Source organism: Corynebacterium phocae (genome assembly GCF_008693075.1).
GTDB lineage: Bacteria > Actinomycetota > Actinomycetes > Mycobacteriales > Mycobacteriaceae > Corynebacterium > Corynebacterium phocae.
Genome location: NZ_VXKJ01000043.1, coordinates 54704 through 112374 on the forward strand (window position 1 = coordinate 54704; position 57671 = coordinate 112374).

General features: G+C 59.9%; 51 protein-coding genes (2 of these 51 running past the window's edge). 16 read left to right on the top strand and 35 right to left on the bottom strand.

Annotated features, from left to right (window positions below):
* Positions 1-138, top strand: the final stretch of a protein-coding gene (locus F4V58_RS06915; RefSeq protein WP_075734555.1) for a DUF5129 domain-containing protein. Its footprint begins 1254 nt before the window's first position; the window shows 138 of its 1392 coding nt (coding positions 1255-1392); the start codon falls outside the window, past its left edge; its stop codon occupies positions 136-138.
* Positions 139-233: 95 nt separating this feature from the next.
* Here F4V58_RS06915 and F4V58_RS06920 read toward each other — a convergent pair whose 3' ends face one another.
* From F4V58_RS06920 to F4V58_RS06950, 7 genes are read right to left on the bottom strand one after another with little or no spacing between them, the layout of a single operon-like run.
* The gene (locus tag F4V58_RS06920; RefSeq protein ID WP_075734557.1) at positions 234-1379 is read right to left on the bottom strand and encodes a glycoside hydrolase family 25 protein; all 1146 of its coding nucleotides are present in this window, start codon (positions 1377-1379) and stop codon (positions 234-236) included.
* Positions 1380-1435: 56 nt separating this feature from the next.
* Positions 1436-2557: a cysteine desulfurase family protein gene (locus tag F4V58_RS06925; protein ID WP_075734559.1), complete on the bottom strand. Its 1122-nt coding sequence runs from the start codon at positions 2555-2557 to the stop codon at positions 1436-1438.
* Entirely contained in the window at positions 2557-3510 is a 954-nt protein-coding gene (locus F4V58_RS06930; protein WP_075734561.1) for an electron transfer flavoprotein subunit alpha/FixB family protein, read from the bottom strand. Before F4V58_RS06930 ends, F4V58_RS06925 begins: the two co-directional genes overlap by 1 nt.
* Before the next feature lie 31 nt (positions 3511-3541).
* Entirely contained in the window at positions 3542-4336 is a 795-nt protein-coding gene (locus F4V58_RS06935) for an electron transfer flavoprotein subunit beta/FixA family protein (RefSeq protein ID WP_075734563.1), read from the bottom strand.
* 49 nt (positions 4337-4385) lie between these two features.
* Positions 4386-5522, bottom strand: coding sequence for a THUMP-like domain-containing protein (locus F4V58_RS06940; protein ID WP_075734565.1), 1137 nt, complete (start codon positions 5520-5522; stop codon positions 4386-4388).
* Positions 5522-6376, bottom strand: a complete 855-nt coding sequence (locus F4V58_RS06945; RefSeq protein WP_075734567.1) for an NUDIX hydrolase — start codon at positions 6374-6376, stop codon at positions 5522-5524. The genes F4V58_RS06940 and F4V58_RS06945 overlap by 1 nt, the downstream gene beginning before the upstream one ends.
* Before the next feature lie 15 nt (positions 6377-6391).
* A complete protein-coding gene (locus F4V58_RS06950; RefSeq protein ID WP_075734569.1) occupies positions 6392-7189 on the bottom strand; it encodes an ABC transporter ATP-binding protein in 798 nt (265 codons plus the stop codon).
* A 120-nt stretch (positions 7190-7309) separates the two neighbouring features.
* Between F4V58_RS06950 and F4V58_RS06955 the strand changes: the two genes are divergently transcribed.
* On the top strand, positions 7310-9319 hold the full coding sequence (locus F4V58_RS06955) for a maltotransferase domain-containing protein (protein WP_075734571.1): 2010 nt from the start codon (positions 7310-7312) through the stop codon (positions 9317-9319).
* An 81-nt stretch (positions 9320-9400) separates the two neighbouring features.
* Positions 9401-11533 (top strand): 1,4-alpha-glucan branching protein GlgB, encoded by a 2133-nt coding sequence (glgB, locus tag F4V58_RS06960; RefSeq protein ID WP_075734573.1) that lies wholly within the window; start codon positions 9401-9403, stop codon positions 11531-11533.
* Between the two features lie 185 nt (positions 11534-11718).
* Here glgB and F4V58_RS06965 read toward each other — a convergent pair whose 3' ends face one another.
* The 20 genes from F4V58_RS06965 to rho all read right to left on the bottom strand — a co-directional run bounded on the left by F4V58_RS06965 (position 11719) and on the right by rho (position 30653).
* Positions 11719-12165, bottom strand: a complete 447-nt coding sequence (locus F4V58_RS06965) for an arsenate reductase/protein-tyrosine-phosphatase family protein (protein WP_075734575.1) — start codon at positions 12163-12165, stop codon at positions 11719-11721.
* A 130-nt stretch (positions 12166-12295) separates the two neighbouring features.
* A complete protein-coding gene (locus tag F4V58_RS06970; RefSeq protein WP_075734577.1) occupies positions 12296-13225 on the bottom strand; it encodes a tetratricopeptide repeat protein in 930 nt (309 codons plus the stop codon).
* Positions 13226-13534 carry an MTH1187 family thiamine-binding protein gene (locus F4V58_RS06975; protein ID WP_075734579.1) on the bottom strand — a complete coding sequence of 103 codons (309 nt, stop codon included), beginning with the start codon at positions 13532-13534 and terminating at the stop codon, positions 13226-13228.
* Between the two features lie 18 nt (positions 13535-13552).
* The gene (locus F4V58_RS06980; RefSeq protein WP_084559719.1) at positions 13553-13894 is read right to left on the bottom strand and encodes a hypothetical protein; all 342 of its coding nucleotides are present in this window, start codon (positions 13892-13894) and stop codon (positions 13553-13555) included.
* The gene (gene nucS / locus F4V58_RS06985) at positions 13894-14586 is read right to left on the bottom strand and encodes an endonuclease NucS (RefSeq protein WP_075734581.1); all 693 of its coding nucleotides are present in this window, start codon (positions 14584-14586) and stop codon (positions 13894-13896) included. Before nucS ends, F4V58_RS06980 begins: the two co-directional genes overlap by 1 nt.
* A 138-nt stretch (positions 14587-14724) precedes the next feature.
* Complete coding sequence (locus tag F4V58_RS06990) at positions 14725-15177, bottom strand: DUF2550 domain-containing protein (protein ID WP_169833310.1); 453 nt, start codon at positions 15175-15177, stop codon at positions 14725-14727.
* 555 nt (positions 15178-15732) lie between these two features.
* Positions 15733-16101: a F0F1 ATP synthase subunit epsilon gene (locus F4V58_RS06995; protein WP_075734585.1), complete on the bottom strand. Its 369-nt coding sequence runs from the start codon at positions 16099-16101 to the stop codon at positions 15733-15735.
* 10 nt (positions 16102-16111) lie between these two features.
* Entirely contained in the window at positions 16112-17563 is a 1452-nt protein-coding gene (gene atpD / locus F4V58_RS07000; RefSeq protein ID WP_075734587.1) for a F0F1 ATP synthase subunit beta, read from the bottom strand.
* 3 nt (positions 17564-17566) lie between these two features.
* Positions 17567-18541 (bottom strand): F0F1 ATP synthase subunit gamma, encoded by a 975-nt coding sequence (locus F4V58_RS07005; protein WP_075734589.1) that lies wholly within the window; start codon positions 18539-18541, stop codon positions 17567-17569.
* Between the two features lie 62 nt (positions 18542-18603).
* Positions 18604-20244, bottom strand: coding sequence for a F0F1 ATP synthase subunit alpha (gene atpA / locus F4V58_RS07010; protein ID WP_075734591.1), 1641 nt, complete (start codon positions 20242-20244; stop codon positions 18604-18606).
* A gap of 101 nt (positions 20245-20345) precedes the next feature.
* Complete coding sequence (locus tag F4V58_RS07015) at positions 20346-21161, bottom strand: F0F1 ATP synthase subunit delta (RefSeq protein ID WP_075734593.1); 816 nt, start codon at positions 21159-21161, stop codon at positions 20346-20348.
* A gap of 6 nt (positions 21162-21167) precedes the next feature.
* Positions 21168-21740 carry a F0F1 ATP synthase subunit B gene (locus tag F4V58_RS07020; protein WP_075734595.1) on the bottom strand — a complete coding sequence of 191 codons (573 nt, stop codon included), beginning with the start codon at positions 21738-21740 and terminating at the stop codon, positions 21168-21170.
* 51 nt (positions 21741-21791) lie between these two features.
* The gene (locus F4V58_RS07025; RefSeq protein WP_075734597.1) at positions 21792-22037 is read right to left on the bottom strand and encodes an ATP synthase F0 subunit C; all 246 of its coding nucleotides are present in this window, start codon (positions 22035-22037) and stop codon (positions 21792-21794) included.
* 119 nt (positions 22038-22156) lie between these two features.
* Positions 22157-22954, bottom strand: coding sequence for a F0F1 ATP synthase subunit A (atpB, locus tag F4V58_RS07030; RefSeq protein WP_075734599.1), 798 nt, complete (start codon positions 22952-22954; stop codon positions 22157-22159).
* 526 nt (positions 22955-23480) lie between these two features.
* Positions 23481-23969 carry a Cg1360 family ATP-synthase-associated protein gene (locus tag F4V58_RS07035; protein ID WP_245802960.1) on the bottom strand — a complete coding sequence of 163 codons (489 nt, stop codon included), beginning with the start codon at positions 23967-23969 and terminating at the stop codon, positions 23481-23483.
* A 16-nt stretch (positions 23970-23985) separates the two neighbouring features.
* The gene (locus tag F4V58_RS07040; RefSeq protein WP_075734601.1) at positions 23986-25161 is read right to left on the bottom strand and encodes an MraY family glycosyltransferase; all 1176 of its coding nucleotides are present in this window, start codon (positions 25159-25161) and stop codon (positions 23986-23988) included.
* 212 nt (positions 25162-25373) lie between these two features.
* Complete coding sequence (locus tag F4V58_RS07045) at positions 25374-26048, bottom strand: L-threonylcarbamoyladenylate synthase (RefSeq protein WP_075734603.1); 675 nt, start codon at positions 26046-26048, stop codon at positions 25374-25376.
* 282 nt (positions 26049-26330) lie between these two features.
* Positions 26331-27194 (bottom strand): peptide chain release factor N(5)-glutamine methyltransferase, encoded by an 864-nt coding sequence (gene prmC / locus F4V58_RS07050; RefSeq protein ID WP_075734605.1) that lies wholly within the window; start codon positions 27192-27194, stop codon positions 26331-26333.
* Positions 27195-27396: 202 nt separating this feature from the next.
* Positions 27397-28473, bottom strand: coding sequence for a peptide chain release factor 1 (gene prfA, locus F4V58_RS07055; RefSeq protein WP_075734607.1), 1077 nt, complete (start codon positions 28471-28473; stop codon positions 27397-27399).
* Complete coding sequence (rho, locus tag F4V58_RS07060; RefSeq protein WP_075734609.1) at positions 28473-30653, bottom strand: transcription termination factor Rho; 2181 nt, start codon at positions 30651-30653, stop codon at positions 28473-28475. The genes prfA and rho overlap by 1 nt, the downstream gene beginning before the upstream one ends.
* 358 nt (positions 30654-31011) lie before the next feature.
* Between rho and F4V58_RS07065 the strand changes: the two genes are divergently transcribed.
* The 5 genes from F4V58_RS07065 to mobA all read left to right on the top strand — a co-directional run bounded on the left by F4V58_RS07065 (position 31012) and on the right by mobA (position 36583).
* Complete coding sequence (locus tag F4V58_RS07065; protein ID WP_075734611.1) at positions 31012-32769, top strand: long-chain fatty-acid--CoA ligase; 1758 nt, start codon at positions 31012-31014, stop codon at positions 32767-32769.
* Positions 32770-32801: 32 nt separating this feature from the next.
* Positions 32802-33965, top strand: a complete 1164-nt coding sequence (gene moaA, locus F4V58_RS07070) for a GTP 3',8-cyclase MoaA (protein WP_084559720.1) — start codon at positions 32802-32804, stop codon at positions 33963-33965.
* A gap of 42 nt (positions 33966-34007) precedes the next feature.
* Entirely contained in the window at positions 34008-35318 is a 1311-nt protein-coding gene (locus F4V58_RS07075; RefSeq protein ID WP_245802961.1) for a molybdopterin molybdotransferase MoeA, read from the top strand.
* A 111-nt stretch (positions 35319-35429) separates the two neighbouring features.
* Positions 35430-35915, top strand: coding sequence for a cyclic pyranopterin monophosphate synthase MoaC (gene moaC / locus F4V58_RS07080; RefSeq protein WP_075734615.1), 486 nt, complete (start codon positions 35430-35432; stop codon positions 35913-35915).
* Positions 35912-36583, top strand: a complete 672-nt coding sequence (gene mobA, locus F4V58_RS07085) for a molybdenum cofactor guanylyltransferase (RefSeq protein WP_249041142.1) — start codon at positions 35912-35914, stop codon at positions 36581-36583. The genes moaC and mobA overlap by 4 nt, the downstream gene beginning before the upstream one ends.
* 2 nt (positions 36584-36585) lie before the next feature.
* On the opposite strand, the gene F4V58_RS07090 is transcribed toward mobA, so the two are convergent.
* The 3 genes from F4V58_RS07090 to F4V58_RS07100 are packed head-to-tail and all read right to left on the bottom strand — an operon-like array spanning position 36586 to position 40431.
* The gene (locus F4V58_RS07090; protein WP_084559721.1) at positions 36586-38046 is read right to left on the bottom strand and encodes a multicopper oxidase domain-containing protein; all 1461 of its coding nucleotides are present in this window, start codon (positions 38044-38046) and stop codon (positions 36586-36588) included.
* Positions 38043-39389 (bottom strand): beta-carotene 15,15'-monooxygenase, encoded by a 1347-nt coding sequence (locus F4V58_RS07095; protein ID WP_342743272.1) that lies wholly within the window; start codon positions 39387-39389, stop codon positions 38043-38045. The genes F4V58_RS07090 and F4V58_RS07095 overlap by 4 nt, the downstream gene beginning before the upstream one ends.
* On the bottom strand, positions 39376-40431 hold the full coding sequence (locus F4V58_RS07100) for a hypothetical protein (RefSeq protein ID WP_075734619.1): 1056 nt from the start codon (positions 40429-40431) through the stop codon (positions 39376-39378). Before F4V58_RS07100 ends, F4V58_RS07095 begins: the two co-directional genes overlap by 14 nt.
* 79 nt (positions 40432-40510) lie before the next feature.
* Between F4V58_RS07100 and F4V58_RS07105 the strand changes: the two genes are divergently transcribed.
* The 4 genes from F4V58_RS07105 to F4V58_RS07120 all read left to right on the top strand — a co-directional run bounded on the left by F4V58_RS07105 (position 40511) and on the right by F4V58_RS07120 (position 44735).
* Positions 40511-40765: a DUF2249 domain-containing protein gene (locus tag F4V58_RS07105; protein ID WP_075734621.1), complete on the top strand. Its 255-nt coding sequence runs from the start codon at positions 40511-40513 to the stop codon at positions 40763-40765.
* A 239-nt stretch (positions 40766-41004) separates the two neighbouring features.
* Entirely contained in the window at positions 41005-41820 is an 816-nt protein-coding gene (locus tag F4V58_RS07110; RefSeq protein WP_084559722.1) for a molybdate ABC transporter substrate-binding protein, read from the top strand.
* Positions 41821-41934: 114 nt separating this feature from the next.
* The gene (locus F4V58_RS07115; protein WP_169833311.1) at positions 41935-43926 is read left to right on the top strand and encodes an ATP-binding cassette domain-containing protein; all 1992 of its coding nucleotides are present in this window, start codon (positions 41935-41937) and stop codon (positions 43924-43926) included.
* A 92-nt stretch (positions 43927-44018) separates the two neighbouring features.
* The gene (locus F4V58_RS07120) at positions 44019-44735 is read left to right on the top strand and encodes a helix-turn-helix transcriptional regulator (protein ID WP_075734625.1); all 717 of its coding nucleotides are present in this window, start codon (positions 44019-44021) and stop codon (positions 44733-44735) included.
* A 62-nt stretch (positions 44736-44797) separates the two neighbouring features.
* Here the strand turns inward: F4V58_RS07120 and thrB are convergent, their stop codons facing one another.
* Positions 44798-45727: a homoserine kinase gene (gene thrB / locus F4V58_RS07125; protein ID WP_075734627.1), complete on the bottom strand. Its 930-nt coding sequence runs from the start codon at positions 45725-45727 to the stop codon at positions 44798-44800.
* A 303-nt stretch (positions 45728-46030) separates the two neighbouring features.
* Positions 46031-47362, bottom strand: a complete 1332-nt coding sequence (locus tag F4V58_RS07130; RefSeq protein ID WP_075734629.1) for a homoserine dehydrogenase — start codon at positions 47360-47362, stop codon at positions 46031-46033.
* Positions 47363-47717: 355 nt separating this feature from the next.
* Here F4V58_RS07130 and F4V58_RS07135 point away from each other — a divergent pair, with 355 nt between their 5' ends.
* Positions 47718-48914 (top strand): hypothetical protein, encoded by a 1197-nt coding sequence (locus tag F4V58_RS07135; RefSeq protein ID WP_075734631.1) that lies wholly within the window; start codon positions 47718-47720, stop codon positions 48912-48914.
* Positions 48915-49015: 101 nt separating this feature from the next.
* On the opposite strand, the gene F4V58_RS07140 is transcribed toward F4V58_RS07135, so the two are convergent.
* The 3 genes from F4V58_RS07140 to argS all read right to left on the bottom strand — a co-directional run bounded on the left by F4V58_RS07140 (position 49016) and on the right by argS (position 53162).
* Entirely contained in the window at positions 49016-50107 is a 1092-nt protein-coding gene (locus tag F4V58_RS07140) for a chymotrypsin family serine protease (protein ID WP_075734633.1), read from the bottom strand.
* Positions 50108-50174: 67 nt separating this feature from the next.
* On the bottom strand, positions 50175-51509 hold the full coding sequence (gene lysA, locus F4V58_RS07145; protein ID WP_075734635.1) for a diaminopimelate decarboxylase: 1335 nt from the start codon (positions 51507-51509) through the stop codon (positions 50175-50177).
* Positions 51510-53162: an arginine--tRNA ligase gene (gene argS / locus F4V58_RS07150; RefSeq protein ID WP_075736594.1), complete on the bottom strand. Its 1653-nt coding sequence runs from the start codon at positions 53160-53162 to the stop codon at positions 51510-51512.
* Between the two features lie 776 nt (positions 53163-53938).
* Between argS and F4V58_RS07155 the strand changes: the two genes are divergently transcribed.
* The 3 genes from F4V58_RS07155 to F4V58_RS07165 form a co-directional block, all read left to right on the top strand.
* Positions 53939-55600, top strand: a complete 1662-nt coding sequence (locus tag F4V58_RS07155) for an L-lactate permease (protein WP_075734637.1) — start codon at positions 53939-53941, stop codon at positions 55598-55600.
* 118 nt (positions 55601-55718) lie between these two features.
* Positions 55719-56504: a (Fe-S)-binding protein gene (locus tag F4V58_RS07160; RefSeq protein ID WP_075734639.1), complete on the top strand. Its 786-nt coding sequence runs from the start codon at positions 55719-55721 to the stop codon at positions 56502-56504.
* A protein-coding gene (locus F4V58_RS07165) for a LutB/LldF family L-lactate oxidation iron-sulfur protein (RefSeq protein WP_075734641.1) crosses the window boundary here: on the top strand, positions 56504-57671 show its 5' portion. It continues 350 nt past the right edge of the window; 1168 of the gene's 1518 nt are visible here — the first part of the coding sequence; its start codon is at positions 56504-56506; its stop codon lies off the right edge, out of view. The genes F4V58_RS07160 and F4V58_RS07165 overlap by 1 nt, the downstream gene beginning before the upstream one ends.

Genomic DNA, 57671 nt, shown 5'->3' on the forward strand with positions numbered 1-57671 from the left:
TACCTCCCCTACGCCGTGGTCAGCAGCTGGCATTCCCAGGACGTGGCGGCCGCCTCATCCGCGGCGTCTTCCGGGAGCAGCACCACCAGTTATTCCTCTTCCGGATTCTCCGGCGGCGGCGGGTCATCTAGCTTCTAACCTCTCCACAAGCTAAAACCCCCGTGCAAACCATCCAGGCTATATTGAGCCGGACAAACGCACGGAGGGTGAGCCGCTATTAACGGGGATTCTTGCTAGCGGTTAGCAAAGTGTTCGGTTAGCCTGCGGACTTCAGGGATAGCGTTTTTGACCACCGTCAGGGCAACCTGGGTGTTGCCAGCTTCCAGCTGGTTGGAGACGTGAACGGCCTTCTGCGCTATCTTCGCGGCGTTGCTGACCATAATCACGAAATCGCTCACGGTGGCGTCAGATTGCGCCATGCGACGCAGTTCGTCCGAAGACAAGGCGCCGCTGCGGACTAGCCGCTCTGCTTCTAGGACAAATTCCCGCGCGCCGGTGTGAATACCGGCGTTTTCTGCGGCCTCGATGATGGCCGGGGCGGCGGCAGCGCCCGCCGCTAGGGCAAGAATGCCCAGGATAAGCAGGCCGGCGTCCCCGCTCAGATCCACGCCGGGAAGCACCAGCTGATCCAGGACCTCACCAAAGTGAATGTCATTGCCCCGGGCGAATGAATCTAGCTGCGCATGGGTACCGTTGAACAGGTTCATGTCCACCGGTCCGGTAATACCGGCAACGCGTCCAGCGTCCGAGCGCTGCCAGAAGGCCAGGTTGCTCCAGCCGCCCACGGGTGCCGGGGCGGTGGGCTGGTAAGCGGCCAGCCATAGCGGGTACTCGCTGAACTGGCGGGTGTTGCCCATGTATTCCTGCCAGAAGTAGCGGTAGGTGTAGACCATGGGGCGGCGGCCGGTCAGGCGCTGCAATTCCACCATGAAGATCCGCGTCCACACCGCTAGTTCTGCGGGAGACTTGCCCTCATTGACCTCCAGGTCAAGAACGGGAGGAAGGGTATCGCCCGGGAATAGCGCCAGCTGGGCTGCGAAGGCGGCGGCCTGGCGGATGGGGTCGCCGGAGGGGCGCGCGTAGTGGTAAGCGCCCACCTTCAAGCCGGCGTCACGGGCGCGGCCAGCGTCCAGCAAGAAATGGGGGTTGATATACGTGGAGCCCTCCGTGGCCTTTACAAAGGCATAGGATTGGCCGTCAGATTTCACCGCGTTCCAGTTGATGCCATCCAAGGTTTTGTGCTGGTGGCTGGATACATCGATGCCGGAAGGGGCGGTGAGGTCAATAGCCGGGGCGGTGGAGAGGCTAAGTGAGATAGCGGTTATTGCTGAGACTACAGCAGCAGTTATGCGACGTGCGAAGATCATGCCTACAAACATACACAACCTTCACACTAGTCACACCAGCAACACGCGCAACGGGCATAAGATTTCTCTCACACACTGCGAGCGCGCTTGATAACCTCGGGCAGCCGCTGGATAACAAAGTCCACGTCCTCCACCGTGGTGCTACTTCCCAAGGTAAACCGCAAACTACCAGTATCAGCGCCCACCCCCATGGCCGCCAGCACGTGGGACTGCCGGTTAACCCCGGCCGCACACGCCGAACCCGCCGAGGCCTCAATGCCTTCCATATCCAGTAGCAAAATAAGACTGTCACTATCGGTGCCCACAAAGCTCAGGCTCAGGTGCCCGGGAAGCGCAGGCTCATGGGTGTACACACCCACTTCAGGAATACGGGCTACCACGCCGTCGCGAAGCCGCTCGCGCAAGGCCCGGACACGGCGGGACTCCTCCGCCATCTCCGCTACTGCTTCTTGCAGCGCCGCCGCCAACGCACTCGCGGCAGCAACGTCAACCGTCCCGGGCCTAATCCCCCGCTCCTGGCCGCCACCATAGTTAACGGCTTGGGGCGCCGGAGAGCGCTTGGCCAGCAACAACCCGGCCCCCCGCGGGCCGCCAAACTTGTGCGCGCTAGCGGCCAAGGTCGTAGCACCCACGGCGGCAAAATCAACCGGGACCTTACCCACCGCCTGAACGGCGTCAATGTGTACCGGCGTATCCACCGCCGCAGCTTTTTCACAGATACGGGCCACCGGCAAAATGGCACCGGTTTCATTATTGGCCCACATGCACGTGGCCAGGGCCGCCGGGGTATCCAGCTGCGCCAGGTCCGGGATATGCCCGCGCACATCCACGGGCAGCAAGTCCACCTGGACACCGGATTCACGGAGCTTAGACACGGGCTGAAGGACCGCCGGGTGCTCGATGGGGGTGGAGACAATCCGCGCGGGGGCACCGGCTGCCACCCGGGTGGCGTAAAGGCCCTGAACCGCAATGTTGTCGCTTTCCGTCCCGGAGGCGGTAAAGATCACTTCGATGGGCTCGCAACCCAGCAGCTCAGCCACGGTTTCGCGAGCCTGGTCCAGCACGGACCGGGCCCTGCGCCCGGAGGCATACACCGCACCGGAATTAAGCGCGCCAGAAGCCTCCACCCAGGCGTCAACGGCCACCTGCCGCATGGGATGAGTGGCGGCAAAATCGAAGTACCGTGACATTACGCGCGACGGGAGTTAATCTCAGCCGCCAACGCGGGGGCAATCTCATGCAAATCCCCCACCACGCCCAAATCCGCGATCTGGAAGAAAGGCTCATCTTGGTCCTGGTTGATAACCACAATGGTGCCGGAGGTCTGCATGCCAGAAGTGTGCTGGATAGCACCGGAAATACCCATGCCAATGTAGAGATCTGGGGACACCGTCACGCCCGTCTGGCCAATCTGGCTAGCGGAGTCGTAATAACCTAAGTCCACGGCGTCACGGGTAGAGCCCACCGCAGCGTCAAGCGCATCAGCTAGCGGTTCCACCACGCTGGCAAAGTTATCCTCCACACCACGGCCACCGGCAACTACCACCTTGGCCTGGGAAATATCCGGGCGCAAGGAGGCCTTGGCCGGCTGGAAAGAGGTCACCACGGCGTCGCGGTCGGTGCCAGCCGGAAGCGGCATGGGCGCCACTGCGCCCTCCGCGGGCTGGGGGTCTGCCTTAACCGCACCGGGACGCACAGTGTAGACCGGGCAGGACCCCGCCGCCGTGGCGGAGACCTCCACCGAGCCGCCAAAAATAGAGTGCTTGGCGCTGCCGTCCGGGTTAATAGCGCTGACGTTAGCCAAGGCACCAGAGGCCAGACGCGCGGCCACGCGGCCAGCGATTTCGTTTCCGGCCGGGGTGGCCGCAATGACAATCGGCGCAGGGTTGGCGGCACCGAGCGCGTGCAAGGCATCTACCTCTGGGGTGAGGATCCGCTGGGAGTAATCCGCGGCGGTGGCCTCAACTACCTGGGCAGCTCCCAGCTCTGCCAGCTGCGGGGCCAGGCCCAGCGAGGATTCAGACACCACCACGGCTGACACCGCGCCCAGGGCGCGTGCAGCGGTAATAAGTTCTGCGGTAACAGGGCTGAGCTTTCCGGATTGTCCGGCCTCTAGCTCTACGAGCACATATACGTGTGACATGTTTTAAAAATTCTCCTTCGAGTAGGGCTGGTTAGATCAGGCCGCGGTTGTCAAGGAAGTCGGCTACCTGCTTGGCGGCGTCTGCTGCAGACACCCCGGAGATAACCTCACCAGCAGAGCGCGGCGGCAACGTGGTTGCCTCCACCACCTGCGTGGCAGCCCCCACCGGCGCAATGCCCAAGGCGGCTACGTCCCACACGGTCAGCTCGTGCTTCTTGGCCGCCATGAGCCCCTTGAAGTTGGGGAACCGGGGCTTGTCCGCCTTGTCGTTGACCGTGATGATGGCCGGAAGGCTAGCCTCTAGCTTCCAGGTGCCGTGCGCGTCCTCGCGCTCGCCGCTCACGGACTGCCCATCCACTGCCACGGAGACAAGGTTGGTCAGCGCAGGGATCTGCCGGTACTCAGCCAGCAACCCGGCCAGCAACCCGGTTTGTCCATCGGAGGACAGGTTTCCCATGGTGATGAGCTTGACTTCCCCAAACTTCTCCTCCACCTGCGATAGCGCGGCATTCAGCGTCCAGGCCGTGGACAAAGCGTCCGCTCCGGCGGCCTGATCATCCAGGACATGCACGGCGTCATCCGCACCCATGGCCAGGGCCTTCCGCAGCGCCTCCTCGGCCGGGGCAGGCCCCATAGTCAAGGCAATAACCTTGAACTCCTCCGCAGGGTTGTCATCACGCAGCCGGAGAGCCTGCTCCACGGAATACTCGTTGACCTCATCAATAACGTTGTCCACGCTGACGCGGTCCAAAGTATGATCATCCTGGAGAGCCTTGGTGGACCATGTGTCCGGCACATGCTTAATTAGAGCCACAATAGTGGGCATGCCATCACCTTTCGAAATGTGTTAAGTAAATAAGTAATACCAATGTTGCTTAAACCGCTTCCGATGATACCCGGGGGCCGCAGATAAAGGCCACCGCCCCCTTGCCCACCCGGGCTATCACCACCGACAGCGGGCGCTTACCCTTGAGTTTTAGCCGCTTGCGCAGCACATCCGGGTCAACATCCACGCCGCGCACCAAAATCTCCACGCTCCCACATCCATACGCGGTCAACGCCGAACGCAGCTTTTTCATGGGTACCTGCTCAAGGATCTCAAACCCACTGCGCCCAGCCGGGATCCGCGGCCCGGTGAGATAAGCCAAATGCTCATCAATCTGCCACAGCCCCTCCCGCTTGGCGTAGTGGCGCACCAAACCGGCACGCACCACCGCGCCGTCCGGGTCAATGATATAGCGCCCCGGCGCGCCGGCCTCCACATCATCCGGCATAGCTGAGTCAACGCAATCGGTTGCCCCCTGGGAATCGAGCATGACCGCGCGCCTTCCCGCGGCCAACCCGGGCGTGAAAAGACAGGCCTCCTTCACCGCTCCGGCCACGCTGGTGATGGCCACCTGCCCCTCCCACTCGGAGAAATCTAAGCCCGGGGCGCACTTTACCGCCATCTCCGCTCCGCGCCAGGTGTCCAACAAATCCGGCAAGGGTGGCTGCAGCTTGGCTGGATCCGTTATCCGCTTACCCCCAGCGCGCCGGGCGGGATCAGCAACAATGACGCTGCCTGGCCGTGGCCGCACGGCAGGTGCCAGGGCATCCGCAAGCATAAACGGGACGTTGGCAACGTTATGCCGGGCCATGAGCAGGCGGGAGAAATCCAGGTCCGCCCCGGCGTAGTCCAGTCCGGCGGCTATGGCTGCGTGCCCTTCCGTTCCAATGGAGCAAGTAACGTCCACCACGGAGCGCGCGCCCAGGGATTTTAAGAACTCTGCGCGCCACGTGGCCACGGTGGGTGGGGTGGCCTGCTGCGCGGAATCGGCATCGGCAAGCCACGTGTGCGGGAACTTGCCGGACCGGCGGGCCTTAATTAGCTCCGCCACCGCCCGGGCGTTTGGTCCATAAAGCGCGCGCAGCGCCTGGACGTCCGCCAACTGGGTGCGGGCACTAAGCGTTAATTCTGGATGGTCAAATGTCCCCTTCGCCAGGAAGGCTACCTCTGCGGGAGTAAAGCTCACTAGCGGGTGCTCCGGATTCTGTCTTCGGGGTTAGTGGAATGATATTCGCCATAGCTTGGGTCATCAACGGGCTCGCCCACCACCAGGCGCACATCCTGGGATTTTGCCGCCTTTATGGCCTGGGCCACGGTGTCGCAGTGAGACAAGCGCTCCAACTGCGCCCAGGTGGGCAAAGCCAGCCGCACCAGCCCGGCGCGCCACCCGTCCATGAGCAGCCGGGGGTTAAACCAGTTGGCGTCATCAGCTTCAAAGGTGGTGCCGTCCAACTCCTGCCCCTGCGGCGGAGTGGTGAGGAAAAAGAACGTGTCAAACCACTGGCCCCGGTCCACGCCGGCCCACCTGGCCCACGGCACAAAGACATCCGCGTCCAGCTTGAGCCTTTCTTTACTGAGGAACTCAGTGAAGGAAATACGGTGGGATTCCAACGCCAACCGGTCCAGGTGGTACTGGTGGGCGTCATCGAGGACTTCCCCGCTAAGGTCCCGGACCATCAGCGCGCCGGCTTCCTCAAACAGCTCGCGGGCGGCTGCAAAGACAATGGCGTGGGCCTTGTAGTGGCTCACCCCCATCGTGCGCGCCATGGCTATAGTGGACGCGCCGGACCACAGCTCCCCGGAGTTCCAAGTCCGGGGCGGGAAATCGCGCGGATCCACCCCGCCGCCAGGAAAGACCACGTGGCCTGGGTAATTGCGCATGGTGGTCACGCGCTCTTGGACCCACACCTCCAGGCCGTCCTTACCGTCGCGCAGCACCAGGACGGTCGCCGCCAGCTTTCCACCGTTGTATCCGGTGTACTCAGTAAGGGCGCCTGGATTATCACTGCCACAGGTGGCGGGTTCGTGGGCGGGGTCCATGCGTTCCAAGTCTAGTTATTTTGCCCGGCGCGCGAAATAGCGTTCGCCGATTCTGTCTACCTGGATGGGTTGATGGAAGGCGCGGGAGACATTTTCCGAGGTCAATACCGTGTTGATAAGACCCATGGCTACCACGCGGCCTTCGTCCAAAATCATGGCATGGGTAAACCCGTGGGGAATTTCTTCCACATGGTGAGTGATCATCACGATGGCGGGGGCGTCCGCGTCCATGGCCAACTCCCCCAGGTAGCCCACCAGGTCCTCGCGCCCGCCCAGGTCCATCCCAGCGGTGGGCTCATCGAGAATGAGCAGCTCCGGGTTGATCATCAGGGCGCGGCCTAAGATGACGCGCTTTTTCTCCCCCTCGGACAATGTCCCCCAGGTGCGGTCCTTGAGGTGCTCCGCACCCACCTGGCGCAGGATCTCTTGGGCGTGTTCGAAGTCCATGTCTAGGTATTCCTCGCGCCACCGGCCCAGGACCGCGTAGCCGGCGGAGACCACCAGGTCAAAAACGCGTTCTTCATCGGGAATCCGGTGCTGTACGGCCGCCGAGGAGATACCAATGGCCGCGCGCAAGTCCCGCATGTCCGTTTTGCCCAGGCGCTCACCCATCAAAAAGGCGGTGCCTGTGGTGGGGAACTCCTCCGCCGCCGCCATGCGCACCAGGGAGGTCTTTCCCGCGCCGTTGGGCCCGATGATAACCCAGCGTTCATCGAGCTCTACCTGCCAGTCCACTGGCCCTACCAGGGTATTACCGCCGCGGCGAAGTTCTACTCCGCGGAAATCAATTAGCCAATCAGGATCCGTCTGCATGATATCTATCTTGCCCCAAACCTCCCGCGTGTGGGGTCACTGACACAGGTGGCACCCCACCTGGAAGCTAGGTGGGGAAATTTCGCCACAAAAGGCAGCGGCTCCATTAGGCTAAATGGCATGAAAAGAATTGATATCGACGACGTCCGCCCGTCCATCTCTGGGGGACTTCCCACCAAGGCGGTAGTGGGGGAAGTAGTTCCCGTTAGCGCCCTGGTGTGGCGCGAGGGCCACGACGCCGTGGCAGCAACCCTCTCCGTATGGCCGGCCTTTGGCGGCACCGTCTCCGACATCACCATGAAGGTTGATCCGCACAACCCCGACCGCGTCCATGCCGTGTTTACCCCCGGCACCACCGGCCAGTGGTTCTTCCGCGTGGACGCCTGGAGTGACCCGGTAGCCACGTGGCGCAACGCGGTGACTAAGAAGATGGCCGCGGGGCAGACCGCGGCGGAGTTGGCCAATGATCTAGCCGCGGGCCACGAGTTGCTCTCCCGCGCCGCACTGCAGACGCCCAGCGAGGAAGCAAATCTACTTTTCGATGCCGCCCGGGCACTGCGCGACGACACCCTTCCGGTGGAAATCCGCACGCGACCCGCGCTGTCCGAGGAGGTAACCGACGTCCTGCGCCGCTACCCCGTGCGCGATCTCATCACCGAAGGCGAAATTCAAAAAGTCTACGTTGAGCGCAACAAGGCCCTCTACAGCTCGTGGTACGAGCTATTCCCGCGCTCTACCGGCGGCGTTGATAAAGACGGGCAACCCGTCCACGGCACCTTTGCAACCACCAAGAAAGCGCTGGGCCGCGTTGCCGCCATGGGCTTTGACACCGTCTACTTCCCGCCCATCCACCCCATCGGCGAAATCCACCGCAAGGGCCGGAACAACTCCGTGGTGGCAGAACCAGGAGACGTGGGATCCCCCTGGGCCATCGCGGACCATAACACCACGCACCCCGAGCTAGGGACCATGGAGGAGTTCAAGGATCTAGTCACCTATGCGGACTCCTTGGGGTTAGAAGTAGCCCTCGACCTTGCCCTCCAGGCCGCCCCGGACCACCCCTGGGCAGAAAGCAACCCGGAATTCTTCACGGTCTTGGATGATGGCACCATCGCGTACGCGGAAAACCCGCCCAAGAAATACCAAGACATCTACCCTCTAAACTTTGACAACGCCCAGCGGGAGATTTACCGCGCGGTCTACAAGATGGTCATGCGCTGGGTGGGCGCCGGGGTGAGAACGTTCCGCGTGGATAACCCGCACACCAAACCCACCGCTTTCTGGGCCTGGCTCATCCACAAGGTTCATTCCACCAACCCGGAGGTCATCTTCCTCGCAGAGGCATTTACGCGCGTGCCCCGCCTGCTGGGGCTGGCCAAAGCCGGCTTTAGCCAGTCCTATACCTACTTCACCTGGCAGACCACCAAGGCGGACCTGACCAAATTCGCCCAACTACACCTAGACCAGGCCGATATCTGCCGCCCGCACCTATTTGTCAACACCCCCGACATCCTGCACGAGTCCCTACAAACCGGCGGCCGCGCCATGTTTGCCATCCGCGCCACCCTCGCTGCCACCCTGTCCCCGCTGTGGGGCGTGTACTCCGGGTTCGAACTCTACGAGCACCGGGCTGACAAACCGGGATCCGAGGAATACCTGGACTCCGAAAAATACGAGCTCCGCCACCGGGATTTCCAGGCCGCCGTCAATTCCGGTGACTCGCTGGAGCCCTACATCACCCGGCTCAACCGGATCCGCCAGGACAACCCCGCCCTGCAGCAACTGCGCACCCTGCGGTTCCACCACGTTGACAACGAGCAGGTGATGGCATACTCCAAGACCGACCCCGCAACGGGCAACGCAGTGCTGGTGGTCATCAACTTAGACCCGCGCAATACCCAGGAAGCCACCGTCCACCTAGATATGACAGCACTTGGACTCAACCACGGGGACAGCTTTGAGGTCCGCGACAACATCACCGGGCAGACCTACACCTGGTCCGACCGCAACTTCGTACGGCTGTGCCCACAAGGCGACGTAGCGCACATCTTCACGCTGCCCACCGTCAAACGCGAACTGCGCAAGCCCCTAGCGTGGCGCCGGATCGCAGAGACCGACTACCGCCCCTAACTATCCGCTTAGCGCACCCCCGGGGAAATCCCCGGGGGATTTTCCCACATCGGGTGGCCCGGCACAGGTAGCGTTAGAGACATGAAGATTGACGCTTTGGACCTCGACCGCCTAAATGCCTGCCGCCACCACGCCCCGCACGACTTTTACGGCTGGCACGACGGCACTATTACCACCCGCCAGCCAGGCGCTTCGCGCGTGCGGGTGCGCACCGCCAACTCCACCGTGGACCTGAACCACATTGGCAATGAGATTTGGGCAGCAGAGGTCTCCGCGCCCGGAAGTGAAGCCCAGGACTACCGCTTGGAAATCACCTACGGTGAGCACGGCACCCGGGAGGTAGCTGACGGCTATAGCTTCCTTCCCACCCTAGGAACGCTAGACCTACACCTCATCGGCGAAGGCCGCCACGAGCGCCTGTGGGAGGTACTAGGTGCCAACCTCAAAACCTACGAAACCGACTTGGGAACTGTCACCGGCGTGGCTTTTGCCGTCTGGGCACCCAACGCCGAAGGCGTTGCCGTGGTCGGAGATTTCTGCGCCTGGAACCCAGTGCAGTACCCCATGCGCTCCCTAGGTTCCACCGGCATCTGGGAACTCTTTATCCCCGGCCTTGGCGCTGGGGAACGCTACAAATTTGCCATCCACTCCAAACACTCCGGGCGGATAGACAAAGCTGACCCCATGGCCAAGGCCGCAGCCGTGGCCCCCGCCACCGACTCCATCGTGGCAGAGTCCAACTACCAGTGGAAAGACCACAACTGGGTCCAGGCGCGCACCGGGGATGTCAACGTACCGGTCAACATCTACGAAATCCACGTGGGCTCCTGGAAACAAGGCGCTACTTACCAAACCCTGCGCGAAGACCTCATCCCCTACCTCAAAGAGCACGGCTTTACCCACGTGGAATTCCTCCCCGTGGCCGAACACCCCTTTGGCGGTTCCTGGGGCTACCAAGTCTCTGGTTACTACGCCCCCACCGCGCGCTGGGGCTCCCCGGATGAACTACGGGCGCTCATTGATGAGCTCCACCAGGCCGGTATCGGGGTCATCGTGGACTGGGTGCCAGCACACTTCCCCAAAGACGAGTTTGCGCTGGGACGCTTTGACGGGCAAGCCCTCTACGAGCACCCCGACCCCCGCCGGGGTGAGCAATCCGACTGGGGCACCTACGTCTTTGACTTCGGACGCAATGAGGTCCGCAACTTCCTAGTAGCCAACGCGCTGTATTGGGCTGAAGAATTCCACGTAGACGCCCTCCGCGTGGACGCCGTGGCCTCCATGCTCTACCTGGACTACTCCCGGGAAGATTGGCTGCCCAACGAATACGGTGGCCGCGAAAACCTTGAGGCCGTCCAGTTCCTCCGGGAAACCAACTCTGCCCTGCAGCGCACCCACCCCGGCGTGTGGACAATCGCGGAAGAATCCACCTCTTGGCCCGGGGTCACCGCCCCCATCGAAGACGGCGGCCTGGGCTTTTCCATGAAATGGAACATGGGCTGGATGAACGACACCCTGGAATACTTCAGCCTAGATCCCATCCACCGCTCCTACCACCACGGTGATATCACTTTCTCACTGGTCTACGCGTTTTCCGAAAACTTCATCCTGCCGTTTAGCCACGATGAAGTAGTCCACGGCAAGGGCACCTTGTGGTCCCGCCAGCCCGGCGATGACTGGAACAAGGCCGCGGGCGTGCGCACTCTCTTTGGCTACATGTACTCCCACCCCGGCAAGCAGCTGATGTTCATGGGGCAGGAATTTGGCCAGACCACCGAGTGGAATGAAGCAGGCTCCACAGACTGGTCCAACCTCCACGGCTGGGGCCAGGAATGGCACTACGGAATCAAGCGCCTGGTCAGCGATATTGGCGCGGTCTATAACCAAACGCCCGCCCTCTGGCAGCGCGACTTTGACCCCTCCGGCTTCCATTGGGTGATAGGTGATGACTCCGCCGGCAACGTCATTGCCTTCGAGCGCTACGGTGATGACGGCTCCGCCGTGCTATCGGTTATCAACCTCTCTGGCTCCACCCACCAGGACTACCATCTGCACCCCACCCGTAGCGGGGACTGGGAACTCATCCTCAACACCGACGACGCCGCCTACCAGGGTGCCGGAAACGAGCTAGCCAAGACCCACCACAACGGCGGTGAAGGGATCAGTATGACGCTTCCCGCCAACTCTGTGCAGTGGTACCTCCACCGCGGTTAATAGGCCTACGGCAGCCTCTCAAGGTAGGCGTATTTCGGGGAGGTTAAGCAGTTCCGGGCTTAACCTCCGCCGTTTCCCCGGTTTCCTGCCACCGTTAGCAAAGGCCCCGGATTCTTAGAACCGTAGATTTTCACAGCCGCAGATTTTCACAGCCGCAGATTTTCACAGCCGCGGGCCGGCAAAAACTAGGTGGCTTCCGCGATGAGCGCTTGAACCCGGGAGTCTATGTCATCGCGGAGTTGGCGCAGCCGCTCTTTGCCTTCAACACCGCGGACAGACGGGTCCTCAATCTCCCACCGGATAGCCGGGCCCGCGTAGTCCGCGCCACCAACAATCACCACGTAGTCCATCTCCGCTGCCAGCTGCGGATCCACGGGTGTGGGCGTGCCATCTGACATATCAGCACCGATCTCGTGTAGCGAAGCCGCAGCTTCCCGGTTGACGTCACCGCTGTTGCCGGGTTCTGCTACCTTCACCCCGGCGGAATAGACCTGCCAATCCGGGGCGCGCAGCTTATGCAGCGCTGCCGCCATCTGGGATTTCCCCCGGTTGGAGTTGCACAGATAAAGAACCTTGGGTCCCGAGGGCGAGGGCGTGGTCGCGGTGAGTTGGGCAGCGGCGGAATCAGTCATAACTTCGCATCTTAGCCCATGCCCACGGGAACCGCCGTGCACCGCCGTGCACCGCCAGGATTATGCGGATACGCTTGAATGATTGCCACGCCAGCGCCCGGGCCTGTGCCCGCAAGTGGATGACTGGCTGCTAGTACAGCGCGCTGGCAAGAGCCCGGCGGGCGTCAAGCACGCGCTGGTCTGCAGCGTCGAACAAACCGAAAAGCTCCAACAGGCGGTCGCGGAGGAGGGTTTTATCCTCAGATACAGCCAGCTTCATGGCCTCAATAAGACGCGTGAACGCTTTCTCCGGAGCTCCTGCCACCACCTCGGCGTCCGCGGCGTCTAGCTGCGCCTGCACGCTCTCATCTGATTCTGCCTTGGCAATGGGATCTGTTACACCGGAGATACGCTTGAGCAAGCGGGTGGTGTCGCGAGCCTGCTTAACCTCAGTTGCTGCGGGGTCGCCGGCCAAAATGCCGTCGTAGATAGCAATAGCGGCGTCATAGTCACCCTTGCTCAACGCCTCTTCGGCTTCGCTCACGCGAGGGTCCAAAGCATCTTCTTCTTCAACGGGCTGCCCGGCCCCAGTTTCCAGGCCTTCCAGTTTGCCGCCAACTTGCTGGACCAACGCAGCCACCCATTGCTCCAAGGCCTCTTTGGGCTGACCGCCCTCAAAACTAGTGATGGGTTGCCCGGCAGCCAAGGCCACCACGGTGGGAAGGTTTTGGACGCCAAAGACCTGCGCTACTTGCGGGTGTGCGTCCGCATCCACGTAGCCAACTACAAAGGACAGACCACCTTGTGCCGCTAGTTCCGCGAAATCTTGTTTTAACTGTTCCGACTGCGGCGAGCGTGCAGTGCCTATCAGCGCTATGACTGGGACCTGCGTGCTGCGGCGGACCAGATCGGTTTCAAAGTTTTCCTCCGTAACCGCAAAAAACGGTGCGATTGCACCCGGTTGCGCGGAGTTTGATGAGCTCCCACCAGGTTGGGAAGTAGCTCCGGCCTTGGCTTCTGCCTGGGCTTTAAGCTGTGCCAAGTCCAGCACTCCCCCGGTCATGGATTGTGGCGTAGTCATCTAGATACCTTCCTGTAGGTGCTTTTCAACTGCTTCAACCTTGCCCCGGAGCTGTCCAGTGACACCCTCACGGATATCAGCCTTGATCACCAGTGAGGTCCGGGGAGAGACAGCGCGCACGGCGTCGGTTGCCTGTTTAATAACGGCGAAAACCTCATCCCACTCCCCTTCCACGAGGGTGAACATAGCGTTGGTTTCATTGGGTAGTCCCGAGTCACGAACCACTTTTACAGCGGCGGCAACGGCTTCGGACATTTCTGCAGAGGGCTCTCCCACAATCGTGGGGGCTACGGAAAAGGCAACAATCATGCCGCCCATCCTACCGCGTCAGCGCCGTTCCCAGCAGTGGCGGTGCCAATGCCTGCGGTCCTCACCCCGGCCACCCGTATCACGCGGCCACGCCACCACATGGGCCACGCCCGGAGGGATGTTTTGATTACAGCCCGGGCAAACGTAGAACTTGGTGGCAGCAGCCGAGCCTATGTAGCGCATGACGAAAGGCTCGCCATTGGTCCAGCGGGGTCCGTCAACGGTCTGCGCACCAATGAACGCAGTCCCGTCGCGGGGCAGCTCCCGGGGCGGCAGGCTGCGGTTGCCTTTGCCGCGCTTTCGGCTGCTGCGGTTACTAGCGCTGCGGTTACTAGCGCTGCGGTTATTGCGACGTGGCATCAGAACAGACGGAGCTCGTTGCTCTCAATACCGCGCAGATCTTGGTAATCCAGCACAACACACCTTATTCCGCGGTCTGCGGCCAAGGTCTTGGCTTGGGGCTTTATCTCCTGCGCGGCGAATACTCCCACCACTGGCTTAAGAAGTTCGTCGCGGTTGAGAAGCTCTAGGTACCGGGTTAGCTGTTCCACGCCGTCTATGCCGCCGCGGCGCTTGACTTCAATGGCAACATGGGCACCGTCGGCGTCCCGGGCCATGATGTCTACCGGACCAATTGCGGTGGGATACTCGCGACGCACCAGGGTGTAGCCCTCACCAATAGTATTGATGTGCTCAGCCAACAGTTCCTGCAGATGGGCCTCCACCCCGTCTTTCACCAGGCCGGGATCCTGGCCAAGATCGCGATGAATCTCTTCATAAATTTCCTGGATGGTAATCCGCAGCTGCTCACCCTTGGAATTTTCTACCAACCAAAGAACTTCACCGGTGTCTTCCCCGTCAATGTCGGTGATCGGAGACTCGTTGAGGGTGCAGGGAGGCGTCATCCAGTTCAGGGGCTTATAGGCGCGGTCGTCAGCATGGACGGACACAGAGCCATCTGCTTTGACCAGCAAAAGGCGGTCAGCCAGGGGAAGGTGGGCATCAAGTCGACCTACATAATCAACTGAACATCGGGCAAGCACTAAACGCATGTTCTCTACCCTATCGCGCCGGTGGTGCTGGCTAAAACTTGAAAGGGGACCTAGACGGTGAGCAAGCCGCCCTGTCCGCCGGCGTCGCTGGCACCAACGCCGCCTGGGTTAGTGGCGCTGGGGTTAACCGTGCTGGCGCTAACGCTGCTGGGAGCGTTGGCGGATTTCTTTGATGCTCAAAGTTTCCCGCCGCGGGGACGGCGCGGACTCTACCCAGGCGTGCAAAGCCATAGCACCGCGACCTGTCAGGGCAAGCTCGTACTCCTGGCCGGCGGCCCGGAGATGTACAGCTTCTTCGTGTTCAGGCATAAAAGAAGCCTCGGCATCAGTGAGTTGGCGGTGGGACACAATCTCAATGTCGAGGCGGCTTAGGCTAACGTCAGCGGACACGCGGACAGAGCGCAGCTTATACAGCTCTAGGTGGGTGGGCGTATAGCGCACTACCCCATGACGCCAGCCGTGAACATCCCGCCCCGGCATGGGGCGCACAAGAACCGGCGCACCCGTTGACCGCACCTTAAAAAATCTGAAGCTAGCTAGGCCCACCATGGCCACTATGACAGCCACTAGGGCGAGTAATGCAACAGACATTGGGGACATCTGTAGGTTCCTCCACGATCTTGAAATCCGGCTGAATTCTTACGTTGTTATCTGGTGATTCTAGACTGAATTTAGCAGGCAGGTGGGCAAACGTGGAACTTGGAGTTAACCAAAAGGAGTAACCGGCCAGGCAGGCGCACATACGCCCAGTTCAGGTAGGTAATTGCCCCAGCCGGGGGCCGTTACTGGCAGCGCGCTGTGACCCAAGAGGCGGGCGCGCAGCCCAGGGAAGGCGGGCGCAAGCCGGAAGATGCGGGCGCAAGCAGGAGGATGCGGGCGCAGGCCGGGAAAGGCAGGGGCAAGCAGGAGGATGCGCGCGCAGGCTGGGAAAGGCGGGCGCGCAGGCCAGCAAAACGGGTGACAGCGGTGACCGCCTGCCGGGGTCAGGGGATGGATGTAGGAACCCTTGCAAAACGGCAACCGCGCCGTGTTCGGTGTTGAACATTTCAACACTAAACACAGCGCGGCTAACTTTTACTGCTTGTCAAGAGTAGGAAGGGCGTTTAATTGCTGCCCTTGACCTCCTCAGCGCCAACCGGGAAAGACCTACAAACCTTCCTGGGCGCGGCGGACGGCGCGTTGGCCGGCCTCCGCGCGTAGGCGAGTGAGTTCGTCGCCGGACTGTAAGTCCAGGTCTGCCTCGCTTACCTCATCGGACCAGACGGCCCAATCAGCTAGGACGGTGATCTTCTCCGTACCAACGGAGAGGAAGCCACCCTGGACGGCGGCCACTAAACGTGCGCCGTCGACCGGACGGATGGTCACTACGCCATTGTCGACCAGTTGGCCAACCATGGGTTCATGGCCAGGAAGCACGCCGATCTCACCCTCGGTGGTTTCAGCCGTGACGATGGTGGCCTTACCCGACCACAACGAGCGCTCGACGGAAACCAGTTCCACGGTGATGTCAGCCATGTGCCTCTCCCTACTTCTTCTTCTCGTTCAGCTTCTTCAACGCAACCTCGACGTCGTCCAAGCCACCCAGGCCGTTGAAGGCCTGCTCTGGGTAGTGGTCGAATTCGCCGTTGGCAATGCGCTCAAAAGCGTCAATTGTCTCGGATAGTGGCACGTAAGAACCTGGAAGACCGGTGAATTTCTCCGCCACGAAGAAGTTCTGGCCCAGGAAGCGCTCAATGCGGCGGGCGCGCTGAACGGTGGACTTGTCCTCTTCAGACAGCTCGTCCATACCAAGGATGGCGATGATGTCTTGGAGTTCCTTGTTCTTCTGCAGGATGTTGATGATCCGCTGTGCTACTTCGTAGTGGCGCTCGCCAACAATCGAAGGCTCGAGAATACGAGACGTCGAGGTCAGCGGGTTCACTGCGGGGTAGATACCCTTCGAAGCGATAGCACGGTCCAGCTCGGTGGTGGCGTCCAAGTGGGCGAAGGTGGTGGCCGGAGCCGGGTCGGTGTAGTCATCTGCTGGCACGTAAACGGCCTGCAGTGAGGTAATCGACTTACCCTTCGTAGAAGTAATGCGTTCCTGGAGAACACCCATCTCATCGGCCAGGGTTGGCTGGTAGCCCACGGCGGAAGGCATACGACCAAGAAGGGTCGAAACCTCGGAGCCGGCCTGGGTGAAACGGAAGATGTTGTCGATGAACAGCAGCACGTCCTGGTTCTGCACATCGCGGAAGTATTCCGCCATGGTCAGGCCGGACAAGGCCACGCGCATACGAACCCCTGGTGGTTCGTCCATCTGGCCGAACACGAGGGCGGTGTCTTGAAGCACACCCATCTCTTCCATTTCCAGGAAGAGGTCGGTGCCCTCACGGGTACGCTCGCCGACGCCGGCGAACACGGAGGTACCGGAGAACTCGCGGGCAATACGGGTAATCATTTCCTGGATAAGAACGGTCTTACCCACGCCTGCGCCGCCGAAGAGGCCAATCTTGCCGCCCTTAACGTAAGGGGTCAGCAGGTCGATGACCTTGATGCCTGTTTCGAGGATCTCGGTCTTGCCTTCCAACTGGTCAAACGGTGGTGGATCGCGGTGGATTCCCCACTGCTCGGCGTCGCGGCCCAAGCCTGGCTCGTCGAGGCAGTCACCTAGGGCGTTGAAAACGTGGCCCTTAACGATGTCGCCAACGGGAACCGAAATAGGCTTGCCGGTATCGATGACCTCAGCACCGCGGACTAGGCCGTCGGTCGGTGCCATGGATACGGTACGGACAAGGTTGTCACCGAGGTGCTGAGCGACCTCGAGGGTGACAGTTTTTGCAACAGCATCGAGCGAAATCTCGACCGTGAGTGCGTTGTACAGTGCCGGCAGTGCGTCACGTGGGAATTCCACGTCGACGACCGGACCGATGACGCGCACAACACGACCGGCCAAAGCCTGATCCTGTGCATTCTGCTCAGTGAGAGCTGTAGTCATAATCTAGTCACTTTCTGCGCTGTCAGATAGCGCGCCAGCGCCACCGACAATCTCTGTAATTTCCTGGGTAATCTGAGCCTGACGGGCCTGGTTAGCCACGCGTGAGAGGTCTTTGACCAACTCATTGGCGTTGTCAGTTGCAGACTTCATTGCGGCTCGGCGTGCGGCGGACTCAGCGGCAGAAGCCTCCAAGAACATCGCAAACAAAATTCGCGAGACATACTTTGGAAGCAAGGCGTCCATAAGCGTGTCCGGGTCTGGCTCGAAATCATAATCTGGGGCTACCGGGTCTGCGGTGCTTGACGCTGCGGACTCCGGAAGGTGTACCTCGTTTTCCTCCATCACGGGCTCCACGGGCAGCAGCTGCTGCACGCGGGCGTTCTGGGTCAACATGTTGACAAACTCGGTATAAACCACGTGTACTTCATCGAAGCCACGGACCGGACCGTTGCCGTCAATACCCTCGCGGTTACCAACAGTTCCTTGGGAACCGGCGGCAAAGCCATCGATGATATGGCGGCGCACGTCGTGCGTTGCTTCCCAGGTTGGATCCTGGGAGAACCCGGTCCAGCTGCCCTCAATTGGAGCCTCGCGGAACTTGTAGTAACCAACACCCTTCTGCCCAGTCACGTAACGGACAACCTCTAGCCCCCGCTTTCTCAGCAGGGATTCGAGCTCGGCCGCTTTCTTGAACACGTTGTTGTTGTAGCCGCCGGCCATACCGCGGTCTGAAGAGACCACGAGGATGGCTGCTACACGTGTGTTCTCACGCGCATGGAGCATGGGGTGATCGAGCGAACTAGCCGATGCGAGACGATTCATCACGCGATTCATCTCTAATGCATACGGCTGAGCAGCATTAACGCGTGCCTGCGCTTTGGTAATGCGCGAGGTGGCAATGAGCTCCTGTGCCTTGGTGATCTTCTTAGTGGAATTAACGGACCTGATGCGGTCACGCAGTTCACGAAGATTAGCCATGTTGTATCGCTCCTCCCTTCTTTTATTTAGACGGTTTCAATAGGTTTCTAGAGTGCGAAACTCTACTTGGCCGTCTTCCGGGAGACGCTGAGCTGAGTTTTATTCACGTCTTTTTCCGCCAGTGGGTCAACCGGGGCTTCGGAGCCTAGGTGGTGACCTTCCGTGGTGCGGAAACTTGGTGTGAAATCCTCGGCTGCCCGCAGCAGAGTCTTCTTAGACTCATCAGACAGGGCGGCACCGCCGTCAATCTGCTCGTATACCTCGGGAACGTTGGCGTGCAGGTATTCCTGAACGTCGCGTTCGAAGCGGCGTACGTCTTCCACTGGGACCTCATCAAAGACGCCCTGGTCAGCAAGGAAGATGGACACCATCTGGTATTCGACGGACTGCGGAGCGTTCTCTGGCTGCTTCAGCAGCTCAACTAGGCGCTCGCCGCGTTCTAGCTGAGACTTAGAGGCGGCATCGAGATCGGAGGCAAAGGCTGCGAAGGCCTGCAGGTCGCGGTATGCGGCCAGCTCCAAACGCAGGTTACCGGCGACTTTCTTCATACCCTTGGTCTGTGCTGCGCCACCCACACGGGAGACGGACACACCAACGTTGATTGCCGGACGAACGCCCTGGTTGAACAGGTCGGACTCCAGGAAGACCTGGCCGTCGGTAATCGAAATAACGTTGGTCGGGATGAAGGCAGAAACGTCGTTTGCCTTGGTTTCGATGATAGGCAGTGCGGTCATGGAACCTGCACCCATGTCGTCGGAGAGCTTCGCAGCGCGCTCCAGCAGACGGGAGTGGAGGTAGAAGACGTCACCTGGGTATGCCTCGCGGCCCGGTGGGCGGCGCAGCAGCAGGGAAATCGCACGGTAGGCCTCAGCCTGCTTGGTCAGATCATCATAAATGATGAGGACGTGGCGGCCTTGGTACATCCAGTGCTGACCAAGAGCGGCACCGGAAAACGGTGCTAGCCACTTGAAACCAGCGGAGTCGGAGGCGGGAGCAGCCACGATGGTGGTGTACTCCAGTGCCCCGTGCTCTTCCAGGGTCTTGCGGATACCCGCAATCGTTGAACCCTTTTGGCCGATAGCCACATAGATACAACGGACCTGCTTGTCCTTGTCACCAGATTCCCAGTTGGATTTCTGGTTCAAGATGGTGTCAATACACACCGCGGTCTTACCGGTCTTACGGTCACCAATGACCAGCTGACGCTGGCCACGGCCGATTGGCGTCATGGCGTCAATAGCCTTGATGCCGGTCTGCATTGGCTCTTCCACCGGCTGACGCTGGAGAACGGAAGGTGCCTGCAGTTCGAGGACGCGGTCCTCTTCTTTGTTGATTGGGCCCATGCCGTCAATCGGCTGACCCAGGGGGTTGATAACGCGGCCGAGGAAGTCCTCGCCCACAGGGATGGAGAGAACCTCACCGGTCCTCTTTACCTCGTCGCCCTCCTTGAGGGTTTCAAAGTTACCCAGGACCACAACGCCAAGGGAATTGGTGTCAAGGTTCTGCGCGACGCCAATGACGCCGCCCGGGAACTCGAGAAGTTCGTTAGCCATTACGGAAGGCAGGCCAGAAACCTGCGCAATACCGTCGGCTGCCGAAATAACCACGCCGGTCTCCTCACGGGAGGCCTCCGCGGAGTAGCTCGAGGTGTAGTTCGCAATCGCGCTACGGATCTCATCAGAGGAGATCGTTAGCTCCGCCATGTTGTTCCTACTCTCGGTAGTATCGTCCAGCAAATTTTCAAAATAATGTTGTCGTTGTCGTGTTAAGAAGTTTGCGCTCAAGTAAAGCCTGAAGGCTTTACTTAAGCCATGGCGGTCCGCAGGCGCTCAATCTTGCCTTTGGTGGAACCGTCAATTACTTCCTCACCGACGCGGATGGTCATACCACCGAGGAGGCTGGTGTCAACCTCAGAGTGGATGGACATCGCACGACCGTAGATGTTGCCCAGCTTGTTGGCGAGTTCTGCCTGCTGGCTTTCATTCATTTCAACCGCGGTGGTAACAAAAGCGATGGTGCGGCCTTGCAGCGAAGCTGCGTCGGAGGCCAAACCAGCAATATCATCCACCGGGTTTTGCTCTGGGCGGTCGATGGCCTGAAGCGCAAGCGCCTCAGTAAACATCGTGACCTTGCCGTAGAGCACGTTAGCCAGCAGTCCACGCTTACGCGCGGACTCAGCAGAGCGGTCGGTAAGCAGCTGGGTCAGCTCGCCTTCACGGTCCAGAATGCGGGAAAGGCGGAAGAGTTCATCTTCAACCATCCCCAACTGGCCCTGAGCCTCAGCACCACGCAATAAAGCGCGGCGGCCAAGAACTACCAAACCTTTAACGAGGTCACGGGCACTAGACCACTGCAGCTGAGCAGCTTCTTCCACCACGCGCAAGGCCTGGGAGGAGAGCTTTTGCCCAAACAGGGTGTTAACCAGTGACTTTCGTGCTTCTGCAGAAGCAGCGGTGTTGTTTAGAGCAACGCGCAGTTCGCGGTTGCCGTCAAGAACCCCTACTACCTCGAACAGATCGAGGCCGGTGCGTGCGGAGTCTGCAACTGCGTCTGCACCCTTAAGGAGGCTATCCAAGGTGTCTTGCGCGGTTGCCAGTGCTTCGCGGCTAGCTGCCTTCATGTCTGCCTACTTTCTGGCCGGTGCCACGTGGTCGAGGTCGGACAAGAAAGAATCAATGGTGGAGGAACGGCGGGAGGCGTCACTAAGTTCGCCACCCAGCAGCTTCTCTGCCAAGTTGATGGAGTTTTGTCCGATGTCGGAACGGAGTTCGCTCACGACCTGGGCACGGGAAGCTTCCAGTTGCTTCTCACCAGAGGCGATAATGCGACGGGCTTCTTCCTCGGCCTGAACCTTTGCCTCAGCTTCGATCTGCTTGCCGCGCTCGCGCGCCTGCTCGTGGATCTGTGCGGCCTCTGCGCGAGCGTCAGCCAACTGGGCGTTGTACCTCTCTAGAGCGGCCTTGGCTTCAGCTTGTTGAGCCTCAGCGCGTTTGATGCCGCCCTCAATCCGGTCTTCACGCTCCTGCAGTAACTTCTTGTACGCGGGAAGGACAACCATCCCGAATACAGCGAGGATTACGGCGAAAGGAATGATAGACCAGACGATGTCGTATGCCTTGGGCAAAAGGATGGAGTTACCGCCCTCTAGTGGCAGGTGCTCCCCTCCTTCTGATGCAAGGTAGAAGATGACGTTGTTCATAGGTCTCCAGTCTTAAACGGTCAGTTTACTTAGTTGATAAACGAACGTTTATTAGAACAGGAAGCCGGCAACAAGGCCGATGAGGGCAAGCGCCTCAACGAAGGCGATACCCAGGAACATGGTGGTACGTAGCTGGCCGGCCATCTCAGGCTGGCGTGCCATGCCCTCAACGGTCTTGCCAACGAGGATGCCGATGCCTAGGCCTGGGCCGATGGTGGCAATGCCGTAGCCAATGGCGCCAAGGCCGGTGAAGGCCGAAGCGGTTTCGGTAGCCTGAGCCAGGATAATGTCGTTCATGTGAAAGTCGATCCCTTTCAATTTGTCTCTCCCGCGAACCTTGATTTAATTTCCGCGGGGCGGTGTTGGTTTGATGTAAGTGGGTGTTTATTTAGTTGGCCGCGAGGTTCGCGTTGTTGTTAGTGCGAATCTGCATGAAGCGACAGTTCGATGTACACCGCCGTGAGCAGAGCAAAGATGTATGCCTGCAAGAAGATGACGATGACTTCGTATACCGTGAACAGAACCGCTGCTACGAGGGTCAAGCCACCCACCACGGTCCATGCGTTGAGCTGCCAGACGAAGAAGTTCGTGGCAGAGTACAGCAAGACCAAGATGATGTGACCGGCCAGGAAGTTCGCCATAAGACGAAGCGCCAGGGTGACCGGACGTAGAACGAACGTTGAGAAAAACTCGATTGGAACGACCAAGAGGTGAAGTAGCGGCGGCAAGTTAGGAATAACTACCGAAGACTTCACGTACTTGAAAAATCCGTAGCGCTTGGCTCCTGCGTAAATCATGGCGATATACGCAACAATGGCTAGGACAATCGGCATACCAATTCGCGCGTTTGGAGAAATATTCAAAAACGGAATGATGGTCGTGACGTTCCAAAACAGAACAGCGAAGAAGATTGACGCGATTACCGGCAGGAAACGGCGCCCTTCTTTTCTGCCAAGAATGTCTTCCGCGATATTAACGCGAACGAAATCAATGGCGTGTTCTGCTACGTTCTGCAGACCCTTCGGAACCAGTTTGGGGCTCCTGAAGGCGACAACGAAAAGGACCACCAGCACGGCCGCCATGAGAAGGCGGACGAGCATAATGCGGTCCAAGGCGAACCAGCCGTTGAGGATATCCCCAAACATTTGCTGGCCGTAATATTCACCCGGGAAAAATTCTGGATCCAGTTTGGGAGCATGGAAGCTACCCTTCATGGCCAATGTTGTAACGCTCAGCGTTCTCTCCCGTGTTCGGGCCGAATGACTTGTCGAAGGTCACCCGGTGCGATGGACGTCTCAAACTCTCTACTGCAACCTCGGACTCCGTCGCACATCAGCGCGGTTACAGCAGGGATTCACCGCTACGGACCAAACGCGCTACACCGGCTTTTCCGGTGCGGCGCGGATAAATCACAGTCCGCGGTAACCCGGAGCAAATTTTATCAGGTCACCGAGTTGTTTTTCCCTTTAGGGTCTTAGTTAAGCAAACACATTTTTCACAGCACTCACGAAGATTGCTCTTTACCGCCCTGACTAGGCAAAACGAACCTAGTGTGTTTGGTCACACCGGCTCCTGGCAACCGCTGTACGGGGGTAGATTATTTAACCCCAGGAATTTTCCAGCGCCAATATTTCCTCAACCTTACTAGAGCCTCATGCCACCCCCGGCCGAACGCGCGTCCTCTTTCCTACTCGTGGGGCGACCAGCGGGGGCGAAGTCCCGGGCTTAAAGCCGGTGCGGCTAACTCACGTAGGTCACGCGCGCGGTGATAATCCCCCACACCTCGGTGCCCAAAGTAGCAATCAGAGCCCCAACCACGGTGACAAACAACGCGACCGTGTCATAGAAGGCCATATCTTTAATAACCAGCAACACACCCACGAGAACTACGACTTTAAGTAACCATCCACCCAACACCACGGCCATGGTGCTGGCCGGATCTAGGTTGGCGGTAACCAACACGGACAGCGCGGTCATCAGTATGAACCCTCCCCCAATGGCAGCACCAATGAGCACGCCCCAAATACCCGGAAGTCCCCGCAGCGCACCCCACAGTGCCAAGGAAGCCACCGCGATAATGAGCAAAGCGAAGCTTCCGTAACGTACCGCGCGCAAAAGCGGCCGGCGGTGGTCATCATAGGCTGAGCCGGAACCGGATTCCGTGCTGGGGCCCGCGACCCCGCCAGCAACACTCGGGGAATTAGCTGCGGAATTGGAAGCGTTAGACATGTGGAAAAATCCTACCTCATCGGGGTGGTTGTTCCGCGACTACCTGGGTGGGGCGCTTACGCCTTCCCAACTTGCCCTGGCGTAACGGAATTAGCGTAATTAGGAAGGCTCCCAGCAAAGCGAATAGTGAGAATACCGCAGCGACCTTAGTGGGAACTATGGAAAGCGACACTGCGCTGGAGGCCACGGCAGACACCCACACGTACAACACCAACACGGTGCGCCGGTGAGTATGGCCCAAGGACAACAACCGGTGGTGGATATGGAGGCGGTCCGCCGAAAACGGGGAGCGCCCGGCAGCCACTCGCCTAATGACGGCCCAAACTAGGTCCAAGACGGGGATAAAGACGGCTGCCAGGACCACGATGAATGGGGACATCAGCGCCACGATATCCACGCCGCCGTAGAGCGACATGTTGATCTTCCCCGACGCTGAGGTGGACGCGGCAGCCAGGAGCAAGCCAATTAGCATGGAGCCGGCGTCGCCCATAAATATCCGGGAGGGCTCAAAGTTGTGGGGCAAAAATCCGGCACACATGCCCACCAACGCGGCGGAGATTACCGCCGGCGGGTAGGCAGAGACCGCTCCGCCCTGGTCGTGGAGGACTGTGATCGAAAAAATTAGGATAGCCAGGCCCGCAATCATCCCTAGGCCGGCAGCCAATCCGTCCAGACCATCGACAAAATTCATAGCGTTGATGAGCAAGACGGTAATAAAAGCGGTAAGGAGGGTGGATTGAATCTGGTCCAAGACAATGGTGGTGCCATCCCCAAAGGGCATGAAAAACAGCGTCCAGGTAAGGCCCAGGAAGGACATGATTCCTGCCGCGACCACCTGCCCAACAAGTTTAATCCCCGCACTAAGCTCCACAAGATCATCGATAACCCCCACCAGCACTATGGCAAATGCCGCCCACACCACGGCGTTCATTTCCGGGGTGACGGGCAAAAAGCCCCTCGTTAGCGCGGGTAGTTGGCCGGCTAGGAACACCGCCCCCGCGAATCCGGTAAACATGGCCACGCCGCCTAGTTGTGGAGTGGGTTGGGAGTGGGAGTCACGCTGCCGGATCTCCGATACCCGGCCGTTGCGTACCAGAACCCACCGCACTACCCCGGTGAAGATGTAGGTCAGCGCGGCAGCGACCAATAACACGAGCGCAAGCTCGCGGAGTGGCACACCGGTTCCGGCCATAGTTGTGGAGATCCTTGTGGTTGGGTTTAGTTACAGATATTGGCAGAATATAAAGAAGATAAAGAGGGACGAATAATTACTCTCTCAAAGATTGTAGCGGTGTCACGTCACTAGCACAGCAACCGCTAGACCCCGGGATCGGAATTTCGGCCAAAAGGTTGCCAATCCGGACCCTAGGAACCCTAGTGACAGCCCGCATTACGGTTAAGGCACTAAACGGCGGGCTGCGGGCGGGTGCGCAAGGTCTCAGCGGGAACACCAATTACGGCGGCAATTTCCTCCGCGCTCAGCGTTCCTTCCCGGAGTAAGTAGGGGTATTCCTGGGAGATATCAATGATGGTAGACGCCTCCCCTAGCTGGGATTCCCCGCCGTCCAGATAGACGGCCACGGCACTCCCCAACTGTTGCTTTGAGGCAATTGCCGTGACGGGTGGCTCGTGTCCGGAAATGTTGGCTGAGGACACGGCCATGGGTCCCACGGCCCGAAGGAGCTCGATGGCTACCGGGTGGGCGGGCATGCGCAGCATCACCGTGCCCCTAGTATCCCCTAAGTTCCACGGCAGGCTGGGGGCCTGGCGTACTACTATGGACAGCCCACCCGGCCAAAAGGCCTCCACCAGCAACTGCATGGTGTCGCTGGCATGTGCTACCAGTCCTTTGTAGGTATCCCAGGAACCCACCAGTACGGGCACCGGCATATCCGGACCCCGTTGTTTGGTGGCAAGTAGGTTGGCCACGGCCGCATTGTCAAAGGCGTCGCAGCCCAAGCCGTAGAGAGTGTCGGTGGGAAAGACTACCTGCCGCCCGGACTTGACAGCCCTGATTGCCAGTTCGATGCCCTCGGTACGAGTGGATTCGTCATCAAGACGGTAAATCTTGCCCTTCATAGGCCTAACATCCTCTTTCCTGCTTTTAGCTTCACGGCTTGTGTCCCTTTCCGGAATCCTTAGAATCCCCACGCATGGGAGTGAACATCTGCGATGAAGATAACCAAGGGCCAACCGGTACGGCCAGCCCAACGCGGCTGCACCAGCATTGCCATGCTAGCGTCACGCCACCGTCACGGCGCGCTTACACCCAACTCGTGAATTCGGGCCGGGCAGGTAGCGTATTCCCAAATTCTACCGCCACGGCGTGAATTCCACGAACTAGAAAGTCGTCCGCTCCCGTTATTTTCGGCGCGCCACGACAAAGCGGGGGATCCGGTTGAAGTCGTACAGGACCTCGATATCGGTAAAATTCCCGTTAGCGGCCATTGCTTCCTGGACAGCAGGCGAGGTGACGTCGTCGTGTTCAAGCCCTACCATCCCGCCGGGCTTAAGCAGGGTTGCAATACGAGGGATGAGCTTATGTATGACACTCATTCCGTCCTGCCCACCGAACACCGCTTCCGGGGGATCCGCGTAGACTTCGGGCTCCAGGTCCAAGGTTTGTGGCACGTACGGCGGGTTGGTCAACACCAGGTCCACCGTCCCATCCAATTCCCCAAGGGTCCTGCTGGAGGTGGCGTCGCCTTGGACAAGAGCTACGCCATGCGGGGCTAGGTTCTGGCGAGCGTAGGTGCTCGCGGTATCGCTGAGTTCCACAGCCCATACCTGTGCGGTGGCCACTTGGTTGGCCACGTAGGCTGCCAAGGCCCCAGAGCCAGTACACAGATCGACTACGCGAGGTGCTGGTGCTGCCGAAGCCGCCCGTTCCCGGCCGCGTAGGAGCCTCACCGCCCAGTCCGCCAGGACTTCAGTCTCCGGCCGGGGTATAAACACTCCGGGGCCAACAACCAGCTCCAGATCTCCAAACCAGGCCACGCCCAGGATGTGTTGGAGGGGTTCGCGCTTTTCGCGACGCGCCACCAGCGGCTCGTACGCCGCCTTGAATCCGGGAATGACCGTCGCCTGAAGCGGAATTTCCATGTGACCGGTGTGGATGAGGTGCGCCGCTAATATTCGGGCGTCCCATTCTGGCGAGGGCACTCCGGCGGCACGCAACCGGCCGGTTGCCTGGCGCAACGCTTGAGCGTAAGTCAGTGTTTCCATAGGGGCTCAACTTTAGCAAGGACCGTGCACGGAGCCGTCCGCCTGCAACCCATTTCCGCAACGAGTCGGATGGCCGGCCCCAGCAACTAGCAAACGGGCCCCACCGCTCCCCCTGATAAGGGCAAGCCGTGGGACCCGTGTGAGGCTTCGGCAACCAGGTTAAACTAATGCTTGAGCCTTAGTCCTAGCGCAAGCCCAAGCCCTAGCCTTCGGATTCCATGCGGTCAGCACGCTCACGGGTTTGCAAGGCCGTGATGAGGTCCTGCAGGTCACCGTTGAGGACAGCGTCCAAGTTGTTTGACTTGTAGCCAATACGGTGGTCGGTGATGCGGTTTTCGGGCCAGTTATAGGTGCGAATTCGCTCGGAGCGGTCCATGGTACGGACCTGGGAAGCGCGGTGGTCACCGGCTTCTTCCTCACGGGCTTCGCGCTCCATCTGATCAAGGCGTGCTTGCAGAACCTGCAGAGCGCGAGCCTTGTTTTGGATCTGGGAGCGCTCCTTCTGACACGTGACCACCAACCCGGTGGGCAGGTGAGTGATGCGCACTGCGGAGTCGGTGGTGTTAACACCCTGACCGCCCTTGCCGGAGGAACGGTAGACGTCAACGCGCAGATCTTTGTCGTCGATGTTGACGGATTCAATCTCATCCGGTTCCGGGTACACCAGCACGCCAGCGGCGGAGGTCTGGATGCGTCCTTGTGACTCGGTAACGGGAACGCGTTGCACGCGGTGGACCCCGCCCTCAAACTTGAACACGGACCACGCTCCGTCACGGGAGGGCGTCTTTGATTTGAAGGACAAGGTCATATCCTTGACTCCGCCCAAGTCGGACTCGTTGAGCCCTAGAACTTCCCAGCTAAAGCCGGCCTTATCAGCGAAGCGCTCGTACATACGGGCAAGCTCAGCGGCAAACAGTGCCGCTTCCTCACCACCGGCACCCGCCTTGATTTCCATGACAATGTCTTCACTGTCATGCTCATCACGGGGGGCCAACAGGTCAGCGAGCTTTTCTTCCAGCTCAACTACCAGGGGTTCCAAACGCTCTACCTCGGACTGAAATTCCCGGTCTTCGTAGGCCATTTCTTTGGCATCAGCCAGATCCTCGCGAGCCTGCACCAATTCGTTATTAATGGCCACAATCGGGCGCAATTCCGCGTAGCGCTTGGAGAGCTTACGGAAAGCGTTTTGGTCACCTGCTACCTCCGGATCTGACATCTGCATCTCAATACCTTGGTATTCAGAGACGATGTCATCTACGAGGGAAACTTCATTTGCCATTAGGAGTAGTCCTCCTCCTCGGTGTTGGCCACCATGGGTGCAGAGCTTGCAACCTGCATGAGGAACTCACCATTGGACTTGGTCTTCTTCAGCTGCTTGATGAGCAAATCAATGGCGGCAAAGGAATCCAGGCCAGCCAGGATACGGCGCAGCTTGGTCATGATACGAGCCTCTTCAGGAACCAGGAGCAGCTCGTCCTTGCGGGTACCAGAAGGGTTGACGTCCACGGCCGGGAAGATCCGACGCTCGGAGATGTGGCGGTCAAGTTTCAGTTCCGCGTTGCCGGTGCCCTTGAACTCTTCGAAGATAACGGTGTCACCGGTGGAACCGGTCTCCACCATGGCAGTAGCAATGATGGTCAGCGAGCCGCCGTCTTCGATATTGCGGGCAGCGCCTAGGAAACGCTTTGGTGGATATAGCGCGTTGGAGTCCACGCCACCGGACAGGATTCGTCCAGACGCCGGGGAAGAGTTGTTGTACGCGCGCCCCAGGCGGGTGATGGAGTCCAGCAGGACCACTACGTCTTTGCCCTGCTCCACCAGGCGCTTTGCGCGCTCAATGGCCAGTTCCGCCACAGCGGTGTGCTCTGACGGCGGGCGGTCGAAGGTAGAGGCAATAACCTCACCCTTGACGGAACGCTGCATGTCAGTGACTTCCTCGGGCCGCTCATCAACCAGGACAACCATGAGGTAGCACTCGGGGTTGTTGGTGGAAATGGCATTAGCGATCGACTTCATGATCGTGGTCTTACCTGCCTTTGGCGGGGACACGATAAGTGCGCGCTGGCCCTTGCCAATAGGCATAATCAGGTCGATAACGCGGGTGGTGAGGATCTTTTGGTCCGTCTCCAGGCGCAGGCGCTGGTTGGGGTACAAAGGCGTGAGCTGGGAGAACTTCGGGCGCTGTGAGGCGGCTGCGGGCTCCAACCCGTTCACGGAATCTACCTGGGCCAGCTGGTTGTACTTGCGGCGGTTACGTCCATTGCCCACGGTGTGGGTGTTGCCGCCCACCTTGACCAGTCCAGTTACAGCGTCACCGGAACGCAGGTTCAAGCGGCGCACTAGGTTGTTGTTGACAAAAACGTCGGACGCGCCGGCGTGGTAGCCGGTGGTCCGCAGGAAAGCCACGTTGTTGTCCACTACTTCGAGGATGCCGCCCACTGCCTGGGTCTCGTCACCCTCGCGGATCTGCAGGTCGTTATTGTTGCCGTTGCCACGGGAGTTGCCGTTGCCGTTGCCGCTGCCACCCTCATTACGGCGGTTGCGGCGCCCCCGGCGGCCGTTGCGGCCCCCGCGGTCGTTCCGGTCGCCCCGGTCATTACGGTCGCCCCGGTCGTTGCTGCGCCCGCCGCGATTGTTGTCCCGGTTGTTGTTATCTCCGGAATCATTGTCATCACCGGAGTTATCATCGTTGTTATTGCCGTTGTTGGCATGGTTACCGTTGTTGCCATTGCGCCCGCGGTTGTTGTTGCGGTCACGGTTGTTGCGGTCCCCCCGGCGGCCACGGCCGCGGTTGTTGCTGTCATCCTCGCCACTACCGCGCTTATCCGAGTTGTCGGAGCTGCCGGAATCGTTCTGAGAATCCCCGGTGTTAGAGCCGCTATTCGCGCCCTTGTCGTCTTCTTTTTCTTTCGAAAATGCTTCCTTGTCAGCGGAATCTCCAGAGCGGCGGTCATCAGCGCTGTTGCCATCACCCTGGTTGTCCCGGCGGTTGCGGTTGCGGCGCGCCCGGCGTGCCTGCGAGCGGGTCTCAAAATTCTCTTCGGTGTCGGAGTTATCCCTAGAACGCGAGGAGGAATCCTTGGACTCTTGGGCGTCTTCCTTCGAAGCATCGTGATTATTGTCAGCGTCGAGCTGCTCAGAGTTGCGTCGAACCGCACGGCGTGGGCTGTCCCCACCTAAAACGCTGCGGGTAGCCCGGCGCTTCCGGCCGGAGGCGGCCGAGTTATCAGAAGATTCTGACCCTTCAGCGGCGTTGGCATCAGCTGACTGCTTCTTTGCAGCCTTTTCAGCTTCATCCTTGGCTTTCTGCGGAACTGAGCCATTCTTGATGGCCTCAATTAGTGCGCCTTTGCGTAGGGCGGAAATTCCCTTCAACCCACGCTGCGCGGCAAGCTTGCGCAATTCCGTCAGCTTCATCGATCCAAGGTCGTTGGCTGCGGTGTTGTCCGTAGTGGTCACGGATATCCTTTCAATGCATCTTTTTGTGCTTTATGGCTGTGCTCACGCCCATGGGAAAAGGTACGGCGACGACGCTTTTAAAAGCCGTTGACCAGGGTGTTGTCTTTCCAGGGCCACGTGGAACACTAGCTTTGTTGTAGGTAGCTTCTGCTGTTTCTTCATGTTCATCACGGTGCAGTGGTGCGTTTCCCGTGCGTCTTAGTGCGCGAAAAGCAGGAGTGGCGACTGTGCTTAAGGGCAGATTGTGGCTACCGACTGAGGCGGATCCACTTTCCAGTCACTGGCCAGCATACCCTATATAGCCCGCGGTGTTTTAATTGCCCACGCTTAGGGCAGCTTTGGCGCTAAAGTAGAAGTCATGCTTTCCACCATGCAGGACATCCCACTGAGCGTCTCCAGGATTTTAAGATACGGGTCCACCGTCCACAGGTCCGCCCGGATTACCACCTGGCACAACGGCGAAAGTGAGGTGTCCGACTTCGGGACGGTGGGCGCGCGCGCCGCAGCCTTTGCGCACGCGCTGCACGATGATTTAGGCATCACCGGGGACCAGCGGGTTGGTTCTTTTATGTTCAACTGCGCCGAGCACCTTGAGGTCATGTTCGCAGCTTGTAGCAAGGGGGCGGTTTTCACTCCGCTGAACAAACAACTCATGGCAGACCAAATCCAGCACATCATCAACCATGCCCAAGTGCAGGTAATCGTGGCTGATCCACGCCTGGCGCACCAGCTGGGCAGCATCCTCACCTCAGTCGATTGCGTACAGGCAGTGGTGTTCACCGGCCTGGGCACCGCAACCGAACCCGGCTCCCACATCCCTCCTCACATCAAGACGTATTCCTACGAGGCCCTCCTGGACGGCCGTTCAACGGAATACGCATGGCCGGAGGTAGACGAGCGACAGGCGGCCGCGCTGTGTTACTCCACGGGTACCACGGGCGCGCCCAAGGGCGTTGTCTATTCTCACCGCTCTATCTACTTAGAGGCCATGCAGCTACGCTGCTCGGATAGCCTAGCTGTCACTCACGGGGAAACTTTTCTGTGTTGCATTCCCATTTACCACGTCCTGAGCTGGGGAGTTCCATTCGCTGCGTTTATGACCGGCACACCGCTGGTACTCCCGGACTCTGATATCTCAGCCCCCACCTTGGCCACCATGATTGCTGCCACCCACCCACGTGTGGCCCACGGCGTTCCCAGCGTGTGGATGCAGCTGATGGTCCATTACCAACAAAATCCTCCGGAGCGGATGTCGCTAACAGAAATCTACGCCGGCGGTTCCCCGGCACCGCCCAGCCTCATCAAGATGTGGGAAGAACGCTACGGCGTGGACGTCATCCACGTCTGGGGAATGGCAGAAACCTCAACGGTAGGCACCGTGGCTCGCCCGCCGCAGGGCGCTTCCGGTGACGCGCGGTGGGCATACCGCGTCTCCCAGGGCCGTTTTCCGGCGTCCTTGCGGTACCGGATTGTCCATGACGGTCAGGTGGTTCCCAAAACCGACCGCAACGTAGGTGAGCTGCAGGTGCGCGGCAATCTGGTCACCGGTTCCTATTTTCAATCCTCGGAAACCCACCCAGGCGGTGCGGCCAGCACTTTCCGCGGGGAAGCTGTGGAAGATGACGCCAGCGCCAAGTTCACTGCGGACGGCTGGCTGCGCACCGGTGACGTGGGCTCGGTGACCGCAGACGGTTTCTTGACCATTGAAGACCGTGCGCGCGATGTCATCCGTTCCGGCGGGGAATGGATCTACTCCGTGCAGCTGGAAAACCTTGTCATGGCTTCTAATATGGTGGTCGAGGCCGCCGTCATCGGCTATCCCGATAAGCGTTGGGGTGAGCGCCCCCTGGCGGTGGCGGTATTGCGTCAGGGGTACTTCCCCACTATCGAAACCGCAGAGAAGATCCGGGAAACCATGCAGGGCGAGCTACCCAACTGGATGCTCCCCGAGTATTGGACGTTTGTGAAATCGATCGATAAAACGTCCGTGGGCAAGTTTGATAAGAAGGACCTGCGCGCCCACCTTGCCGCCGGTGAATTCAACATTGTTAAGCTGGCCGGCCCCGGCGAAAACCGCGGCGCTGAATACGACAACTTCGAGCGGGAGGAGTTTTAAACTCCTGGCCACCCAACTAGGGTGGGTGGCCTATGAACCCGCTCACACCATCCCCAGTTGCGCTGCCGTTCCCGCGCGTTAAGCCACTGAGTGCTGATGGTGCCGTAGATGTCTCGAAGCGTGGTCCCGCCTCCCTGGCTGTGAGCCCTGGGGCGACCCCGCCCCCACCTGGTGGTGACAGCCAGCTCATAGACACCTACGGGAGGGTAGCGCGCGACCTGCGCGTATCCCTCACCGACCGCTGCAATCTGCGCTGCACCTACTGTATGCCGGCCGAGGGTCTGGACTGGGCCCCGGCAGAGCAGACCCTCAGCGACGCGGAGACCCTCATGCTTATCCGGTTGGGCGTTGAACATCTTGGCATCCGCCAAATTCGTTTCACCGGCGGGGAACCGCTGCTGCGTAAGTCCTTGCCGGAGCTTGTGCGGGAAACCAAAAACTTTACTACTGATGAAGGCCACGCGCCGCAGGTGGCCATCACCACCAACGGTCTAGGGCTAGATAGGAAAGCGGCAATCTTGAAGGCAGCTGGTCTTGACCGGGTCAATGTTTCGCTCGACAGCGTTGACCGGGACGTCTTCGCCCGCCTGACCCGGCGCGACCGCTTAGACCAGGTGGTGAAAGGAATCAAGGCAGCCCGGGACGCCGGGCTCGTGCCGCTGAAAATAAACGCTGTGCTCATGCCCGGTATCAACGACACGGCGGTGGTGTCTTTGACCGAGTTTGCTTTGTCCCACGGCGCACAGCTGCGGTTTATCGAGCAAATGCCACTCGGCCCGCGTGAGGCCTGGGACGCCGGGTCCATGATCTCTGCTCACCAGATACTTGAACAGCTAAACCTTGCTTTCGTGGTTCGTCCCGCCGATGTGGAACGGGGTTCCGCACCCGCCAAGCTGTGGAAGCTAACCAGCCGCCGCGATCCGGAGCTTGGCGGGCTGGTAGGCATCATTGCTTCGGTTACCCAGCCTTTCTGTGGTGATTGCGACCGTACGCGCCTTACTGCCGATGGCGCGGTGCGCAACTGCTTGTTCGGGAATTCCGAGACCAGCCTGCGGGATCTTTTGCGTCAGGGGGCTAGTGACCAGGAACTCATGGCGGCGTGGAAGGCCGAGATGTGGAGGAAACTGCCCGGCCACGGGGTAGACGATGAGGGCTTCTTGCAGCCCGCTAGGCCCATGTCCGCTATTGGCGGCTAGGACCGCGCCGCCCTTCGAAAGGCAAGGTTGCGGTTAGGATTAATGACTATGACAGCACACGGCCCGGCACGCACGGTAGATGAGCATTTCAATGCGCTGGTGGAAATGATCCGCCCGGTAGGGGTTACTACCGCGCCCGTCAATGGCACATTGCGCGGAAGGATCTTGGCACAAGCGCCGGTTGCTGCCCTTGCCATTCCGCCTTTCAGCAACTCCGCCATGGATGGATTCTTGGTTAACCGGGCGGATCTCGCAGGAGTAGGGAAAGACCGTCCAGTCAGGCTCCGCGTGGCCGGGGAGGTCGCCGCCGGTAGCCCACCGCAGGCCCCGCGTCCCGGCACCGCCGTGCGGATTATGACGGGCGCACCGGTTCCCGAAGACCATAGTTGTTTCCAGGTAATCCCCGTGGAGGATACCAATGTTGCCCCTGGCCCGGTCCCGCTTCCCGAGGAAGTGGACATCTACCGGGCTTCCGACCGCAGCCATATCCGCAAACGCGGAGAGAACTTGGCCCCCGGCCACACCGTTGCACAGGCCCGCCTCCGGGTCGATGGGGCCACGTTGGCCTCGTTGATTTCTGCGGGGGTATCAACGGTAGAGGTCTTCGCGCCCATTCGGGTTGCGGTGATCTCATCCGGCGATGAGCTGTTGAGCCACGGGGACCTAGCAGGCTTGGTCCGGCCACTGGCCCCGGGGAAACTGCCGGACTCTAACTCCCCCATGATCGCGGCGCTGGTCAAAGACGCCGCCGGTGCAGATCACGCGGAGGTCACCGTTTTTCATAGCGGTGACACCGCGCAAGAGCTGGGCAGTCTCCTGGACCAACTGTCCTCCCGCGTAGACCTCATCATCACCACCGGAGGCGTATCCGCTGGGGCGTACGACATTGTGCGGGAAACCTTGCTCTCCCGCGCCCACTGGTCGTGGTTTGGCCACGTTCACCAACGTCCCGGCGCGCCGCAGGGGTTGGGTGTGTGGGGTTCAACTCCTGTGGTTTGCCTTCCCGGCAACCCGGTGGCCGCGTTTGTGTCTTTCCACCTCTACCTCACCGCAGCCATAGCCAAGCTGGCGGGACTTCACCCCGCCCCTTCCCCGCTAGCGCGCCCCAGCGTGCTGGCCTATGCCTCGCACCAGTTCCCCGCTACCGCTGGCAGCCGGTTGCTGGTGGTTCCGGCCTCTTTGTCCTACCACGCGCCCTCCCCGGCGGCACCCTCCGGAATCACGGCCAGGCCTTTTAACGCCCACGGTGGCGGCAGCCACCGGGTAGGTTCTTTGGCGGGGAGTAGCGGCTTTGCGGCCTATACCCAGCACGCCCCGGTGCCGGGCGATGAAGTTTCGGTATATCTGTTTTAAGCTGGCCCCAAAATGTCCGCTTTAGGCTGGCCAAATTTAGCCGCCGGTCCCCCGTGTCCAGGCAGTGCCACCGCCAGCAGCTGTTCACACACCCTCGATAGGAGTCTTAACATGCGCTTTACCCACCTCAACGACCAGGGACAGGCCTATATGGTCGATGTCACCCAAAAGCAACCCACCGTCCGGGAGGCTACCGCCCACGGGGAGGTCGCATGTTCGGCGCCGGTCATGGACGCACTTCGCGAGGGAGCCGTTCCCAAGGGGGATGTGGTAGCGGTGGCGCGTATAGCGGGAATCGCGGCCGCGAAAAAGGTCCCGGACCTACTCCCCCTGGCCCACACCATCGGCGTTCATGGCGCACGCGTGGACATTGAACTGAAAACCGACCACGTGTTCATCTCCGCCACGGTGCGAACAGCAGACCGCACCGGTGTGGAAATGGAGGCGCTAACCGCCGTAAACGTGGCTGCCTTGGCGGTAATAGACATGGTAAAAGGCGTGGACCGGGAAGCCTACATCCGCCGGTGTGGGATTGTAGCCAAGTCGGGCGGGCGTTCCGGGGATTGGGCGCGTACCCTCCCAGGCACCACAGTATGAGCCCTATGGATCACGGCCACGCGCAGGCCACCGGCACCGGCACCGGCAGCGGAAACGGCAGTGGCAGCAGAAACGGATTCCACAATCTTGGAGTCATTGTCTTAGCCGGCGGCCGGGGTTCCCGCATGGGCGGGGTGGACAAGGCACAGGTGGAAGTAGGAGGCCGCCGGCTCATTGATTATTTTGAGCTGCACCTGCACCGCGCGGTGCCCGGGTGCGCAGCGGTGGCCGTGAGCCCGCACGGCGTGAAGTGGTCCCATCCCGTCACCTGCGAGAACCCGGCCTTCGGCGGGCCCGTGGCGGGGATAGCGGCGGGCTACCAGCTACTTGCGAAAAACCCGGTGCTTGACACCGTGGCGGTACTGGCCGTTGACGCCCCGCACTCGCCACTGCTCCTGCCCGCCCTGGCGCAGCGCCTGCACGCTAGCCCGCAGGCCAGTGTGTCGGTAATACGCGATGACACCGGCAGGTTGCAGCCACTGTGCGCGCTGTGGCGCCGGCAATCCCTCTCCCACGCTCTGCGGGCGTTAGGCGAACCGCGCAACAAGCCGGTCAAGGCTCTTTTTGACCACGCCACCGCCGTGGCAGAAGTTCACAGCCCCGGCACTGGATGGCTCCGCGATTATGACACGCGCGAAGACTTAGAGGATTTTAAGCCAGGGGTCTGAATCTAGCTAACAACAATCTTGCCGTGCTGACCCTTCTCCGCACTGGTCATGATGTGGTTAACAAAGCTGTAGGTTCCAGGTTCGGTGAAGGTAAGCTCCACAAAGCCGCCCTCGGCCGGCAGCAGGGATAGCGCCTGGGAGCCGGCGTCTTTAGCATCACGCAACAAGTACGCGCCTTCTTTGTAAACGGTGTGGAATTGCCCGCCCACCACGTGGAAACTTAGCGGTTGGTCTGGGCCTACGTTGAGCACCCACAACCGCAGGGTCTGCCCCACCTTGGCCTCAATGGGGTCCAGATCGTACTGGTTGGGGTAGAAATTAAACGCCATGAGGTCATACTGGCCGCTCGCAACCCGCTCCGGGTCAGCGCCCACGTCTGCTGACCCAAGGAAAATATCGCTGGCAATAAAAGCGTATTCCCCATCCACGTCCGCCAGGGCGTCCGGGCCCTGCGGGTCAATGATCACCGCGCCGGTCATGCCGTTAGCAATGTGCAAGCTCATCGGTGCGGTTGAGCAGTGGTACATCCAAATTCCCGCCCGGTTAGCGGTGAACTCATAGGTAAGTTCTTCACCCGGGTCGATAGTCTTCATGGTGTCATCGGGACTAACCTCCCCCGCGTGGAAGTCAATCGAGTGGCCCATGGAGCCCTCATTGACAATGGTGATACGGAAGGTGTCCCCCACCTTGCCGCGCAGCGTGGGCGCCGGGGCCTGGCCGTTGAACAGCCAACGCTGCTGCTCCACCCCAGGTGCGACCTCCTGGACCTCCTCGGTCATGACCCAGCGGTGTTCGTGTACACCGGCGGTAGCTGGAGCAAGAGCTGCGTCAAAAGCCGCAAAGCCTTCGCGCGGGGCGGTGCGCTGCGCCTGGGTAGGAACGTCCACCAGCGGGTTTCCCCCGCCACTGGCGGCGGTACCCTCCCCGTGCCCGTGCGCCGCAGTGCCACCCTGCTCATCGCTCTGGTCTCCGTCTAGCACATTGACCTGGAACACCATCCCGTGCAGTTTATGCCCGGCTATAGTGCAATAACCCTCAATGGATTCTGTTAGCGGCTCGGTGTCAAGCACTACGGTGTCACCTGGGTTAACCCGCCCAGTTTCCACGTCCCCAATTTTAAGGTCATGCACCTGGTCCCCGGTGTTGGTGAAGTTCACCCGCAGGGCCTTGCCCGCCGGCACGTCCACGGACGCCGGAACAAAGGACATGCCGTCAACGGAGACATCCACGGCCACAAAGTCCGCGTTGGGTGCCGTGGGCGCGGCCGCAGGCTGGGAGGAAGAAACGGTACTAAACAGCGCTAAGCCAATCACTGCGGCGATCGCCAGACCAATGAGCACCCAGGCCGCTAGGCCAGCGCCGGTGCCCTCTTTCGGACCTGCGGGACCGCCGGCACCCGGCCCTGGTTGCGCACCACCGGCGCGCCCCGGGGTGGGAACTGATTGGGGATTGAGGTTTGTCATCGCTTAGTCCTTGGGGTTGGGGTCAGGGTCGAGGTTGGAGAGATAACACGAACATCGGTCGGCCGCCGGGCGGGAAGGAAAGCCGAAAGCACCGTGGCTAAAACGCCGGTGACTAGCCCTACTGCCATCATCATAACGCCGGGTTCAACTGCGCCCGCAACGCTAAGCAGCGCGCCCACGTTGATTAAGGTCACCCGGGCGGGCCACCCGTAGCCGGCAATCCTGCGGCCGCGCTTGACCACCAAGGGCCCGCCTCCCCGCAGGGTAGGGGTAACAAAGGTGAGCACGCCCACGACCATTTGGAGAAGGCCCGCGCCCAAGAAAGCCGGCAGCAGCACCACGGTGCTAGCGCGCGGATGTGTGCCGGCGGCAACCACGGCGGCATCGGCAGCACATAGCGCAGTAAGCCAAAACATACCCGCCGTGATACTGGCGGAAGGCGATGTCCAGGCGGGGCTACCGCCTAAGACGTTGTCTACCACCGGGATGAATATCATCACCGCTGCTGCTACCACGCCCAACTGGGCTACGGCCGCGATAAGCGGATGCCCGCTGGCAAACGCACCGGCGGACACCCCCAGCGCCACGCAGTGGATAACCAACGAGCGGGTAGCCCGGGTCTTAGCCACAGCGGAAATCTTGGTGCCCGTCACAGTGGGCAAGATAGTAATAACCGTTGCGGTCACGGTCAGCCAGGCAAACCCCCATACCGCCGTGCGCTGGTGGGCAGCTATCAGCGCCGAATAGGTACCTACCCCATGCCCGGCCAGGATAGCGAAGACAATGGCCAGCATCATAAAACCCGAAGCCGCTATATAAAACGGCACCGTGGAGGCAAAATGGTTAGCAAGGGATCCGCGCAGCGCCTGATAAATGGCCACAATATGCAATGCCAGGGCAGCCATGACCACGGTGGCACCGACATCGCTTATTACGCCCCAGTCATAACCGGCGCGGTCAAACAACAAGAGGATAAGCCCCACCTGGACCAAACCAATTCGCACCGCGACCGCGCGGTAGCTAGCGGTAGCAGCCCGGGTAAGCGCCTCCGTAAAATGCGTGGAGTAGACAATTATCGCGGTAGTCAAAGCACCAATGGTGAACGGGTGAATCAGGTCCCACCACGCCACCGGTGCGCCTAGCCCGTGCGCGCAGATAAGACCCACGCCAATGACCACCCACAGGCCAATGACGCAAAACATCAACGTGTGCCAGTTCGCGCGCGAGGACATCGAAAGGTCCTGGACCTGCAGGGGCTTAACCCCGCTATGTGACCCCGGCGCGGAAAGACTAACGCCGCCCAGCTGCATACCGGCCGGGCGCTGCGGCTTAGATTTTTCCACGCAGAACCAACCCCACTGCTGTTAGAACGAAAAGGATGATAGCTACGATGTTAGCCACTGCGCCCGGGACCTGCCCGGAGACGGCGAAGATCCGCACCACCAAACCGCAGTGCAAAAGCGCTACCGGTGCGTAAAGCACTGGGTGAAACGGCATCTTAGCGCGCACTACTCCCGCCAAGATGGTGGGCGCGTGCCCAAAGATCATGGACATAACAAAACCCAGGAACACCGCGTGCACGGCGGTGTCGTGGGCTTGGCCTAGCCCGTAGGCCAACCATGCCACCCCGGCTATGGCCAGCCAGAAATACCCCGCCAGCATACATACCGCGCTGTAGCGGGCCAGCCCGGTGGAACGAACAAGGAAACGGGCGGCGTCCGCAGTGACAAACAGTGCCGCGCACACCACCAATGCCAGCCCCATCAAGCGGTAGCCAATACCGGGCGCGCCAATAAAAACCACGCTGGCGGCGGCTAAGGCCAACACCGCGACGGTTAACCGAACCTCCCGCGCCGCCCCGGCAATGGTGACGCGGGCAAGTTCCATGCGCTCGCCCAGCACCGTGGCCACGGCATAGAGCACGGCCAGTGGCATGGCCGTGGCAAAGTCCCCAGTCACTGCCCACAACCAGGCCGCGCCCACGCCGCCGATGACCCCCGTGGCCTGCGTTACCACAGCCAGACTAGGTTGCCGGCGGTAGATTGCCCAGTAGATAGCGCCCAAGACCGCAAAGCTGGCGGCAAAACACCAGGCGGGAGTAAGGCGGGGCGCTCCACCAATTAGGGTTGCAACCCCGGCCACGTGGAACGCCGGGCCGGCCCACGCCCAGGCCTTTTTCACGGCCACGGTTCTTTCCAACCCGATGGCTCCGCCCACAAAACCAAAGACCATCAGCGGCCCGTGGTCTTGCGCCAGGCTTGCGGCCTGTCCCGCGGGCCCCCATTCTATGCCCAGCCGGCTAGCCCCGGCTGCTAACCCAGCACATAGCGAGATCCCCGCTACCGCAAGGAAAATCAGCCGATGAGCCACGCCGTTATTTTTCACGACTTTAATCGTACTTAATCGCTATGCTGAATGGAAAGCGTTGCCACCCATTCTTCTCAAGACAAAGGACTCCCTTACTATGCAGCTTCCCCTCTCAGACGCCAGCAAAGGTCTGCCCACCCTCAACGCCTCGGAAATCCCCCACGCGGTACGCCACGGCGCCATCCACGGGGCACTAGGCACCCTCAATGTGGGAGAAGCAATGATCCTCATAGCACCCCACAACCCCCTTCCCCTGCTGCGCGAAATCGAGGACCGCACAGAATCCTTCGAGTTGAAATACCTGCAGGAAGATCCCGCTGAATACCGAATCAAATTCACCCGCACGGCTTAGCCCGCATGGTCTTAACCTGTACGGCTTAGCCCCGCACGCTTTGGCCCCACTTTCTTTAGTACTGCACGCCTTACACAGCCTGCGGGCAGAGATACGCGCCTCGGGCCCTGCCCGGCGCAGAGTGCGCCGGTGCCCGGCGCAGCTAATACCAACCCGGGGTTGGGGCTGCCGGGTGAGCAACATTCCCGCTAGAGTAGGCAGGCACACCTCACACCGCCTGTAGATTTTCAAGGACTTCCGTGGCCTTATCACTGACTACTTTCCGCCCCGCCGCCTTTTCTGTTGGCACCGCGCTGGCTGTTGGCACCGCGCTGGTGGCCGCCGCAGGGGTGCTGGCTGCCTGCGGCCTCGCGCCTTCCACCACGCCAGTCGATTTACCCCCCACCGTAAAAATATCCTCAGCCTCCTCCCTACGGGTTATTGACCAGGCCGCGCAAGAATCCACGGCGCTGCTGCCCCAGCCCGTCACCCTTGAATTCAATCACGCCGGATCCTCTACCCTGGTCCACCAGCTGGCTGCCGGTCTTCCCAGTGACTTGCTCATCACCGCCTCTGCGGACACCATGGCCAGGGCCGTGGATGAAAACCTGGTGGGCTCTCCCGTCCTTTTGGCATCCAACCACATGGTGCTGATTGTGCCGGCGGAGAACCCGGCCAGCATCCACTCCGTAACTGACATCACCCCACGCCACGTGGTGGCTAAATGTGATTCTACTGTTCCCTGCGGGGAAATAGCGGACCAGATAATCGCCGCCAACGGCTACGAACTGCGTTTTGCTTCTCTGGAGCGCCAGGTCGCTGACGTCGTGGGCCGGGTGGTGTCCGGACAGGCCGACGCCGGGTTTGTCTACTCCACCGACGCCAAGGCGGCAGGCGAACGCGTGGCCACAATCGAGCTTCCCGGTGCCACAAAATACCGCAACCACATTCTTGGCGCCGTCACCACTAACGCCACACATCCGGACCAGGCCGGCGCGGTCCTAGAGCTGTTCCAAGGCAATTTCTCCCAGCACTGGCACGCTGCTGGTTTCACGGTGCCCCAGGCCACCGGCTAGGTTGGCCGGGGTGCTTCCGCCATGATTACTCAACCGGCAGATAGTACCTTTGTAGTATCCCAAGAGATACACCAATCCCAGACAACCCATCTGTCCAGCAAACGAGGCCCGCCTGTGAGCAACCTACAACCCGCGCCGCCCCGCCTGCCCTGGGGGTGGCTAGCTATGGGGCTTCTGGCGCTAGCCTATCTGCTGCTCCCGCTCATTGGTCTGGTGGGCAAGGTGCCGTGGCTGCAGCTTACCGGCGTGGCACTAGCTCCTTCCAGTGTAGAGCTGATGAAGGTTAGCCTTCTCAGTGCGCTGCTATCCACCGCTCTGGCCACCGTCTTAGGACTCGGTCTTTCCCTCTGGCTCCATCACCTGCAACGGCTGGCAGCACTAGCCAGGCTCATCATCTACCTTCCCTTGGCGCTTCCCCCGGTCACCGCCGGCCTGGCGCTTAACGCTGTTTTTGGCCGCACCGGCATCCTGGCCCCGCTACTAAGTATCCTTGGCTGGCAAATTCCTTTTACCTTTTGCGCGGTAGTGCTAGCCCATCTCTTTGTTACTTTGCCTTTTGTTGTGGCCACCACGGAACAGGCGCTGCGGCATATGAACCCGGACATAGCCTTGTCCGCACGCAGCTTGGGCATGACGCCAAGAGAGATCCTGCACCACATCACGCTGCCAACCCTGGCCCCGGCCCTGCTTGCTGGTGCAGCGCTAGCTTTTGCCCGCAGCCTAGGGGAATTTGGGGCCACCCTCACCTTCGCCGGGTCCCTCCCCGGGGTCACCCGCACCATGCCAGTTGGGATCTACTTGGAGCGAGAAATCAGCGAGGACTCCGCTTACGCGCTCTCAGCCATCTTGGTTGCCTTAGCCATCGCCTGCCTGTGCCTGGCCGCACTGCCCCATTTACTCAGGAAAACACCTAACCGGGAGTTCACGCCCACTAAAGACATAGACATCGCTGAACTGGCGGCACTTTCCCGGCCCACCTCCAAGCCCCCGCACCTCCACGTTCAGCGCGGGCTACGCACCATGGACCTGCTGCCTGGAACCACCACCGCGATTATCGGCGAAAACGGTTCCGGAAAGACCACCCTGGCAAAGCAACTAGCCGGACTGCTCACTCCCGCCAACAAGGGACCATCTTTTTCTCGCAATAACGTCAATCCCCCGCCCGCCCTGCTCACCCAGGATCCCGCACTGCCCCAGTTTCCCACCGCTGGCAAAGCCGTGAATATGGTGAGCAAGGACCCGGCGCGCACCCGCAGGCTCTTTGACGCCGCGGGGCTTAGCGCCCTGATTGACACCAAAGTCTCCCACCTGTCCGCCGGCCAGGCAGCGCAGGTGGCGCTGCTGCGCGCGCTGGCATTGCGTCCCAACGCACTCATCCTCGACGAGCCCTTTGCCGCCCTGGATGTCACCCGCGCCCAACAGTGGCGCGCTTTCTTCCACGTCCATGCCACTGACCGGACCATGGCCATAATCTCCCATGACCTCAGTGACGTGGTGGAACTGTGCACCCACACGGCGGCGTTAGACAGCGGGGAGTTTGCAGCCACCGGAACTACCCACAACGTTTTATCCAGACCCGCCAACCACTTCATTGCCAACCTTTCCGGGGTCAACCTCATCCGCGGGGAAATTGTGCAGCTTTCACCCGCGCCAGTCGGTAACGCCTTGACCCTTGCCAACCACGGCCACCAGGGGCACATCCTCTTACCTGCCGGCACCCTTCCTGACTTCTTGCTCCCAGGAGCGCATGTCTGCCTGGCGTTCCCGCCGGACGCGGCAACCGTCCTGCCCGGGGAGCCACGGGAGGCCACTGCATCCACAGGGTCCACGGGGTCCACGGAACTGCTGGCCGCAACCTTGCTAGGAAGCTACTCCCGCAGTAATTCCCACCACGTGGTGCGCGCCGAATTCGCGGGCTGCCCCATCACCGTGTCCGGAGGTAGCGTTCCGGTAGACAGCTGCGGATCCAGCGGGGTGGGAACACACCGCAGTTCAAAAGAGTGCCGGCAGGTTACGGTCGCGGTGGAGGATAACCAAATGGCAATCTATCCTTCCGAAGCCCGGATGCAGCAGGAAACGGAGAGGACAACAAAAACTCAGCGGTAGCGTGAGAACAACCCCCAAGTTGTAGAGTTGTCTCTAGTAGATATTGACGCCCAACCAACAGGCCGTTCCTCCCTCCTTAAAGGAGTTCCACGATGGTTTCACTCCCCCGGCAAACAGCCGAGCTATGTGCTGATTCTTTGCGTCTGTCCCCCAAGCAGCGTCAAGTATTGGAAGAGCTGCAAAAGATTCCGCAAGGAGCCCGCGCTGCGGATTTAGCACAAAAACTGGGGATGCACCCCAACACAGCCAGGGGGCACCTCGATGAACTAGTTACTAAGGGGGCCGTCCGGGTAAGCACCTCACCAGCTGAGGGGCGGGGCCGGCCTTCACTGATTTTCCAAGTCCGGGTACCGGATAACAAGTTAGTAGCCGCTGAATATCTGCGGCTTATTGAGCTCATGGCCACCTTGCTTGCAGAAACTGAAGAGCTGGAAAATTTTGGTTCCGCCCAAGCCCGCGAAATCGGGCGTCGCTGGGCGCGGAACATGGTGGGGCAAAAGGCCGGCAATCAGGACCCCTTGAACTTTCTCATCCATCAACTACGCGACTTGGGGTTCGACCCACACGTGCCAGCGGATAGCACGGCTCCGGCCGGAATTGCAGGCTCTTCCCGGGTTCTTCTTCAAGCCTGCCCGTTTGTCACCGGCAGCTCCAAGCCCGCAGCCTTTGTCTGCGCCATCCACGACGGTTTTCTCAGCGAAATAGCGCGCAGTCACTTAAATTCGGCGCTCGATCTCACTCTCACCCCGCTTTCCGGTGACGGCGCCTGTACGGTCGAGGTGAAACCTGCCGCAGGCGGGTCCAGGTAGCGTGGCCCTGGCGCCCCAAAACGCCGCGTAACGCGCGGGGCTTTACCCCGGGAAATCATCCCTTAAGTATGGGAGACTTCCACCTCGACTGGGCCGGCAATTTCTAGTTCTAGGACCCGCAGTCCCTGCTTGCGCGCGTCTTCTAGCACATCCTGATCGATGGGATCGGTGTGCAGCACCATGCACGTTGGGCCAGCGCCAGAGAGGTAAGCGGCATAGCCACGATTGCGGAGACGGTTCACCCATTCCGCAGTCACGGGCAAAACGTCCGCGCGGTAGGGCTGGTGCAGCCGGTCGCGGGTTCCCTCTACTAGCAGCTCCGGGTAGTGCTGCAAAGCCGCCACCTGAACTGCGGTGCGCGAAACATTGAACGTAGCGTCACCGTGGGTAACGTGGCTGGGAAGAACGCGGCGCACGGCCTGCGTCGAGGCATGAAATTGCGGAATCAACGCGGTGGCGTTGATAGCCGGGTGGACCGGAATACCCACAGCCTTGTACTCAGGAAGGGAGTGACCGTCCACCGGGATAGCAGTCCAGGACACCACCGCGCCGCCTAACACGGAGGCGGAGGAATTGTCCGGGTGCCCTTCAAAAGCCGAGGACAACTGTACTAACTGTTCCTGGCTCAGCGGGTTTCCCGCCAGCCCGTTGGCGGCTACAACTCCGGCCACGGCGGCTGAGGCTGAGGAACCTAGTCCGCGCGATTGCGGGATGGCGTTGGTGCACACCACGCGCAGGCCCGGTGCGTTGGCGTCTGCTGCCGCCAATGCCGAGCGAATGGCCTTGACCACCAGGTGGGATTCGTTGCGGGGCAAGTCATCTGCGCCCTCTCCGTAGATCTCCATTTCCAAACCGGAGGCAATGACTTCAACCTCCACCGTGTCATAGAGGCTCACCGCAATTCCCAGGGTGTCAAACCCTGGACCCAAGTTGGCCGAAGACGCTGGGACCTTAACGGTGGCTTTAGTGCCTACCTGAATATCTGCAGTCATAAAGAAATATCCTAGCCCACGCGGGAAAGGATTTTCCACGCGTCCAAAGGGACCAAAACAAAGCTCCCAACCGCCCCGCGTTGCGGGCTGCGATTGGGAGCCTTCATCTTGCCAAAAAGCCAACTTCGCTGTTAGTTAGTGTCACCGATGGTCAAGGGGCACTGGGTGTCAACACGGCGCTATGCCAACACAGCGCCACGTCAGCACAGCGCCACGTCAGCACAGCGCCACGTCAGCACAGCGCCACGTCAGCACAGCGCCACGTCAGCACAGCGCTGGCACGCTAGTAGCTACGGCATTTTACTAGCTCAAGCGAATAACCGAGTTCACCGCGTGCACGTCGTCTAGCCCCTCAAGGGCACGGACAATACCGTCCAGGACAGACTCTGTGGCGGCGTGGGTAACAACAATGAGGCGGGCCCCGTCTTTGCCCTCCTCCTGGCGGACAGTCCGCAGGGATACCCCTTGCTCAGCAAAAACGGAAGAGATGACAGCCAAAACACCGGTCCGGTCTTTGACCTGCATGTCAATGTGGTAGCGGGTCTGTGTCTGCCCAAAGTCCGCCACCGGAAGGTTGGCGTAAGTATTTTCTTCCGGGGCACGGCCACCGTGGACCTTGTTGCGGGAGGCACCCACCACGTCACCCAGCACTGCCGAGGCCGTTGGATTACCACCGGCGCCATTGCCGTAGAACATCAAAGATCCTGCGGCTTCCGCCTCCACGAAGATGGCGTTGAAAGACTTAGACACTGAGGCCAGCGGGTGCTCCTTGGGCACCAAAGTCGGATGCACACGGGCATTGACGGATTCCTTGCCGTCCTCACCGGTTAGACGCTCGCAGATGGCCAACAGTTTGATGGAATAACCCGCCTGATTAGCCGCCTGGATATCCTCAGCAGTAATGGCCGAAATACCCTCACAATGCACGTCGTCGAACGTCACGCGCGTGTGGAATCCCAAGGAAGCCAAAATAGCGGCCTTGGAGGCGGCGTCGTGGCCCTCTACGTCCGCAGTAGGGTCAGCCTCAGCGTATCCAAGGCGAGTAGCCTCAGCCAGGGCATCTTCGTAGGAGGCTCCGGTTGTCTCCATGGCGTCCAAGATGAAGTTGGTGGTGCCGTTGACAATGCCGGAGATGCGTTGGATTTTGTCTCCGGCCAGGGACCTGCGCAACATGCCAACCACGGGGATGGCCGCAGCAACCGCCGCCTCGAAGTAGAGGTCCACTCCAGCCTCATCTGCTGCCTTTGCCAATTCATCGGCGTGCGCTGCAACCAATGCCTTATTGGCGGTAACAACCGACTTTCCCGCACGCAGGGCCGCCAGCACCAGCTCCCGGGGATAATCAATTCCACCGATAACCTCTACCACTACATCAACGTCTTCACGCTGGATGAGAGCGTGCGCGTCCTCTGTGAGGAGCTCCGGGGCTATACCCTCGCGCGCCTTCGAGGCGTCAGAAACCGCCACCCCGCGGACTTCCACTGGACCGCCCACACGTTGGGTAAAGTCAGCGTTGTACTCGTTGAGTAGCCTGAATACTTCCGCGCCCACGGTGCCCAATCCCAGCAGGGCAATGCCCACCGGTTGGCCTTCACCTTTGCCGTTTCCGTAAGTGGTGTTGTGGTGCTCAGTCATCGACTATCCCCTTGGAGTTTGTTAAAAAGTTGGATCGGATACGTCATACATCTTACAAAGGCCTGCCCCGTTGTTTCGCGCCAGTCCCCTTACACCGGCAGTAAGCGCTACGCCTGGCTCCGCCATTTCCAGTTAACCAGGGGCTACCGGAGCTACCCCGGCAAGAATAAAAACCTGATGACTGACGGTTTCGGGACTGCCACCTGCATAGGTACGAACTTGAAATAGTTGTGGGAGAATTCCAATAAGACCATGAAAATATGGCAATTCCTAACTTAAACTTAGGTAATTTTGTGGAAAAGCTGTAAGATTGCAGTGTCTACAGCTTCCACTACAGAAAAATCCAAGGAATCCCGTGAAAAAATTCTCCCGCCTGCTGGCTACTGTCACCACCGTAGCCATCGCGTCCTCCGCAGTCACCGCAACCGCTGCGGAAAACCAACCGTTTACCAAGACCGTTTCCGGCTACACCGTCAACTCCAAGCCCGGCGACTTGGAGTGCGTCATCACCCCAACCCAGGCGGTTAAAGAACAGACCATGATGTTGGGCAACACCATGTGGCCGGATGCTAATGCGGCAATTGAATCCCTTGGACTGAGCTGGAGTGCCCAGTATGCAGAAAAGATCAATGCCGCACGCAAGGCTGGCCACCTCAAATCCGATGTGGAGATCACCACCCCGCTAGCGGCGATTGAAGCTATCAACGTTCTGGCCGCAGGCAAAGGCACCGCTGACGCCCTGAAAATCCTCGAATCCATTCCCTTTGTAGGTGGCTTCCTTGGAGGTGGGCTTGCCTCTAAGTCCCTCGACGCTATCCTCGGGATTATCCGGACCTTCGCTCCCGACATGATGCTGATGCTACCGGGCGAGCTTGCCTCCGCCTGGGTCAATCCAACCGTGGACGCTTCAACGCCTTTCGTTCCGGCTGACGGCCAGAGCTTCTCCTATGATGAAGCAGAGAAACTAGCCAAACAGTTCAAAAATGAGGCAGCTAAACCTGTCTACACTCAAGAAGGCCGCCTTCTTTCCACTGAGGCCCGCACACAAGCGAAAAAGCTTTCCGATGCCTACAAGCAGGCCTGGACTACCTACAATCTGGACGCAGCTAAGGCACTAGAGGCCTGCCTGCCTTCCACCACCGAAACTGCACCGGAAGAACCAACGAATCCGGACACCGTGTCCCCAAAACAGGACACCCCTGATCCTGACAAGTCTCCGCAGCTCCCTAATGTCGAACCGGGCAACAACGGAAACGGCAACGGCAACAGCAACGGCAACCAGACCAATCCCGGCAAGGATGCAGATTCCAGCAGCACTTCGAGCAACTCCAACTCCGATAGTAGCTCCATTAAGGACGCTTCCTCGCAGGTAGATGCAGCGGATAAGGCCAGCTCTTTGGTGGGCAACGAGGGTGGCGCTTCCAAGACCGTTGACACCGTCATCGGCGTGGGCGTGGGCTTGGGTGCCTTCCTGCTCCTGGGCTTCCTGCTTGCGGCTCTTCCTTGGCTCAAGCCAGTTCTTCCCCCACAGATCGCTAAACTGATTCCTTAAGATCTCCTTTTCTCAGGCTCTCATGGATAGCAATGTGAGCGTCAGAAACTAATGCACTTTCTCCGCCAGCTGGCGTTGGGAGTGCATTTTTAGTCCTAGTGTTAGTCGGAGACGGCTAGCCCGTAGCGGAGCATGACGGGTTCGATCAGCTTCCCGCCGCCGGCCGTAGCGTCGGCGTATTCCAAGAAACTTGAGATACCTATCGCTTGGATACTCTGGCCTGTGGGGTCGGCCGGATCCTGGGCGAAGATGACCCCGCCGCTATCGCCATGATCGCTGATGTTTTCGTAGCGCAGGGTAATATCACTGTCCATCCGAATGAAATCCCCACAGGATAGGCCGGAACGCCAACCAAGGCGGCAGATATAGGGCCTATTGCTTTTTACCCACTCCTCCCCTTTCCAGCCGATGAGAACTGCGGGGCGGTGGTTAAAGGACACGTTCGGTGCGCCCGTAATGTACTGGTGGTATTCCGGCAATATCTCGATAAGCCCGTAGTCTTCGAATCGAGTGTCCCCCCGATAGAGGCTTTCAACGAACTCGCCAACGCGCACCGGGTTTTGCCCAGTCTTTTGCACATACACCTGATCCCCGACCGTGCCGCAGTGCCCCGCCGTCAGGTTAAACACGCGCCCGGAGGCCTGGTCAGGGTCCGTGACAGTCCAACCCCATGAGCAAGTAGTCACTTCGCCTGCGTGGTCAATCAAGTATTTCCCGCCCGGAACAATTAGCCCGTCGGTGGCAAGATACTCATAGTTTTTGGAATTCCGGTAGATCTTTCGGTGCTGCTGCGGGAGGCTTTGACCGGGCGCTTCGCGCCCCGTGGTCCTGGTTTCCCGCCGTCTCGGGGGTGCCGTATCTTCCGAGCCGTCAGGGGAATCCTTGAAGGAGGTGGGGCGAGCAGTAGTCGCAGGCGCCCGCTGCTTCGACTGTCGGTAATCCTCGTGAAAAGATAAATAGTCCTCATAGCCTAGACATTCGCCTTTTCCTTGCCTCTCAATGGCATAGGCGTACCAGTGGAGCTCTTCAGCGTCGGAAATTCCGGTCGGCTCATATGGAAAGCATGGTTTCCTATCATCAGCTACCAGGGCATCTCCCCCGGCAAGGAGTCCGACGGCAACACTGCAGGAGGAAAGCGCAACTACAGCCAAGACCCCAAGTAGGGGCACGCACACAAGCCGAAAGATATTCATGCGCAAAACCTTAACACACAGGGGTGCAGGATTCTCTGGAAATTTGCACCCTAGCTTATAAGCGTGTTTAGGTCTCTAGCGCCAATAGATCCTCGATAGTCTCGCGACGCAGCATGAGGCTTGCCTGGCCGTCGCGGACGGAAACCACCGCCGGGCGCAGAGCCCCGTTGTAGCGGGAGGCCATCATGTACTGATAGGCACCAGTGGTGGCAAAGGCTAGCAGGTCCCCGGGGCGGATGTCTCCCGGCAGCTTGCGTTCGTTGATGAGGATGTCCCCGCTTTCGCAGTGAAAACCCACCACGCGAGAATCCGTGGGCTCGCCCGCGGTGAAACGGTTGACCACGCGCGCATCATATTCGGAGCCGTAGAGCGCGGGGCGGATGTTGTCTGACATGCCGCCGTCCACGGAAAGGTAGCGGCGGATGGGCAGCTCCCGCTTTCCGGTTTCCACGTCCTTGACGGTGCCCACCCGGTAGAGGGTTACGGCTGACCCGCCCACTAGGGAACGTCCCGGTTCCACCAGCACGAAGGGCGCGGGAATACCTAGCTCCTCAGCTGTGCGGTCCACGGCGGCCAGCAGATCGGCGGCCAAGGTGGCGACGTCCAAGGCTTCTTCGTAGGGCATGTACGGGATGCCAAATCCGCCGCCCAGGTCAAGCTCCGCTAGGGACACACCTAGTTCAGTGTGGATGCGCTTGTATAAAGACAGCACGCGCTCGGCGGCCAACTCGAAGCCTTCGGCCACGAACACCGAGGAACCCACGTGGCAGTGCAGCCCCACAAGTTCCAGGTTAGTGGTGGCAAGGGCCTCCTTGGCGGCGTCGAACGCGGCACCGGTGGCTAGCGAAATTCCAAACTTCTGATCCTCGTGAGAGGTGGCGACGAACTCGTGGGTGTGCGCGTCAATACCGGGCTTAACCCGGATCATTACCGGTTGGACCCGTCCGGAGGCTTTGGCCAGCTCGTTGAGCTGCTTGAGTTCATCGGTGTTGTCTAGCACCACGTGGGCTATGCCCTCATCAACGCACAGCTGCAGGTACTCCGGCTCCTTGTTATTGCCGTGAGCGGTCATCCGGGAGGCCGGGAACCCGGCCGCCAGTGCCACCTTCGCCTCGTTGAGGGAGGCCACGTCCAGGCATAGGCCCTCCTCATCGACCCACTGAACCACGCGCTTAGTGATAAAGGCCTTGGAGGCGTAGTGCACGTGGGCGGGTCCGCCAAAAGCGTCAGCCATCTCCCGGCAGCGGGCACGAAAGTCATCTTCGTCAAAAACGTAGAGGGGCGTACCAAACTCTTGGGCAAGCTCGGTAAGAGCCACTCCCCCTATGCTCACCGTGCCATCATCTAGCCGTGTGGCCGAACGCGGCCACACGTGGGCTGGGAGTTGGTTGAAATCATTCATCTACATTTTCTCCAGGGCACGAACGCCTACTAGGTTCAGGGCGTTAGCAAGAGTCTGCCGGGTAGCTGCGGCCAAGGCCAACCGTGCGGAGTGGATCGGTGCAGCTTCCTCATCAGCTTTAGGCAGAATCTGGCACTGGTCATAGAACCGGTGGAACACCGCTGCTAACTGCTCGGCGTAGCGGGCAATCCGGTGTGGCTCGCGCAGGGTCGCGGCGGTTTTGACTACCTCGGGGAACTCGCCCAGGGTGCGGATGAGAACGCCTTCCTTGTCGTGGGTGAGCAAGGAGAGATCTGGTTCGCCGATACTTACGCCGATTTCCTCGGCTTTGCGGGCGATAGAGCACAACCGGGCGTGGCCGTATTGGACGTAGTACACCGGGTTGTCCGAGGACTGGGATGCCCACAAGTCAAGGTCAATATCAATTGACTGATCTACTGAGGACCGGGTCAGGGCGTAGCGAGCGCCGTCTACACCGATTGCCTCCACCAAGTCATCCAGGGTGATAACGTTGCCGGCGCGCTTGGACATTTTCACGGCTTTGCCGTTACTGAGCAGGTTGACCATCTGGCCAATGAGGACCTCAACCTGGTCTGGGTCATACCCCATGGCGGCCGCCGCGGCACGAAGCCGGGCGATGTAGCCGTGGTGGTCCGCGCCCAGCATGTAGATAGCCAGGTTGTGGCCGCGTTCAAACTTGTCAGCAACATAGGCGATGTCGCCCGCAATATAGGCGGCGTCACCGTCGGACTTGATGACCACCCGGTCCTTGTCATCGCCGTAATCCGTGGAGCGCAACCACCAGGCGCCCTCATCCTGGTACAGCTTGCCGTTGTCTTTGAGGGTTTGCACCGCGCGGTCAACTGCCCCGGATTCGAAAAGGGAGTTTTCGTGGAAGAATACGTCAAATTCCACGCCAAAGTCACTGAGGGATTTCCGGATGTGGGAAAACATCATTTCCACGCCAACTGCGCGGAAATTCTCCCGCACCTCATCTTCACTTCCCTCCAGCGCCTGGGGGTTACTTTCCAGCACTGCCTTGGCTATGTCGTGGATGTACTCACCCCCGTAACCGTCTTCAGGGGTGGGCTCTCCCTTGGCCGCAGCCAGGAGGGAATTAGAGAAACGGTCAATCTGGCGGCCATGATCGTTGAAGTAGTATTCCCGGGTGACGCTAGCTCCACTGGCCTCTAAGACACGTCCAAGCGAGTCACCGACGGCTGCCCAGCGGGTTCCCCCCAAGTGAATGGGCCCGGTGGGGTTGGCGGAGACGAACTCTAGGTTAACCTTGGCACCTGCCATGGAGTCGTTGTTGCCAAAGCTGTCTCCTGCTTGCAGAACCTGGTTAACAATAGCGCCCTGCGCCGCAGCAGCCAGGCGGATATTAATAAAGCCCGGCCCAGCAATGGTGGCCTCATCAATGGCCGGGTTGCCAGCAAGTTCCGCTACCAACCACGTGGCCAAGTCGCGCGGGTTAACCCCGGCCTTCTTGGCTACCTGAAGGGCCAGGTTGGTGGCGTAATCACCGTGCTCGGGGTTGCGCGGACGCTCTACCGTGACCTCACCGGGGAGAACGGAGGTATCCAGGTTATGTTCGCCCATAACGGCGGTTGCGGTGGTCTTGATAAGTTGTGCCAAGTTTGCTGGTGTCATAGCTGGAAAGTCTATCGCAGGGCCGTTGGTTGTGGGAATTAGCTGCCGGATTTCGCTGCCGCCGCCGCTGCCAGGTAGGAACCGTTTGGTGTGAATGAAAATCATTTCCGTTGGCGGTCGATTTTTCAGGAATCTCTCATACCCCCGAATGCCCCTGGGAAAGCACTGACCATCAGGTTCCACGTCACTCAATCCCGATACTCAACCCATGTAGACCTTTACTCATCGGGCTGGTGCCGCCCGCCCAACTGGCCTGGAATTTTGCTAGCCCATCCTCCGAATGAAGTGGCGCAGGGGCTCCACTCCTGACCGAAACAAGCCCCCACTCCACGGACGGGAGCACGCTTGCGAGGTAGAGAAGATCCCGAGTAAGAATTTCATTTGCGCTCAAAAGTAGCTTCATTCAGTGGTTTCCCCACACGGCACGGTTTTTCCCGCACGGTGCCACCGCGGCTTAATTATTCAAGAACATAGATTCCTCCAGCCTTCCCTAAGCGATCAGCGCCGTACAGTTTTTCCGAAAGCGGCCGGCAAGAACTAACCCCACGAGCTTGGACCAAATGCCTCACCAGTACTAGCAAAACGAATCAAACCTATTGGGCACGACATGCAGGTTAACCCCGGGTTAACTGAAATACCACAAATCTGTTCGCTGGCAGGTAAATTACCAAAAGAAGATGGGGCGATACTCACATCAATGGCAACTGTGTGAATACCTCTCTATCTCGACAACTTCCAAGCTAACCAACATCTCTCACAAGAAAAGGAGGGCGAAGATGTTCACAGTCAACACCTCTGCCATTGGCGGAAGCCTCGGGCTGACTGCACTAGTTTCCGCGCTGCCCCTCGTTGTATTTTTCATCATGCTCCTGGTGGTTAAAGCCCGCGCCCACACCTCCGGTGCAGCGGCTCTTCTAGCCGCGCTACTCATTGCCATCATCGGCATGGACATGCCCGCCGGAATGGCAATCTCCACCGCTTTTCGCGGCGGACTCTTTGGGTTCTTGCCCATCGTCTGGGTCATTGTCATGGCCATCTGGTTCTATGAGCTAACCGTTGCCTCCGGCCGCTTTGAAGATCTGCGCCGTACCTTCGACGTCCTCGGCGAGGGCGACATCCGTATCCAGGCAATCCTCATTGCTTTCTGTTTCGGTGGCCTCCTGGAAGCCCTTGCTGGCTTCGGTGCGCCAGTGGCCATCACCGCCACCATGATCCTGGCACTGGGCGTTAAGCCACTCAAGGCCGCAACGGTAGTGCTGTTGGCCAACACCGCGCCCGTTGCCTTCGGCGCCGTGGCCATCCCCATCACCACCGCCGGTGAAGTTGGTGGACGTACCCTAGAGCAAACCCAAAACATTGCCGGAATCGTGGGCCACCAGGCACCGTTCCTGGCCATGATTGTTCCATTCTTCATCCTCTTTATCATCGACGGAATGCGCGGCGTCAAGGAAGCAGCCCCCGCTGCAGCCGTTATCGGCCTTTCCTTCGCTGTTGCCCAGTGGGCCGCCTCGAACTTCTTCGCCTACCAGCTCACCGACGTTGTAGCCTGCCTGTTCTCCTTGGGCGCAGCTGTTGCGTTCCTCCGTTTCTGGGATCCAAAGGGCGTTGCCTCGCTGCGCGAGCGCATGGACCTTGAACCTCACAACGAATCCGTTAAGCTCAACCCCACCCGCACCTGGATGGCCATGCTGCCTTACCTGATTGTGACCGTAGTCTTCGCCCTGGCCAACCTGGGCACCGCACTTCCGGGCTTCCTGAAGTCCTTCAAGTTCACCGTCGACTGGCCGCTGATCACGGACAAGCTCATTGATACCAACGGCAACGTAATCAAGACCGCCTACTCCCTGGCATGGATCGCCAACCCCGGCACCTTGCTGCTAATCTCCGGCCTCATCGTGGCCGTTGTCTACGCCATGTTTAACGAGGCTGGCCGCTACAAGCTCACCGCAGGTGACGCCTGGAACGCTTTCACCAGCGTGGCCTACCGCATGCGCTGGGCCGCCCTGACCATCGTCTTGGTTCTGGCACTGGCCTACGTGATGAACTTCTCCGGCCAGACCGTGGCCATGGGTGAATTCTTCGCCGGCCTGGGAGCAGCCTTCGCGTTCTTCTCCCCTGTCCTGGGCTGGATTGGTACCGCAGTTACCGGCTCTGACACCTCCGCCAACGCCTTGTTTGCCAACCTGCAGGTGACGGCAGCTCAGAACACTGGTGTTAACCCGGACCTCATGCTGGCGGCTAACACCGTTGGTGGCGTGACCGGCAAGATGATCTCCCCCCAGTCTCTTGCTATCGCCGCTACTGCAGTTTCCTTGGAAGGACAAGAATCCAAGATCTTTAAGTCCGTTGTGGGCTTCTCTGTATTCTTCCTGTTCTTGCTCTGCTGCCTGGTATTCCTGCAGACCAACATCTTCTCCTTTATGGCACCAATCGTGTAGGTCGCGTATTTACACAACACTAGTGTTCCATAATTAATGCAGGTCAGAGGTGATTTTTTCACTTCTGACCTGTATTATTACTATTACCCCCATGAGATTTTCTTTCAAAGGAGCTTGCATGAAAATCGCGCTATTTTCCACCTGTATTGGAGACTCACTGTTTCCCGATGCACACAAAGCAACTGCGCTAGTCTTATCCCGCCTAGGCCACGAGGTAGTGTTCCCGGAGGAGCAGACTTGCTGCGGGCAGATGCACTTTAATACCGGCTACCAAAAGCAGTCGATGGGCATGATCCGCACCTACGCGGACGCGTTCGCCGATCCTTCCATTGATTATGTGGTGGCAGCCTCCGGTTCCTGCGTGGCCGCTGTGCGCGACCAACACGTCCACATCGCGGACCGCCACGGCACCGCAGCTGACGTTGACGGTGCCAAGAAGGCCGCCAACAAAACCTACGACCTCCCGGAATTCCTGGTAGATATTGCAGGCGTTACCAACGTTGGTGCCTTCTTCCCGCACCGGGTGACTTATCACGCCTCTTGCCACGGGCTCCGCTTCCTCAAGCTCAAGGACAAGCCCTATCAGCTACTTAGCCAGGTTGAGGGCATGGAGCTAGTGCCTCTGGAAAATGTTGAGGAATGCTGCGGGTTTGGCGGCACCTTCTCGCTGAAAAACCCAGAGGTCTCCCGCGCTATGGTCTCCGACAAGGTGCGGCACGTCAAAGACACGCAGGCGGAGTACCTTACTGGCGGTGACTCTTCCTGCCTGATGAACATTGCCGGAACTCTGTCGCGTCAGCGCACCGGAATCCGCGCTATCCACCTCGCGGAGATCCTGGCTTCCACTAAGCAACACCCCTGGACGCCTAAGTCCGCCGCTTACTCGAAGGAGAGGATGCTCTAATGACTACATTTCTAGGAATCCCTACCGCAACCGAAGGCAACCTGCGCGGCGACCAAGGGTTCGTGGCGGGTGCGCACGAAGGGCTGAATAACGCTACCCAGCGCCGTAACCTACAGCACGCCACCACCACCATCCGCGACAAGCGTCAGAAGGCCGTAGACGAACTTCCCGACTGGCAGGCGCTGCGCGACGCCGGTTCGGCGCTCAAATCTGACGTTGCCGCCCGTATGCCGGAGCTACTCGAGCAGTTCGAGGAAGCCGTCACCGCACGCGGTGGCCACGTCCACTGGGCACGCGACGCCGCTGAGGCCAACAAAATCATCACTGACCTCATCCGCGCCGAGGGCGTGGATGAGGTAGTCAAGGTCAAGTCCATGGCCACCCAGGAAATCGCGCTCAACGAGCACCTGGAAGCCGAGGGTATCCACGCCCAGGAGACTGACTTGGCAGAGCTCATTGTCCAGCTGGGCGAAGACAAGCCTTCTCACATCTTGGTTCCCGCCATCCACCGCAACCGCGCGGAGGTTCGTGACATCTTTGTGCGCAAGATGCCCAACGTGGATGAGTCCATGCCGGCCAACCCGCCAGAACTGGCGGAAGCCGCCCGCGTATTCCTGCGCGAGCAATTCATGAAGGCCAAGGTAGCCATCTCCGGCGCCAACTTTGGCGTGGCGGAGACCGGTGCCGTAACCATCGTGGAATCTGAGGGCAACGGGCGCATGTGCCTTACCCTTCCAGAAACGCTCATCACCGTGATGGGTATCGAAAAACTGGTACCCACCTTCCAGGACCTAGAAGTATTCCTGCAGCTTCTCCCCCGCTCCTCCACGGCGGAGCGCATGAACCCGTACACCTCCATCTGGACCGGTGCGACTGCGGGAGACGGTCCGAAGAACTTCCACATCATCCTGCTGGACAACGGGCGCACGCGAGTCCTAGCCTCTGAAATCGGACACAAGGCCCTCAAGTGCATCAGGTGTTCGGCTTGTTTGAATGTGTGCCCCGTCTACGAACGCGCCGGCGGCCATGCCTACGGCTCGGTCTACCCAGGGCCAATTGGTATTGCGCTTACCCCGCAGCTAACCGGAATGAAGGACCATCACGATCCTTCGGCCAGCCTGCCTTACGCTTGTTCGCTGTGCGGCCGGTGTGATGAGGTTTGCCCGG

Excerpts from the sequence above, each read along its gene's own strand:
- F4V58_RS06965 (WP_075734575.1), bottom strand. The coding sequence starts at position 12,165 with ATGACTGATTCCGCCGCTGCCCAACTCACCGCGACCACGCCCTCGCCC.
- F4V58_RS06935 (WP_075734563.1), bottom strand. The coding sequence starts at position 4,336 with ATGCCCACTATTGTGGCTCTAATTAAGCATGTGCCGGACACATGGTCC.
- atpD (WP_075734587.1), bottom strand. The coding sequence starts at position 17,563 with ATGACTACAGCTCTCACTGAGCAGAATGCACAGGATCAGGCTTTGGCC.
- thrB (WP_075734627.1), bottom strand. The coding sequence starts at position 45,727 with ATGACTGCAGATATTCAGGTAGGCACTAAAGCCACCGTTAAGGTCCCA.
- prfA (WP_075734607.1), bottom strand. The coding sequence starts at position 28,473 with ATGGCAAATGAAGTTTCCCTCGTAGATGACATCGTCTCTGAATACCAA.
- F4V58_RS07040 (WP_075734601.1), bottom strand. The coding sequence starts at position 25,161 with ATGGCCGGAACCGGTGTGCCACTCCGCGAGCTTGCGCTCGTGTTATTG.
- F4V58_RS07140 (WP_075734633.1), bottom strand. The coding sequence starts at position 50,107 with ATGAATATCTTTCGGCTTGTGTGCGTGCCCCTACTTGGGGTCTTGGCT.
- F4V58_RS07160 (WP_075734639.1), top strand. The coding sequence starts at position 55,719 with ATGAAAATCGCGCTATTTTCCACCTGTATTGGAGACTCACTGTTTCCC.
- F4V58_RS06980 (WP_084559719.1), bottom strand. The coding sequence starts at position 13,894 with ATGCCACGTCGCAATAACCGCAGCGCTAGTAACCGCAGCGCTAGTAAC.
- F4V58_RS06990 (WP_169833310.1), bottom strand. The coding sequence starts at position 15,177 with ATGTCTGTTGCATTACTCGCCCTAGTGGCTGTCATAGTGGCCATGGTG.
- lysA (WP_075734635.1), bottom strand. The coding sequence starts at position 51,509 with ATGAATGATTTCAACCAACTCCCAGCCCACGTGTGGCCGCGTTCGGCC.
- F4V58_RS07005 (WP_075734589.1), bottom strand. The coding sequence starts at position 18,541 with ATGGCTAATCTTCGTGAACTGCGTGACCGCATCAGGTCCGTTAATTCC.
- atpB (WP_075734599.1), bottom strand. The coding sequence starts at position 22,954 with ATGAAGGGTAGCTTCCATGCTCCCAAACTGGATCCAGAATTTTTCCCG.
- F4V58_RS06945 (WP_075734567.1), bottom strand. The coding sequence starts at position 6,376 with ATGGACCCCGCCCACGAACCCGCCACCTGTGGCAGTGATAATCCAGGC.
- argS (WP_075736594.1), bottom strand. The coding sequence starts at position 53,162 with ATGACACCAGCAAACTTGGCACAACTTATCAAGACCACCGCAACCGCC.
- F4V58_RS07130 (WP_075734629.1), bottom strand. The coding sequence starts at position 47,362 with ATGACTGAGCACCACAACACCACTTACGGAAACGGCAAAGGTGAAGGC.
- F4V58_RS07045 (WP_075734603.1), bottom strand. The coding sequence starts at position 26,048 with ATGAAGGGCAAGATTTACCGTCTTGATGACGAATCCACTCGTACCGAG.
- F4V58_RS06930 (WP_075734561.1), bottom strand. The coding sequence starts at position 3,510 with ATGTCACACGTATATGTGCTCGTAGAGCTAGAGGCCGGACAATCCGGA.
- F4V58_RS06950 (WP_075734569.1), bottom strand. The coding sequence starts at position 7,189 with ATGCAGACGGATCCTGATTGGCTAATTGATTTCCGCGGAGTAGAACTT.
- F4V58_RS07015 (WP_075734593.1), bottom strand. The coding sequence starts at position 21,161 with ATGAAGGCAGCTAGCCGCGAAGCACTGGCAACCGCGCAAGACACCTTG.
- F4V58_RS06925 (WP_075734559.1), bottom strand. The coding sequence starts at position 2,557 with ATGTCACGGTACTTCGATTTTGCCGCCACTCATCCCATGCGGCAGGTG.
- F4V58_RS07090 (WP_084559721.1), bottom strand. The coding sequence starts at position 38,046 with ATGACAAACCTCAATCCCCAATCAGTTCCCACCCCGGGGCGCGCCGGT.
- F4V58_RS06995 (WP_075734585.1), bottom strand. The coding sequence starts at position 16,101 with ATGGCTGACATCACCGTGGAACTGGTTTCCGTCGAGCGCTCGTTGTGG.
- F4V58_RS07155 (WP_075734637.1), top strand. The coding sequence starts at position 53,939 with ATGTTCACAGTCAACACCTCTGCCATTGGCGGAAGCCTCGGGCTGACT.
- F4V58_RS07025 (WP_075734597.1), bottom strand. The coding sequence starts at position 22,037 with ATGAACGACATTATCCTGGCTCAGGCTACCGAAACCGCTTCGGCCTTC.
- F4V58_RS07120 (WP_075734625.1), top strand. The coding sequence starts at position 44,019 with ATGGTTTCACTCCCCCGGCAAACAGCCGAGCTATGTGCTGATTCTTTG.
- atpA (WP_075734591.1), bottom strand. The coding sequence starts at position 20,244 with ATGGCGGAGCTAACGATCTCCTCTGATGAGATCCGTAGCGCGATTGCG.
- prmC (WP_075734605.1), bottom strand. The coding sequence starts at position 27,194 with ATGGAAACACTGACTTACGCTCAAGCGTTGCGCCAGGCAACCGGCCGG.
- F4V58_RS06920 (WP_075734557.1), bottom strand. The coding sequence starts at position 1,379 with ATGTTTGTAGGCATGATCTTCGCACGTCGCATAACTGCTGCTGTAGTC.
- F4V58_RS07075 (WP_245802961.1), top strand. The coding sequence starts at position 34,008 with ATGACTATGACAGCACACGGCCCGGCACGCACGGTAGATGAGCATTTC.
- glgB (WP_075734573.1), top strand. The coding sequence starts at position 9,401 with ATGAAGATTGACGCTTTGGACCTCGACCGCCTAAATGCCTGCCGCCAC.
- F4V58_RS07035 (WP_245802960.1), bottom strand. The coding sequence starts at position 23,969 with ATGTCTAACGCTTCCAATTCCGCAGCTAATTCCCCGAGTGTTGCTGGC.
- moaA (WP_084559720.1), top strand. The coding sequence starts at position 32,802 with ATGAACCCGCTCACACCATCCCCAGTTGCGCTGCCGTTCCCGCGCGTT.
- nucS (WP_075734581.1), bottom strand. The coding sequence starts at position 14,586 with ATGCGTTTAGTGCTTGCCCGATGTTCAGTTGATTATGTAGGTCGACTT.
- moaC (WP_075734615.1), top strand. The coding sequence starts at position 35,430 with ATGCGCTTTACCCACCTCAACGACCAGGGACAGGCCTATATGGTCGAT.
- F4V58_RS06975 (WP_075734579.1), bottom strand. The coding sequence starts at position 13,534 with ATGATTGTTGCCTTTTCCGTAGCCCCCACGATTGTGGGAGAGCCCTCT.
- F4V58_RS07020 (WP_075734595.1), bottom strand. The coding sequence starts at position 21,740 with ATGAACAACGTCATCTTCTACCTTGCATCAGAAGGAGGGGAGCACCTG.
- mobA (WP_249041142.1), top strand. The coding sequence starts at position 35,912 with ATGAGCCCTATGGATCACGGCCACGCGCAGGCCACCGGCACCGGCACC.
- F4V58_RS07105 (WP_075734621.1), top strand. The coding sequence starts at position 40,511 with ATGCAGCTTCCCCTCTCAGACGCCAGCAAAGGTCTGCCCACCCTCAAC.
- F4V58_RS07065 (WP_075734611.1), top strand. The coding sequence starts at position 31,012 with ATGCTTTCCACCATGCAGGACATCCCACTGAGCGTCTCCAGGATTTTA.
- F4V58_RS06970 (WP_075734577.1), bottom strand. The coding sequence starts at position 13,225 with ATGACTACGCCACAATCCATGACCGGGGGAGTGCTGGACTTGGCACAG.
- F4V58_RS06955 (WP_075734571.1), top strand. The coding sequence starts at position 7,310 with ATGAAAAGAATTGATATCGACGACGTCCGCCCGTCCATCTCTGGGGGA.